Genomic DNA, 57671 nt, shown 5'->3' with positions numbered 1-57671 from the left:
TACGGCCTGTACTTCAAGGCCGCCCACAAGTCGACCGTCTGGTACGCCCCCGACGCGCTGGAACAGGCTGGGGTCACCGAGCCGAAGAGCTGGGAGGAACTCCTCGCGGCCGGCCGGACGCTCGCCGACTCCGGCCGCCCGGCCTTCGCCGTCGCCGGCGAGGACGGCTGGACCCTCACCGACTGGTTCGAGAACGTCTACCTGTCGCAGGCCGGACCGGAGAAGTACGACCGGCTCGCCCGCCACGAGCTGAAGTGGACCGACCCCAGCGTCGTCACCGCCCTCACCACCCTCGCCGAGGTCTTCAAGGACAAGCGGCTGGTCGCGGGCGGCGCCGCCGAGGCGCTCCGCACCGACTTCCCCGGCTCCGTCGAGAAGGTCTTCGGCCCCGAGCCCAAGGCCGCCCTGGTCTACGAGGGCGACTTCGTCGGCGGCGTCGCCAAGGACGAGTACGGCAAGAAGCCCGGCGAGGACGCGAAGTTCTTCCCCTTCCCGCCGGTCGGCTCCGGCAAGGCCCCGGTCGTCAGCGGCGGCGACGCCGCCGTCGTCCTCAAGGACGCGAAGAACGCCGACGCCGGGATGAAGCTCCTCGAATTCCTCGCCACCCCGGAGGCGGCCGAGGTGTGGGCCGGGGCAGGAGGTTTCCTCTCCCCCAACAAGGACGTGAAGCCCGAGGCGTACGCCGACGACACTGCACGGGCCACCGCCGCCTCGCTCGTCGCCGCTGGCGACTCGGTCCGCTTCGACATGTCCGACCAGGCACCGGCCGCCTTCGGCGGCACGAAGGGCGCGGGCGAGTGGAAGATCCTCCAGGACTTCCTGCGCGACCCCTCGAACCCCGAGGCCACCGCCGCCGCCCTGGAGACGGCGGCCGCCAAGGCCCACGGCAACTGAGGCCGCTCCCGAGATGACCCAGCATCCGACAGCGCGCGCCGCGGGCGACCCGCGGCGCCGCGCCCTGCGCCGACGGCAGCTCGTCGGCGCCTCCTTCGCCCTGCCCACCCTGCTGTTGCTCGGCGCTCTCGTCGTCTACCCGGTGATGTTCTCCTTCGTGCGGAGCCTCTTCGACGCGAGCGGCGACCGGTTCGTCGGCGGAGGCAACTATGCGGAGATCTTCCAGGACACCGCCACCCTCAAAGCCCTGCGGAACAGCGCCCTCTGGGTGCTGGTGGCGCCCGCGCTGCTGACCGGGCTCGGGCTGGTGCTCGCCGTGCTCACCGAGAAGGTGCGCTGGGCGACCGCGTTCAAGATGGTGTTGTTCCTCCCCATGGCCGTCTCCTTCCTCGCCGCCGGAATCGTCTTCCGGCTCGCGTACGAACAGGACCCGGACCGGGGCGTCCTTAACGCGGTGGTCACCGGCGTCCACGACTCCTTCGCCGCACCGTCCCCCTATCCGACGGCACGGGCCAGGGATGGGCAGGGACTGGTGGGAAGCCCCGGCGCCGGCTACACCAGCGGCCCCGTGCGGCCCGGCGCCTCCCTGGTCCTCCCGTTCGTCGGCGTGGCACCGGACGCGGTGCCGGCGGAGGCGGAGCCGGCCGCCCAGCCGCAGGGCGACACAGGCGGCGCGCTGACGGGCGCCGCGTTCCTGGACTTCACCCCGGGCGGCGGCGGTAGGCAGGGCCGGGCCGACCCGGCGGAGCGGGGACTGCCTGGCATGACGGTCGAGGTGGTCCGCGGCGACGCGGTCATAGCGACCACCAGCACGCGCGCCGACGGGTCGTTCCGCTTCGAGGGCCTCGCGGACGACACGTACCACGTACGCGTTCCCGCCGGGAACTTCGCGACCCCCTACGGGGGAGTCAACTGGCTCGGTCCGGCCCTCGTCACTCCCGCGATCATCGGAGCGTATCTCTGGGTCTGGACCGGCTTCTCGATGGTGCTGATCGGGGCAGGTCTCGCCGCGATCCCCCGCGATGCGCTGGAGGCGGCCCGGATCGACGGCGCGAGCGAAGGGCAGATCTTCCGCAGGATCACCGTGCCGCTGCTCGCCCCCGTCCTCACCGTCGTCTTCGTGACGCTCGTGATCAACGTGATGAAGGTCTTCGACCTCGTCTACATCATCGCGCCCGGACCGGTCCAGGAGGAGGCGAACGTGCTTGCCACCCGTATGTGGCTGGTCTCCTTCGGTGGCGGCAACGACCAGGGGCTCGGCAGCGCACTGAGCGTCCTGCTGCTCCTTCTCGTCGTCCCTGCCATGGTCTTCAACATCCGCCGTTTCAAGAAGGGAGGCGGATGATGGACAGCCGCACCGGGCCCACCCGCTGGCTGGGCAACTCGGTGGTCCAGGTCCTGCTGGCACTGGTCGGGCTGATCTGGATCACACCGCTCGCCGGGCTGCTCCTGTCCTCGCTCCGCACCGAGCGGGACAACGCGTCAAGCGGCTGGTGGACCTCCTTCCTCGACCCCGCGCAGCTCTCCTTCGACAACTACACGGCGCTGCTACAGGACGCGGGGCTGGTCCAGGCGTTCTGGAACACCGTCCTCATCTCCGTACCGACGACCCTGCTCGTCGTCGTCGTCGCCTCCCTTGCCGGATATGCCTTCGCCTGGCTGGACTTCCCCGGGCGGGACGCGGTCTTCCTCGTCGTGGTCGGCCTGCTGGTGGTGCCGGTCCAGGTGGGACTGCTGCCGGTGGCCAAACTGTTCGGCACGGTCGGCCTGTTCGGGACCGTGGCGGGCGTGATCCTCTTCCACGTGGCGTACGGGCTGCCGTTCGCCGTCTTCCTCCTGAGGAACTACTTCGCCCAGATCCCCAGGGAGATGCTGGAGGCGGCGCGGCTCGACGGCGGCAGCGAGTGGCGGATCTTCCTTCGGCTGATCCTGCCGCTCGGCCGGCCCGCCATCGCCAGCCTGGCGATCTTCCAGTTCCTGTGGGTCTGGAACGACATGCTCGTGGCGCTGCTCTTCGCCGACAGCGGCTCCCAGCCGCTGACGGTGGCCCTCCAGTCGCAGATGCGCCAGTTCGGCAGCAACATCGGGATCCTCGCACCGGGGGCATTCCTCTCCCTCGTCGTGCCGCTGGTGGTGTTCTTCGCCTTCCAGAAGCACTTCGTCCAAGGGGTGATGGCCGGCTCGGTCAAGTAGGCCGTGCCCTTGCGGACACCGTCGCGGCCCCGAGGTGCACTCCCCGGGTCATCCCCCGTGCCCGGAGGGCCCGGGGGCCGCGACGCTCCCGCCATGTTCTCCTCACACACCCGGCACGTTGCCGTCCTGGGCGGAACCCGCACCGCCTTCGCCCGCTCCTACGGCACGTTCGCCGGTGCCGGCAACCGTGAACTGCTCACCGCCGCCCTTGACGGCCTCGCGCGCCGCTTCGGCCTGGACGACGGAGCCCGTGTCGGCGAGGTCGTCGCGGGCGCCGTGCTGAAACACAGCTCCGACTTCAGCCTCGCGCGGGAGGCCGTCCTCGACTCGCTCCTCGACTCCAGAACACCGGCCCATGACGTCCAGCAGGCCTGCGCCACGGGCATCCGGGCCGTGCTCGTGGCCGCCGGGCAGATCGCCTCGGGAGCGACGGACAGCGCCGTCGCCGGAGGAACCGACACCCTCAGCGACGCCCCTCTGATGCTCGGCGACCGGCTGCGGCACACGCTCCTCGACGCGGCACGGGCCCGCACCCTCCCCGCCCGCCTCCGGACGCTGGCTCGGCTGCGGCCCCGCGACCTCGTCCCGGTCCCCGTCCACCCCGACACCCGGACGGGGCTGTCGATGGGCGATCATGTGGCGCTGTCCGCGCGTGCCTGGGGCATCAGCCGCGCGGAGCAGGACGAACTCACGGTGGCGAGCCACCGGCGGCTCGCCACCGCCTACGACATCGGGTTCCTGACGGACCTCGTCCTGCCGCACCGCGGCGTGGCCGTGGACGAGAACCTGCGGCGGGACACCACCGCTGACCAGCTCGCCCGGCTGCGACCGGTCTTCGGCACGGACCATCCGGAGACCGCCATGACAGCCGGGAACTCCACCGCCCTCACGGACGGCGCGGCCGTGGTCCTGCTCGCCACCGACGGCTGGGCCCGGGACCAGGGCCTCACACCGCTCGCGTACCTCACCGCCCACGAGACCGCGGCCGTGGACTTCCCACACTCCCTCGACGACCCGTTCCACGGCATGATGATGGCACCGGCCCAGGCCGTGCCCAGGCTGCTGCGCCGGACCGGACTGACCCTGGCCGACTTCGACTTCGTCGAGATACACGAGGCATTCGCGGCGCAGGTGCTGGCCCATCTCGCGGCGTGGGAGAAAGCGGGACTTGGGGTGGTGGACCGGGACAGGCTCAACGTGACCGGATCCTCACTGGCCACCGGCCATCCCTTCGCGGCGACCGGCGCCCGGATCGTGGCGACCCTGGCGAAGCTCCTCGCGGAACGGGACGGACGGCGGGGGCTCGTCTCCATCGGCGGGGCCGGCGGCATCGGCGTCGCCGCGATTCTGGAGCGGCCGCCGGCGGGCTGAGCGAGGACCGGCTACCCCTGGGGCCGGGGCCGCGTGCCCATCCATTGGCCGTCGTCACCGTCGACACCCATCAGGCGGATCAGTACGGCATGGCCCGCCGTGCCGTACCCGGGCATCGGGTAGGGATCGGCGACCGACGACAGGACGTGGATGTCGAGGCCCAGCACCCGCGCCGCGAGGAGCGGCGCGATCACGTCCTGGGTCTCGTCCCAGACTCCGGCAAGCATCTGGTCGAGGAGCTCCCTCCGCTGCGCGTCGCCCCAGCCCGCTCTGTACTCCAGGACGAGGGCGCCCAGCAGCCGCTCGTCCACCGGGCCGTGGCCGTGGCGAGCGGCGTACTGCAGGCGGGCCCAGCGCGGGGCCAGGAGCTCCATCGCCAGGCTGTCGATGTCCGACCAGTCGATCCGGCGCCGGTTCATCAGGTCCCATCGCGCCTCCTGCGCCACGTGGGCCCGCAGCGACTGCGGGGTCGCGGGTCCGTACACGGGCTGCGGGAGCAGGGGTCGCGCGGTCACGAGCAGGGCGCCCCAGAAGGGGTCCTCGCGGGGCGCGTCCACGGCCTCCAGGCCATATGCGCGGGCCCACTGCCACCAGGGGGCGGGTTCCGATGCAGGCACGGGCGCCGCGGCCGGCACTGGCTCCGATTCAGGCACGGGCGCCGCAGCCGGCACTGGCTCCGATGCCGGTACGGGCTCTGGCTGGACTTCGGGAGATGCCTCCGGCGTCCGAACTATCCGCCGGCGCTTCGGGGGGCGCGCAGAGGGGTCGTCGTCCCTGTCCGCCGGGCGCACGAGGTTCGCCGTCTGCGCCTGATTACGTACGGGTTCCTGCTGGGGCGCCTGGTCCAGGTCCAGCCACTCGGACAGGGTGGGAACACCAGGGGGCACGTCGACGCCCAGATAACCCATCACCGCCAGGAACCGGGCCTCGCTCGCTGTGATCCCTCCATTCGACGCCGCGTCTCTCGCCTCCCGGATCCGATCGGCCAGACGTCTGCCCACGCTTTCGGGATCACGGTCCATGGGGCTGCCCACCGGCTCCAGGTAGCCGTGCCGCTGGTAGTGGTCCAGTGCGGCGTAGATCCCCAAGCCGTGTGCCCTGGCCCATCGCTGCAGTTCGCCGAACCACTCCCTGCGCAGGTACATCGTGTACTGCCGGTTGAGGCGGTGCAGGGCCGCGGGCGACAGCCCGATCCCGTACCGCTGCTCGACCAGCACGCGGATGTCACCCAGGGTCTGTCGGCGACCGTGTGACCGGGTGAACTGGAAGAACCTGTCCCGCTCCGAGACCGGGAGCGTTCTTCCCTCCTCCTGCGGCGCCCGCGCGGGGTATTCCGCGGTGCCCGCGAGATCGGCCTCACCCCATACGGAAGCCCGGGTGCCGGGGGAAAGGATCGGCACGCTCCCGCCCGCCTGCTCGGGCTCGGGCGACGGCGGGGGAGCCACCTGGGGGGCGGGGGCCGGAGCGGATGCGGACGGCGGCGGGAATGCGGGGGCGGGTACGCGGGCGGGCGCCGGGGCCTGGCGTGGGGCCGCCGCACGGGTCCGGCCGGGCGCCGGAGCCTGGCGCGGTGCTGCCGCATGGGTCCCCCTGGGCGCCGGTGCCGGCGCCGGGCGTGGGGCCGCGTCAGGGGGCGTGTACCCCAGGATCGCCAGTGCTCGCAGGACCGGTGGGGTGACCGGCAACCTGCCTTCGTGGACACCGCGCACCCACGCGCGCACCCTCCCCTCACCCGGCAGGTCGTCGCCCACGGAGGTGTCGTGCGCGAAAGGCAGGTAGCCGTACCGCCGGTAGAAACCCACCGCACGCTTCAGGTCCTCGTGCCCCGCCTCATTCATCAGGGTGTCGAGCTCACGCGACTCACGGGCCGCGAAACGCCGGAGCAGGCGGTAGAAGCCGGGCGGGTTCCCGAGCTGCGGCACGATCGACTGCAGCGCCTCCCAGACCTCGCCGAGTGTGGCGTCCGGCTGGTCCCGCAGCCAGTTGAACAGCGGGAGGACAACCGACTCCGCCACTCCCTCGCCCTCTTCCGCGAGAACGCGGGACGCGAGCCCTTGGGCGTTCCCGTCCGGGGCCACGGAACGGAGCGGCGTGTTCCGGACGTGCTCCGGCAACCAGTCCCGGGCCGGACGGACCGGCACCGGCCGAGTCGGTATGCGCAGGGGCCGTACGGGCCGCTCATGCCGAGGGACGACCCGCTCCGTGCCGGTCAGCCGGACTCCCAGCCGGACCAGCACCTCCCTCGTACTGGACAAGATCATCGCCTCGCCGTCCGCGACCCGCTCAAGCCATTCGAACAAGGCGCGGTGCTCCCGCCTCGACACCACCGAACTGGCGGGCAACGACCCACGCGACTTCACGAGGTCCCGCAGCTTCGTCACGTACCGGTGCTCCCGCAGGCCCAGGCTGTCGGCCACGAGGTCGTCGAGTGAGGCGTGGCGCGCCAGCCAGGCGGGGTACCAGGTGGTGTGGAACTCCCGGTGCAGACGGCTCAAGACCCCGCGGGACAGCCGGACCCCGAAGGTCACCTCCGCGAAGTCACGAGCGAGGTCGAAGGTCGTCACGACACTCGACGGAAGGGCGAGCGCCCGGAAGAACTCCTCCTGCTCCTGCGTCGAGAGGGTCATGCCCTCCCACCCCCTCCGCCAACCACTCGGCGCCGGCGCGGGTCCGGGGGCGGCGAACCACGCCTGGCTCGCATCGGGGACAACGGGGGCGCTCGGGGGCGCCACCGCCTCCCCCGGCTCGGGTGCACCGGTCCCAGCGGCCTCCGCCTCGGACTGGCCGGGGGGGAGCGCGGGGGACGCAAGCGCCGGGGGCAGCGGTACGGAGGGCGTCGGCTCCGGTGCGGGCAGGGCCAAAGACGGCAGGGCCAGGCGGTGGGCGGCATGGGAACCGTTCGCCGCCCCGTCGTCCGCCGCGTCGTCCTCCGCTTCCGGAGCGCCGCCGAAGAGGCCTCCGGCCGGTGCCGGACGCCCCTCGGAGAGTTCCCGCGCCAGCGCGACGGCGGCGGACCGTGCCCCCGTCCCGTCCCCGGGCGAGAGGTCGAGCAGGGCGTGGTGGAGGTAGGCCACCCGACGTACGGCCTGCTCCTCGGGCGGCAGTGCCGTGAACGGCACCCCGTCCAGCGAGTCCAGCCGCACGACCAGCAGTTGACGCAGACGCACCTCCTCGCGCGCCCAGACGAGCGACTCCTCCAAGCCGGGGTTCATCGGCAGCTTGTCCCAGAAGCGGCCGAACGCCGGGGCCGCGGCGCGCGCCCGCGCGAGGACCGTGTCCCTCGGCCCGTCGGCGGTGCGTTCGTCCGATCCCTCGTCCCCGGTGGCCGGGGACGGCGGGAGTGCCACGTCCTCCGGGGCGGGGGCGGCCGGGCCATCGCCGTCCGTCGGCTCTTCGCCGGCCGGTGGGTGGGCCACGTCCCAGCCCCCGTCACTGGTCATACGGAGGTGGGCGACGCCGTCCGCGTCGGTGTGCAGGCCGGCGGGCGCCTCGGAGGCGTACCAGACGGGCCGGCCGGTCTGCGTTGCGAGGAGGTGGGCGAGGTCGGCGCGGCCGAGGGCGCTCCCCCGGCTCAGCAGCACGAGCGGCCGCAGGAAGTCGTCGGCGAGCGCCCGCAGGAGGCCCGCGAGGTAGAGGGCGGCCTGGTCGGGGGCGTACGGCTCCGGCTCCCCGCCGTGCGCGTCGGGCAGCAGCAGCGTGTCGCCGTCGCCGTCCGTGTCCACGGCGACGAGGCTGACGTGCGCGGATCCCCAGGGCGCCGCCACGGCCTCCGCCGTACCGTCCGGCGTCGGCTGGTAAGCGTCGGTGGCGAGCGCGGTGGTGCCGGGTTCGGGGTCGGCCCGGAGGTCGAAGAAGGCGGAGCCGGTCAGCGTGCCCTCCCCGCCAGGGGCGCCCTCCGACCCGTTCTCGGAGGAGGAGTCTGAATCGGCGGACGAAGGGGCAGGTGAGGCGAAGGTAGACGGGGCCGCCGAGGGCACCGGGGTGTCGTCGGGCGATCCCGCCCACGCTCCGGGGATGAACCTCCGTACGCCCCTGGCCGGAGGTGTGCTTCCCACCAGCGGCTCGTCGATGATTTCCGGATCGAGGCCCAGGAGGGCGGCGGCGCGCTCCTCCGGGACGAAGAACGTCAGGGCGTCGTCATCGACGGTGACCACGACGCCGCTCTCGCTCCCGCCGGGCCTCCGCAGGCCGATGTTCCAGCGGGCGCCCGCGAGCGCGAGCTGGGCGAAGCGGCGGCGGTCCGGGTCGGCGAGTCCCTCGCCCCGGGTGCCGGCCGACTTGTCGCCGCTCTCGAGGTGGTTGCCGAGCGCGCCCGCGCTCTGGCCGACGCCCCGCGTCCGGCCGCCGTCGGCTGCCGCACCCGGCCGCAGGACGTCCGGCCCGCCGGTCCCGTGACCGGAGCGGAGCGCGAGCGAGCCGCGCAGTTCCAGCGCCGTGTTGACGGACGCGTTGACGGAGCGGTGGGAGCGCCGGAAGTCCTTCACGATGGTGCCCGTCAGCACACCGTCGTCGCCCGCTCCCATGGGCGTGACACGGTCGTAGTCGAGGGAGACGACGAGTTCGTGCTCCTGGTCATGGAAGACGCCCGGCAGGATCAGGGGCACCGAGAGCCGCTCGCCCGTCAGCAGCGACAGGGCCCGCTGGTGCAGCCAGGCGAGGCTGAACACGGCGGCGATTCGGCTCTCCGCGTAGGCCCGGGAGCCGTGCCAGGTGTTCCCGCCGAGCGATCCCGACTCGGCCTCGATGAGGGACACCGCCTGCCGGACCAGGTGGCGCAGCCCGCCGACAGTGCCGAGGAAGCCCTCCGTGAGGTGCTCGGGGGTGGGCCTCAGGCCGAACCGGGCGGGTGCCTCGTACGCGGGCGTCACCGTGGGTTCCGCGCGGAAGGTGGCCCGGGGCGGGGCCGGGCTCATCAGCCCCTGGGGATAGGCCACGGTCAGCGCGCCGGGTAGCCCGGTGTCCATGATCCGCGTCCGCTTCCGCGAACCCCACAGGGTGAGCAGCGAGCCGATCAGCGCGGGTGACACCGTCGCGCCCCAGTAGTGGTCGAGGTCGATCGTCACGGCGACGTCGTAGGAGACGAGCGCGGGCCCGGCGTCGACGTGCAGGATTCCCGAACTGCGGGTGTGCCCGGCGGAGGAGCCCAGCGACCGGCCCTGGCCGTAGTGGGCCCCGCCGCTGACGCCGCCTCCGCCGTCGAGGACCACCTCGCTGGAGTCGTGGGGGTTGTGGCTGTAGTTCCAGCCCGCACCCGCGCTGTGGGTCCACGAGACGCCCGCGGAGTCGGAGGTGTCCTCCCGGCGGACGTTCTTGCCCTCGATGACGTGCAGGGTGTCGGCGTCGCCCCGGTACACCGGGTTCGACAGCTCCATCCTTGCGGTGAGGACGGCGAGGGCCGTCGTCGCCGCCCCCCGGTGCGGGACCACGATCTTGATCTCGCCCGAGCTCATGGGCTCGATGGCCGCCTTGGTGCCCTGCCGCGACGCGAGGCTGCGCAGTCTGGCCATGACCGCCTCGGCGTGGTCGGGGTCGAGCTCGGCGAGCACGCTCGTGCGGGCGGCCTGCACGAGCGGCATGAGTGCCGGCAGGTCGTAGAGGGTGCCGTGGCCGAGACCGTCCGTGGCGGGGACCATGGGGTAACGGGCGCCGCCGGCGGGTACCGGGGGGCTCGCCGTGACGGGACCGGTGTCAGGGCCGGTGCCGCCGTCGGTCGGCGCGTCGGTGACCGTGTCGACGACGGCCTCCGGAGCCGCCGTTCCGAGGCGCATCCCGGCCGCTCTCCCCGCGGGGATCAGCAGCAGCGCCGGTTCGTCCGTGAGGTGGCGTTCGGCGCGCCTCTCGTTGAAGCGGGTCCCCTTCAGGGGGCCCACCTGGACCGGGCTCTCCGAGTAGACGGTGGCGACGAGGTCGTATCCCATGGCGGCGTCGATGAGCTCCTGCTCCCCCACGACAATGTCGACCCGGTCGCTCTGTCCCTCCGCGCTCGCCGACAAGGTGCGCGGAGTGCTCTGTCCGTACCGGTAGTTCGCGAGGGCGGTGTGGGTGTGGTCCGTCGCGGCGCCCCGCTCGGCGTCGGTGCCCTGGTATCCCGCCGGGCGGGGGTTCGAGGTGAAGGAGGCGTTGCCGACCACGGCCGCGCTCGGCGCGAACGGGACCCGCGTCCTGCTGTCGCTCACGGCGGCGGTCGTCAGGGTGTGGTCGTACTGGTAGGCGTGACGGCTCACGCCGGTGGTCGTCATCCGGTCGACGCGGGCCCGGAGTTCGACGTTCAGTTTGCGGGGCGCGCCGAACGCGTCCCGGCCGAGGGAGCCGGTCCACAGCGGCAGGGCCGCGCCGATGAAGTCCTGGAGGCGCGGGCCCAGGGCGTGCAGCGCGGTGGACAGCGCGACCCGGTCGGCCGGTGAGAGGACGACGCCCAGTTCGTCGAGCATCGAGTCGACCGCCCCGCGCAGGCCTCCGGTGTGGGCCATGAAGAGGGTGTGCAGCGGAAGTCGGGAACCGTCCGTCGGAACGTGGACGAGGGGGGCGGTGCTCGTGTCCGTCTCCCGCGAGGCCCTGCGGGTGACGGGGTCGAGGACGGAGCGCATGCGCGGCGAGGGGTGCCAGGCGCCGTCGGAGTCGCGCTCCTCGCACACGTCGTCGGCGACGAGGAGGCGGACGCCGACCGGAATGGGGGCGGCCGCCGGAGGGACGGCCCGCCCGGCCTCGGCGTCCGCCGGGTCCGGGGAGGGGGCGGGTTCCGGGGCGCCGGCCGGGTCCGGGACAGCGTCCTGGTCCTCCGTCCGGTTCGGCTCGATCCCGGCGTCGCCGGTGGTTCCGGTCACGGCAGTCGGTGCGGTCAGGCCCGTGCTCGGGGGTGTCAGTACGGTCCTGAGCGCGGACCAGGCGGAGGCCGCCGCGCCCGGGCGGGTGGTGACGCGCACCGTGAGGTTCACCCGGCCGTCGAAGACGCCCATGAAGCGGGATCCCCCGCCCGAGGCGCCGCCGGCGGAGAAGCCTCCGCCGGCCGTCCGGCCCCAGGAGGTGCCGAGACGCGGCGCGATGCGGACACCCGCGTTGCGGAAGGTGAAGAGGGAGGGTGGGGTGTTGTACCAGAAGGGGACGTCGAAGCCGCCCTCCAGGTTCACGCCCGTGGAGCGGTCGCCCTGGAGCTCGTAGAAGTTCCCGTAGTACGTCTCGACGTTGCCGTCCCATAGTCCGCCGTAGGTGAACTCGAGGGGATCGAACACGCCCTTGATCTCCAGGACGGCTTCCACCGGGCCTGTGGCTCCCGGGCGGCTGAGAACCACGGAGACCCCGCCGTTGACGATGTCGTGAAGCCGGCCGGCGAGCGGCTCGCCGCTCACGAGGTTCCAGAGGGTGGTGAAATTCGCGTAGGCGTGGGCGCTCACCCGGAAGGGGTCGCCGATGGCGCCCGGCCCCTCGGTCCCGACGCCGGCGGGCAGCAGGTCGGGGTCGGCCGCGTGGACGGCCTTGAGGACACGGTCCAGGAGCGCGGCGGCGTCCTGGTCGTCCACCGCGTCAATCCGGCTGAGGTTGGGCAGCCAGCCGCCCGGCCGGGAGGTGATCCGCAGCTCCCGTCCCGGCGCGGAGCGGGCGTGCAGCTCCACGTCCCCCGCCTTCGGGCCGCTCTCGGTGGCGGCGGGCGCGGGCCCGTGCAGCAGACCCAGGCGTTCGGCGTCCTTGAGGAGGAGACGAAGCGAGGCCCGGCCGTGAACGGTCTTCGAGCGCCCGTCCCGTGCGAGGACCTCCGTGCGGGTGCGGCCGGTGACCACGACGGTGGCCTCTTCGAGCTTGATCTTGTGGAGGGTGACCGAGCCTGCCTGCCGGCCCGGGTCGGAGGCCCGGACACTGCGGCCGCCGCCCACGACGGGCGCCGACACGGTCGTGCTGAACCGGCCCTTGGCCGCGTCGAGGAGCATCGCCGCCGAGTAGGAGTAGGCGTCGCCGCCGCTCGTCCGTTGGGCGACGTTCTCGACGTTCACGTCCTCGGTGTCGAGGTGGGTCAGCCAGTCGACCTGGTCGTCGCCCTCGGTGTCGGTGACCACCTCGGCGTCGTGGAAGACGGTCGTCACGCGGACCGCCGCCGGGCCGGAGACGCCATTGCCGAACTGCGGCGACCAGTAGCCGCCGAGCAGGGCGCGGTGCAGTGAACCCGCCACCGACTGGACGGCGGTGAAGGCACTCACCGCGCTCTGCTCGGCCGTGCCGGGCGTCGACGCGGCGGCGGGCAGCAGCGAGAGGACCGCCCGGCGCAGGTCCTCGACGTGGTCGAACGACTCGACCAGGGACGTGCGCGGCACCTTCACCGGGATGACGACGGACGGCTCCTCCGCGGTCTCCCGGTCCTCCCGGTCCTGCCGGTCCTCCTGATAGGGGTCGGCGGAGCGTTCCTGGAAGTCGGTGGAGCCGGCGTCGGCGTCGTTCCGGTAGGTCGTCAGCGCCTGCATCGCCCGGCGCAGGGGCTCGTTGGCGTCCTCGGCGGCCGGGGACCAGGTGGCGGAGGTCGCGTGGGTGGTCCCGGGCCCGTCCTTTCGGCGCGCGCGGAGGACACGCCGGTCGTGGCGGCCCGTCAGGGCGCCGTCGAGGAGCCCTTGCCGGTGGTGGGCGGGCAGGCCATCCGCCTGCCGTGTGACGTCGTACATCACGTCGTACAGGAAGCTCACGCTCCGATAGGAGGAGCCCTTGGTGTAGCGGGCGGTGGTCGCCGTGGAGGAGACGGTGCTCGTTGCGGAGGCCGAGTAGCCGGCGAGCGCGGAGCCGAAGAGCGCCGTGACGCCCCGGAGGGACGGCAGACCGCTGAGGGCGTGGTTGACGAGGGTGACGGCCGGGAGCCCGAAACTTGCGGCGGCCGTGCCGCTGCTGGACACGGTGTCCCCGGACTCGAAGACCTGACGGGTGCGCACCTCCCGCTGGTCCCGTACGGGGAGCGGGGCGTCCTGGTCCGTCACCGGCCTGCCATGGGTGTCGGTGGTCTGCCGCCAGGCCCCGACCCTCACCCGTACGGTGATGTCGACGGCCTTGCCGCCCACGAACAGGGTGAGGGCGACCCGGTCCCCGATGGCCTGCGGCAGCTCGGAGATGAAGTCCTCGGTCGAGAGCCACTGGTCGAGAGCGCGGGCCAGGTCGTCCCTGTGGAGGGCGGGGAAGCCTTCGAGAAGGGCGTCGCGGATCGCCGAGTAGAGCCGTTCGTCGGGGAGTTCGAAGGTGGCCGGACCCGCCGACTGCTTGAGCCCGGAGCCGACGAGCGCGGACGGGGGCGCGAAGACGAGGCCCGCGTCCTTCTCGTCCTCGCGCCGCGTCCACGCGTCGGACGTGATGGCGGGGACGGCGGTGTCACGAGGGGCCAGCGGGGAGACCGGGGGCTCCGGAGACTCCGGGGTCGTGTCCTCGTCCGTGGGGCCGTCGCTGACGAGGCCGGATACCGGGCTGGGCGGAAGCGGTACGTCGACGGGGTCGAGCCGTGCGGACGTGCCCGCACCCGACGCCCCGGTCGTCCGGGCGGGGTCGTCCGAGGCCGGGTGGGGGCCTGGCGGGGTCGCTCCGCCGAGGCCTGGGCGGGCTCCGACAGGCAGCCCGGTCAGGGCCTCGTCGAGCGCTGCGAGCAGCGAGGTGGCCGTGGGCGGCCGTTCCCCCCGTTCCGCGCCGCGCGCGCTGTGGTGACGGACGAGAGCCCGGGTCGCCGGCTCGTCGTCGCGGAGTGACGCGGCCGTCAGCACGGTGGCTTCGCGGAAGGCGTTCCGCTGTCCGTCCTCCGACAGCGGCAGTCCGAGGAGCCCGGAGGCCCGTACGATCTGCTCTCGCCAGGAGACGGGGAGTTCGCGGCGCAGCACGGCGAGGGCCGCCCGGCCCTGCGGCCCGAGGCCTGTCGCCTCGTCACCTTCGATGCCTTCGTCCTCCGGGCCTTCGTCCTCCGGGCCGTCGGCGGTCTCCTCCTCCGCGTCGGCCGCGGACACGGGCCGCTTCCCCTGCGCCTTCGGCGAGGGACCGGTGTCGTCGGCGCCGTCGGCGGGCGAGGTGTCCATGAGCCCGGACAGCCATGCGTCGGCCGTCTCGTCGCCGAGGCGGCCCCCGGCGTCGAGTCGCACGAGCATCCGCAGCCCGGCGGGAACGTCGAACGCGAGAACGTCACCGATGGTCACGGTGAGGTCGGCCTCCAGGCCGCCGTACGTCCCCGCGGATACCGCGTTGGTCTCCTCCGTACGTCCCTGCCCGCCCGAATTCTCGTCCCCTCCGGTCCGGCCGAACGTCCCGGCCGCCTGCTCGAACATCCTGGTGGAGTCCTGTTCTCCGCCTGCCTCGGGACCCGCCGAGACCTCCCAGCCGCGGGTGCGCTTCTCCGAGGTCGCGGCGGAGCTGTCGGCCTGCTGGTAACGGCGGGCGGTGGCCTGGGTCCCTTGCTCAGGGCCGAACCGCCGGACCCGGGTGACGGTGAAGCGGACCGTACGGGAGGCGCGGTCGACGGGCACGGTGTAGGTGCCGCGCAGCAGCTGCTCCAGACGCGGGCGCATCACGTCCTCGCTGGTGGCGTGCGCGTACCGCATCCCGGCCACGGTGGTCAGCTCGCCCGGTGTGAGCGCGGGGCCGTCCGCTTCCGCGATCCGGTCCAGGTCCGGACGGCGCGGCACGGCGGCCTGGACGGCATGGCGTGCCCAGCGGCGCACGGCGTGCGCGGCCGGCATGTCGAGCGGGACGACGTGCTCCGAGAGGAGGTCCGCCGCGTCAGGAGTCGGCGGGGACGGCTCGGTGCCGCCGTCTTCTCCGGTGGGTGGTTCCAGCCATCGGACGGCTTCCCCCTTCGGGCGGTGCAGGAGGGACGGCCTGCCCGGTCGGGTTCCCTCCGTGACGGGCAGGGGGACCGTGAACGCCGTCGGGACGAGGAGCCGCATGGAGCCCTCGACGGTCGCCGTCTCGCTCCAGACGCCATACCGGCCGAGGCCGCCGCCCAGCGGCATCCGGGTGGGCGCGCCCGGCTTCCTGGAGAGGAGGGCGAGGTGCTTCACCGCGTCGGCGGCGTTGCCGAGACCACGAAGGGGCGCGGAGACGAACTCCATCGGCTGCTTGGAGGAACCCACCTCGACGCGCAGCACGAAGGCGTGCGAGAACGCCGTGGCGCCGTCCAGCGTCATCCGGTGGATGTCCAGCTGGTTCACCGAGGCTGTGGTCCCGGAGGACCGGCCCACGGTGTACCCGGCCCCGGCTTCGGCACCGCCGTGCACGGCCCCGCCGGAGCTGTTGCCCGCGAGCCGCAGACGGGCGTTGAGGTCGCCGCCCGCGGACCATCCGGTGCCCGTCCCGTCCTCGGTCTCCTCCGATCCCTGCGAACGGCCCGTCAGGGACACGTCGGGGCGCTCGTACTGCTCCCCCGCCGCGTCCAGGGACTCCATGGCGACACGCACCAGGAGGTACTCGGTGGCGCCGAAGGGGCTGGGCTTGGGAATCACCCGGAGGACGCCGTCACCGAGGAGAGCGGGTATCTGCGACGCGAGCGCGGAGGACGAGAACGCGTACCGGACGGCGTCCAGGACACCGCGCGAGGTGACCCCGCGGGCGGTGAGCAGGCGCTCGATCGCTTCCTGGACGCCGTCCGCGCGGAAGACCTCGGGATGGACGGCTCCCGCGAGCAGGGTGCCCGTCGCATACGTGTGGGTGGGGACGTTCCGCCGTGGTACGGGCGCCGGCCCGGAGGGATCCGGGGCGGGCGCCTGACCGTCGACGACGGACGGGACGGGCCCAGCGGCTTCGGACCCGGTGGTGGCGGTCGCGGTGGCTGTGGCCGTGGGCTCGGTGGCGGCGGTGGGGGACGTCTCGTCGGCGGCGCGCGAGGCAGCCGGGGACTCGTCGGCGGCCGGGCGGAGGATCTCGTCGGCGCGCCAGGCGGGCATGAGAAGTTCCAGTCCTCGGCCGACGCGGACCCACTTCTCGCGGACCTCGGTGCGGGAACGCTTGTCGCGCTCCAGCCGAAGGTGGAAGACCGCGTCGGCCGTGAGGTGCTCCTTGGTCCCGCCGTATGTCGCCCGGCTGATGCTCATCATGCCGTCGGAGACCGTCCGCGAGGTGCCGCGCGTGACGGTCGCCGATGCCTGGGCGAGTACGCCCGCCCGGCTCGTGGGGGGCTGCTGGCCGTGGGTCGGTTCGCCGTCCTCGTCGTCCGGCGCGTGCGCGTCGCCGCCTCCCCAGCTGATCTGCGGGCCGGCCTGGAGGGCGAGCGTGGCGGAGTACGAGACCCCGGTCTCCAGGGATCGCTTGGAGGTGAGCTGGTTGTACTGCTCGATCTCCACGGGCTCGTCGGTGGTGCCGGTGCGGACGACGCTGTACGCCGCCACGCGGATCCGCACCCGCAGACTCCGGCCCCCCTGGGCGGGCAGGTCGACCACCAGCCCCTCCGGCGAGGTCAGGGTGGAGAAGTACGCCGCGAGGGTGTCGGGGGTCGTGAGCTGTCGGAACTCGGCGGGCCAGAGCGCGGGCGAGGCGACCTGCGCGGTGGAGAGCCCGTCGAGGTCCTGAAGGAGCTGGGCCAGGTGCTGGGCGAGCGCGGGAACCGCCAGGAAGGCGGGCCGGACGCCCGAGACGCCGGTGGTGGTGAAGTCGGCGCGGCCGTCGCCCTCCGCGAGGGCTGGCACCGTGGTGGAGACCGTGACGCGGCCGACGGCGGCCAGCTCTTCGGCGCCGGGGGCCACGGGCGGTGCGAAGACCTGGGGGACGAGGATCTGGGCGCGGGTGCGGCCCGGCCGCTCCACGGCCGCGCGCCTGCTCTCGCGGGGCAGGCCCGTCACGGAGGACATCCGGTGGGACTCCAGCTCCCAGCGCAGCTCGTAGGTGCCGAGGTTGGCGGCCCCGGCCGTCTCGTGCCGGTTGGTCTCCTTGACCGTTCCGCCGAAGGTGTTCCCCCGCTCGCTCTCGCGCTGGATCCGGGCCTTGAGCGCGCCCAGTTGGAACCGCAGCCGGCCGCGGAGCGGCAGGCGGAGGGCACCGCCGATCCCGGCCGCCACATCCCACGACGTCGAGAGGGCGCCGGTGAGTCCGAGGGCGGCGGTGGCCCGGGTGTTGACCACGATGTCGGAGTTCAGTCCGCCGACCCGGCGGCCAAGAACCGCTCGCAGGCCGAGGCGGTACTGCTTGCCACCGACCCGGATCACAAGGGTCCTTCCCACGAAGAGGTCGGTCAGGGACGCTTCGAGGGCGGGCGTGCCGAAGAAGGCCGAGAGCTCCTGGGCGACGGCGGTCGTCACCGCCGAGTCGCCCGCCAGGTCGCGCAACTGGGCCAGGAATCCGTCGAGTACGTCCTCTGAGCCCGGCAGCGAATGGAGCGTCGCGAAGCCCAGGCCCTGAACATCGTCCCGCCGCCCGGCCAGGGCTGGCGGCTCGCCCGGGTGCGGTTCCGGACGGACGTCTGCATCCTCCGTCCCGGATGCCGGGGCGGACGCGCGCTCGGGCAGGGGCTCGGTCTCCGGTACGGGGGTCGACGGGGGCTCCGACACCGGCGGCGTGGTCTCGACGTGCGCGGCGAGGCCCGGGGTGCGGATCCCGCCGAGGGTCCGCGACTCCCACTCCGCGGCGCCCTTGCCGTACTGCCAGGGCACGCCGATCTCGCCATAGGTGGTCACCGTCAGGGGGCCGAGGTCCGGGTGGGTGTCGGAGTCGACGGTCACGGTGAGTTCCACATCCGCGTCGTAGCGGGCGAACATGGCACGGAACGGGGCCAGGACCGTATGCCCCTGCGTCTTGGCCGAGGTGGAGAAGCCGTCAGTACGGCTGGTCCCCGCCTGGACGGAGGCCAGCGGCAGGAGCCCGCGCGTCCGCCCCTCCGTCGGATCGTGTGTCAGGCCGAGGACGGTGTTGCCAAAGGTTACCGATGCGCTGCTGGATCCGGTCCTGGCCCGGGAACGCGTCTGCCCGAGCCCCAGATCCGCCCGGGTCCGTAGCCCGTCCGTCAGCTCGCGCAGGCCCGCTCCGACGACCCGGGCCCGCACGGTGACCTGTCCCCGGAAGGCGCCGAAGCGGGAGAACCGCAGTCGGACGGGCGTGCCGCGGTCGCCGCTGGTGAACCAGAAGCGGCTGCGGTCGAGCGCGTGCGGCTCGGTGATTCCCTTCCGTATCTCCGCCAGGATCGACGCCACCGCCTCCGGCGGCAGCCCCGCGTCCCGCAGCCGTCGCTGGAGTCCGGCGACGACGGGGGCGAGGTCGAGGGCGTGGAGCGTGCCCTGGGTGTGGAGCGCGTCGCTCTCCTGACCGGCGGGGACGGTGGCGGGCGATGGCGCGGTCGTCAGGTCCAGCGGCCTCGGGGGCGCGGAGAAGACGGCCGGGAACTCCACGCCGATGCCCCTCGGCACGGCGTACGCGTCGGTGTCGTCCCGGTCCCGCGCCCCCGAGGACAGTTCGATCCCGTCGCGGAAGAACCTCAGCCGCAGGGAGCTCTCGAAGGGCTGCGCGCCCTTGGTGAGGGACTTCAGGCCCGAGATGACCTCGACCTCGTGGCCGCGCGAGCGGCCGCGACCGAACTCCATGCCGAACTGGGGCACGCCGAGGGTCGCGGCCGAGGCGAAGGCCGAGGTGAGGCGGAAGCCGAGCTGGAGCATCGACTCGACGCCGCTGGTGGTCTCCTCGGAATCCTCGGTCGCGTGGCTCGTGGAGCCGAAGGAGACGCGGTAGCGCTGGACCGGCCGGCTGCCCGGGGCGGGCGGCGGGACCTGGAGCCGGGCGGGCGTCGGCAGGATCCAGACGACGCTGCCGCCGGCGGTGATCAGCAGGCCGTCCCTGAAGAGGCCCGACCACGCTTCGGGGCTCTTGGTCAGCAGCATGCCCTGGACGGCGCTCAGTGCCTCGGAGCGGATGTCGTCAGGCAGTTCGTAGGTCGCCAGGGTCGCCCAGAGCCGGGCGCGCTCCTCGGTCCAGACGGGTACCTGCTCGACGGTCATCGACCCGAGCGCTCCGCGCCGCACGAACGCCGGCGGCACCGGACCGCCGCCCTCGCCCACGCCGGAATCCCGTGTGCCTCCAGCCGGGACCGGCGGTGCCGCGGGCTGCGAGAAGGCGGCCGCGGCGGGTACGGCGGCCGGAGCCGCTCGGTCCTCGGAGCCGACCTCGTCCGCGTCCGAGACCGAGGCCGGCGTCAGGGCCTCGTCCAAGGCCGAAACCAGAGCCGGGGTTTCGCCCGGGACCGGCACCGGGTTCACGGGGGCCGCGTCCGGGTCGGCCCCATCGGGTTCCGGCGTCGGCTCGTGCTCCGGCCTCGGCGCGGGTTCGGGAGCCGGCTCGGGCTCCGGCCTCGGCTCAGGAGACGTCGACGGTTCAGAGGACTCGGCCTCCTCCCGTACGGGCGGCAGGGGGTCCGGTCCGGACGTCAGGTCGTAGGGGGCCGGGGTCGTCGGGGACAGCGGCTGGAGAGCGATCAGGGCCCGGGCCGTCGCGGTGGGGCTGAAAAGGTCCGCCCCCTCCGGGACGACGACCTCGACGCCGTTCGGCGTGCCGCCGTCGGGCGTCCAGGTAAGTCGCCAGCGGACGTCTCCCGTTCGGAGCTGCCGGTAGGAGCGGCGGGAGTGCTTGATGCCCGTGTCAGCTGTGCTGCGGTCGCCGCCCGTCTCGGCACTCCAGCCCGACTGGAGCGTGCCGATGCCGCCGAGGCCCTCATGGAGGTTGGCCGTGGGCTCCTCCGGCCGGGGCAGTCCCTGGTTGAAACGGGCGCTCACCTCACCGCGCAGGGTACGGGTCGCGTTCTCGTTGCTCCAGGCCTTCTTCCCGGACCGGGTGTACATGCGTGTCTTGAGCATCGGCAGGGTGACGGGTTCCAGGTTCACCGGGTGGATCTCCTGGATGTCGGCCTCGATCGCCAGGACCCCGGTCAGGTCCGAGACAACACCGGGGAGGGTGAGCGGCACGAGCAGCGGTTCCTGGGTGAGTCCGGTGAACCTCGGGTGCAGGAAGGTCTGTCCGAGGACGGTCTCCAGGACACTCCTGGCCTGGTAGGGAGCCCCGAACCAGGAGTGGGCCGCCGGAGAGAGATCGGTGAGCAGGCCCGCCGCCGCGCGGCGCAGCGCGGGCAGGCCCCGGAGCCCGCCGACGACTGTGTCCTTGAGGAGCACGGGGGTGAGCGGCAGGCCGGTGCGCTCCGTGCCGCCGGCCGGGAGGGTCACCACCCTCGGCTCGGGGGCCGGCGCGAGCGGCGGGGCCCCGGCGGGGACACCGGTCTCGGGCGGGAAGGCCAGCACGAGCCGACCCGTCAGCGGGGCACTGGGGAAGGCGCGGGTGTGGACCGCGCCCACCGAAGGCGCGGCGGCCGGCAGGAGGAAGCCCGGGAGAGTGCCGAGGAGGGGGATGCCGGCAGTCACGGCGCGGTGGACCCTGACGTCGGCGGAGAGGTGCACGGTGTGGCCGCTCAGGGCGAGCACGCTCATGCCCTGCAGCGCGCTGACGGCGGAGTGTTCCGTCATGGCGCTGCGCCGCGCCCCCCGTCCTCCGCCCCGCGACACCAGGACCGACGTGGTCGCGTCGCGGTTGACGTCCCAGGGCGCGAAGCCGGCGCTCGTCACGGCCGCGCTGCCCAGTCCTGTGTGGGACGAGACGACGTCCGTCGCCGACGTCAGTAGCCGGCCGGCCTGTCCGGACCGGTCCCACAGGCGGGGTTCCAGCGTCGTCCCCAGGTACTCGGACTCACCGAGCCGGGCGCGGAAGGAGAGCTCCGCGAGGAAGGTGGAGCCGAGGTCCCGGTCGGGAACGTACAGAGTCAGGCCGTCGAGGAGCGCCTCCATCAGCCCTCTGACACCGGCCGTCGACGTCAGTTTGGCCAGTTCGCGCTCGACGGCCGAGGCGAACCTCGGGTCGTACGTTTGCTTGAACCATGCGACGATCCCGGCGGTGAACCGCTGGAGGTCGGGTATCTCCCGGACCAGGGCCACGCCGAAGCCGCCGCCGCGCGCGACGGGGGCGACGAGTTCCCGGGTCCGGCCGTCCCCGCCTTCGTCCGCCGGGGCGGGGGCTGTCCCGTCGGGGATCGTCGGCAGCACGGGGTGGTCGGCCGGGATCAGGCCGCGCGGTGCCGCTTCGACCGCGTTCATCATGGTCAGGCCGTCGACGGGCACCGAGGTCGAAGAGGTCCGCGTGCCGAAGCGGCCGAGTCCGAGCGGGCCGGTGAGCGCCTCGGGCAGCTCGGTCTCGTACCAGGCGGTGACGTCGAAGGTGAGGTGGACCCGGCTGTCGGACCACACCTGGGCGCCGATGGTGGCGTCGATCACATCGAAGCGGCTCAGCAGGCCTCGCGTCTCGGTGATCGGCGCGTCGTCGGCGTACTGGTAGGCACCCCGGGGCCGGAGGAACTGGGCGCCGCCCAGGGAGAGCGGCAGCTCCACGCCCGCGCCGGCTCCGAAGACCGCGTCGCTGCCGGTGTCCGTGACGAGACTGCGGGCCGCGTGCCCGTAGAGGGCGAATCCCGGGGAGGACGACGGTCCGATCGAGCTGAGCCGGACGACATCGGCGGTGACGGTCACGGACAGCATGTGCCGGGCGCCGCTCCAGTGCGTGCCGACCTGGCGCTCGAACAGGACCCGGGGCGCCTGGGTGAAGTCCCGCAGCCGCTGCCCGAGATTGTGCAGCAGTGAACGCAGCGCCGCGTGGTCGACCGGCGCCAGCGCGGTGATGCCGAGGGCGGCGAGCCGGCTTTCCAGGGCCTTCAGGGCAGGGCCGGTGTGCAGATAGGTCAGGGCGTCGAGCGGCAGCCCCGTACCCGGTGAAGGGATCCATTCGAGTCCCTGGTCACCGAGGCCGGACGGCACACGGACGGGCCCGTCGGGGCCTTCCTCGGTCCTCAGGCCGACCGAGGGCAGCGGGTCCGTGGTGCCGTGAGCGGTCTCGTCGAGCAGTTCGTCGGGCAGGACGACCGTCGTCTCCAGCGTGACGGGTGCGGCGAGGAGGGGGCGCGGGCGGGCGCCGGCGGCCGTCGCGGGGCGGGGCAGGCTCGCCCCTGACCGGGTGCCGGATCCCTCGTCGGACTCGTTCTCGGAGTCGTGGTCGGACTCGTCGTCTCCCCCACCGGGCAGCGCGCCCTTGACGTCCTCGGGGTAGGCGCCGGGCATACGGCTCCGCGTCGAAGCCCCAGCATCCGCGAGAGCGCTGGGTTCCGTCTCCTGGAGCTCGTGCTCCTCCGGTGCGGCGGCCGATCGGGGCACGCCCGCCGGGGGAGCCTCCGCCGGCAGCGTCTGCTCGACGCCGACCTGTACGGTGACCGGCACGGAGAACTCGGTCAGCCACTCGGCGAGCAGGCCGGTGCCCATCCGGGGCATCCAGCCGCTCTGCCCCGTACGGGCCCGGGAAAGGCCCCGGGAGGTCGCGACGCGCGGCACCACGCCCTGGAGCGGCCCGCCCCGCGCCCCGGTGGCGGTGACCGCCAGGTCGGCCGAGGCGCCGGCCGTCGTCGTCTTCGTGACCGTCGTCGTCATGTCCTGCCCGGACGCGGAGAAGATCTCCATCTCACCGTGGAGACTCCGCTTCCTGACCGCGTCGGCCGGGTCGTACACGGCGCGGACCGTCACCTGGATCTGCCCGCCTCCGGGACGGGTCAGCACGATGGTCTCCCCCACGTTGAGCATCGCGGGCAGCCGGCCGCGCAGTTGCTGGGGTCCCAGGGCGTCCACCAGCTTGGTGAGGTTGCCGAAGAGCTCCGTGCCGGGACCGCCCCGCCCGGGGCCCGGCGGCAGATAGCCGGGGAAGGCGGTGCGGATCAGGGCGAGGGCCCCATCCAGGAGGCGTGCCGAGCCGCCCGGGTCGATGTCGCCGATCCAGACCGCTCCGGGGAGGTAGTCACGGAACCGGGCCGGGATAGTCATCCGTCGGCCGGCGGCCGCGCGCGCGTGGTACTCGGAGCCGTGGGCAGGCGGGGGTTCCACGGGGCCGGTGCGCCACGCCTCCGGTACGTCGGCGGCGAGCATCCGGACGAAGGAGGTGACGGGGACGGTCAGCGTCCCGCCGTCGCCGTCCGCGGTGAGGATCAGCTCGGTGTCGAAGGCGACCACCGTGGAGCGGTCGTGGAGCACGAGCTTGGCCGCGTCGATGCCCAGAATCGATTCCCCGGGGACGCTGGTGCGGACGCTCCGCGTGCCGGACAGGCCACCCGAGGCGGTGAGCCGCACGGCCGAGGTGCCGAGGCTGACGTTCATCGAGCCACCGAGCTGGAGCCGGTCGGTCCGCGCTGTCTGGCGGCCGGAGGTGGTGATCGCGGCCCGTTCGAGTTCGACGCGGCTGAAGTCGTCGTCGTACAGCACCCGGGGGTTGCGGTGCCGGGCCCGCACATCGATCCGCAGTCGCCTCGTACCGTCCGGTGAGGGGATCTCGGGCGAACGGAAGAAACCGTCCGTGGCATCGTGCATCCCGGCCATGAGCGTGTCCAGCGAGGCGAATTGCGTCAGCACCGCATGCCCCGCCGAGCCCACCTGGGAGAACGTCTCGCGCGCCAGCCGGTAGACGGCGGTACGGAAGCCGGCGACACCCTGGAGCACCTCGAACCGCGCACCGGAGCCGACGTGCACCCACGGGTCTTCCTCGGCGCCGGGGCCGCCGTCGGGTGCGCCGTCCGGTCCGCCGTCCGGTGCCGCTGGCGTGTCGGCGGGCTCCCAGGACTGATAGGCCAGATCGTCGGGGGCATCGCCACCGGGGTCGCCGTCGCGGAGGTTCGACGCCGTGACGAGGGCCTGGCGCATGCTGTCCGCGTCGGGCTGGCGGTCGCCGGTCGTCTCGTTCCAGTACGACGAGGAGGCGTGGGCGGGGCCGCCCTCGGGCCGCGGCAGCGAGCGGGCCGCCTCGCGCGCGACGTCGATGAGGAGGGCACCCGGCCGGAACTCCTGCCACTGCGCTCGCGCGCCTCCCGGGCGCAGCACGACGGCGTCCCAACCCACCCCGGCGAGGAAGGTGACGGCACGGTAGGAGGAGAACTTCACCCCGCGGTGGTCGAGCACGGTGGAGGTGACGAAGGAGGTCTCCGTCGTGTTGCCCACCGTCCAGGGACCCCGCAAAAGGCCGCCGAGACCGCGCAGAGGCCCCGTCGCGAGGGTGCCGGACGAGGACAGGCTGGCGTCCTGCTCCCCCGCCCCGGTGCGGGTGCGTACCGCGGAGGTGGTGGCACGGCGGTCGGTGTGGCCGTGGACGCGGACCTGCCGGAGGCCGTCGTCGTCCCGTAGCTCGTGCCGCTCCATGGCGAACGTCTCCTCGCCCGCCAGGAGTCGCCCCTGAGGGTCGGTCAGCTGGATCCACCCGGCGGGACGTGCGCGCAGGACGAGCGTGAAGGCGTCGCCGCCGGTGCCGAGGGAGAGGACCAGGGCGTCGCCGATGGCCGCCCGCAGGTCGTTGCCCTGCCGGAGACCGGCCAGCCGCTCCCGGAGCTCGACGCGGTGGCGGTCCCGCAGGGGGGCGGGGAGCAGGTCGAGCACGCGTTCCAGGAGGACGTCGGGGGTCTCGTCGATGATCCGGTACGCCTCCGTGCCCGCGCCCATGCGGAAGTCGGGGTCGGTGAGGTGGGCGGGCGGCGCGAAGAGCAGCGCCTCGTCGCGGGCGTCCGCCTCCGCGATCCGGTCGACCGCGACCGGGGCGGGCTCGGCCCCGGGGCCGGTGCCCGCGGGGTCGGTGGTCGCCGGCGGCGTCGGACCGGTCTCCCGCCCCGACGGGCCGGGCGGGCCCGTGACGCCGAGAGGGTCGCCGGACACCGGCGTGGTGACGGGAGCGGGGCCAGGGGCGGAGGTCCGTACCGCCGTCGGGGGTGCCGTACGCGTGAGGAGGTCACCAGGAGGGACGCCGAGGGTCCGGGCGGCGGTCGCGACGGCCGCCCGGAACGTGTCCGGGGTCCAGCGGGGCTCCGTCAGCACGGCGAACCGCATGCGCTGGAGCGGGGTCAGCGAGGCCGGGCCGAGCGAACCGCCCGTCAGCACCGCCTGAACGCGCTGCGGCTGGGCAAGGGCGATTCCGGCAGCGTCCAGTACGTCGAGGGAGACCGGTTGGTCGGCGAGGTCGAGGGGGCCTGGGGGAAGGTCCTCGTCGGCCATGGCGTCGGCCAGCCGACGGCGCAGGGCGGCCGCGTCGGGCGTCCCTCCGGCCCCGTCCGGCGCCTCCGGCAGCGCGCCGCCGTGCGCCGACGCTCGGACGGCCCGCAACAGCCCCTCGGGGGTGGGGTCGACGGGGACCTCCGGGTGCACCGGGTCCGCGCCTTCAGGCACGTCGGAGGGCGCGGGCGGCGGGAGTGGGTGGTCGCGGACGACCGGACCGGAGTCGAGGACGGCCTCGATCTCGGCGAGCTGGCCGTCGGGGACAACCAGACCGTGCTCCGTGTCGGCCATGATCCCGCTGCCCTGGACGGCGGTGGCGGAGGCCGAGCCGCGGAAGACCGCTCCCTCCGTCACGTACCGGTCCCGCGAGCCGAGGTAGTGGAGAAGCTCGTGGGCGAGCTGTTCGTCGCTGTGCCCCGTGTCGAGGTGGAGCTGGTCGGGGCGGGGCGGGAGCGTGCCGGCAGGGGTCACGGAGAGAGTGACGCGCTCGGGGTGGGTGGCGTTCTCGTGGAGCGTCACGGAGACGTGCAGGAGGTCGCCGGAGCGGGGCAGCCTGCGGCGGCCATGGCCGAGGGCGCGGTCCAGGATGCCCTGGAGACGGCGCTCGAACGCGATCCGCTCCTCGGCGCCCAGACCGGGCTCGACGGGGAGGTCCAGCTGAAGGTCGCGGACCCAGGCGCCGCCCTCGGTCTCGATCCTGCGAACCGCCACTCGGACGAGGAGCGTCCGGCCCTCGCCGGGGGCCCGGTCCGGGTCGAAGACCTCGGTCGACAGGTGGGCGACCGGCGCGTCGGCACGCCGCGACGCCCACGGGACGTCCGGTGACGTCGGCTCACCGGTGAACGGGTCCCGCGGTGTGCCGGGGCCGGTGCTCGGCGGGGCCTCCGCGACACCACGCCGGGTCAGGCCGTACGCGGCCCGCAGGCCGTCGACCAGCGCGTCGGCGCCGCCTCGCGTGCGCAGCCGCTCGACAAGGGCTCGGGACCGACGCAGCCAGGCGTTGTCCTCAACGGTCTCGACGGGCAGTGGGCCGTAGGTCGAGCGACCCCCGTCGCCGTCCCAGACGTACGCGTTGCCGGAGGCGGACCGGCGGGAGGCACGGCCGTACACGAGCAGGTCGACCTGGCAGTCCGTGTCGTCGACGACGTACGCGAAGGTGATGCCGCCCCGGCCGGATCCGAGGGGGGCGTGGAGCGGACGGTTGAGGTGGACGGCTCTCTCGCTCGGCCTGGTCTCCCCGCCGGCCAGCCGGTCGACCAGCTCCTCGTCGCCGGTGAACGCACCGGCCCCCAGGCCGCCCGCGTAGCGCACGCGTCCGCTGTGGTGCCAGGTGTCGGGTCGGGCCGGATCGAGCGCGGCAAGGCGGGACCGGAGGTGGCGGAAAGTCTCCTCCAAGGCCTCGCGGCGCTGCTCATCACGTCGGGTCCACTCCGGCCGGAGGGTCTCCCGGACGAGCGTGTACGCCTCCGCGCCCAGGACGACGTCGATGGATTCCAGGTAGGCGGCGAAGTCCCGTGCGAAGTCGCCGCTGAGCGGGGTGGCGTCGGCGAAGTCGGCGAAGGTGAGGGCGGGGGCCGTCTCCGGGGAGGCGTCGAGCAGGTCGGCGAGGTCGGGGCGGTGGAGGAGGAGCGCGGCCAGTTCGGGGTGCTCGGCCAGGTGCTGGACCAGTTCGGGGTGGGCTGCGAGCCGGGCGCCGAGGTCCGGGCTGCGGCGTAGGAGCTCCGCCACGTGGAGGGCGCGGCGGGCGAGGCCGTCCCAACGGGGCGGTTCCGCTGCGGGCGTGGGCGCCGGTCCGGGCTCGCCCGCCGCAGCGAGCAGAAGCAGGGTGTCCGCTTCATTCAGTTCGCGGGCGGCGGACTCCAACGCGTCGGGGAGTCCGACATCGGCGCGCAGGCGAGTGAGGAGCGCGGGGTCGCGGGTCACCGCCGCGCGGAGGCCGGGGAGGCGGTGCAGGGCCAGCCAGAGCGGGGACTGAGCGCGGGCGTCGGCCAGGAGCACCCGATGGTCGCGCAGGAGCCGGAGGAGGTCGGACAGGCCGAGCTGGGCGGCGAGCTCGGGACGGTCGAGGACCGCCTCGGCCAGGCCCTTCAGACCGCTCAGGGCCGTGACGAGGGCAGGGGTCCACCGGACGTCCGCGACCGGCGTGGCGAGGCCGGGCCACCGGGTCATGAGGGCCGCGAAGCCGGGGACCCGGAGCATCGTGTCGATCAGACGGGGGTCACGTGCCGCCGCTGCGCGGAGGGAGGGGTCGGAGAGCACCCGACGCGTGACGTGGGGGGCCTGTTCCAGGGCCTGAAGGAGAACGGGGTCGCCGAGGAGGGCGCGGGCGTCGGCCGCGTCCCGGAACCGTCCGTGGCCGTCCGCGAGGGTCGCGGTGAGGAGGGTGGCGTGGAAGAGGACCGTCGCCAGGCCCGGCGTACCGCAGACCGCCTCGGTCAGCGCGGTGTCGTCTCCGGCGGTCAGGGCGCGGACGAGCATGTCGAAGCGGTGGACCGCGTCGGGTGTGGCGGCGCCGAGGAGGGCGACGAGCTCCGCGAGGAAGGGCGTGTCGCCGCTCAGGAAGGGGAGAAGGCGGCTGGTGTCCGCGAGCAGCGCCTCGGTCAGGGGCTCGCTCACCGAGACGAGGCGTTCGAGGGGGCTTCCGTGGGTGAGGAGCCCGGCGAGTCGGGGCGAGCCCCAGACCCGGAAGAGAGCGCGGTTACGGGCGACCTGGCGGCCCCGGACGGGGTCGCCCGCCAGTGCCTCCACGAGGGACGCGTCATGGACGAAGGCGTGGAAGAGGGGGCCGTTGAGGCGGAGCGCGACGGTCAGTTCCGGGTTGAGGTGGAGTGCCCGCCGGGCGTCCCGCGTGGGGTCCATGAGGACGCCGAGCAGGGCCGGACGGTGCCGGAGGGTGGTCGTCAGTTCCCGGTCGGCGCTGAGGAGGTGGAGCAGCCCCCGGTCGTTCGCCACGGCCTCGCGCAGCCCCTCGACCTCGCGGTAGGCGCGGTGGAGGGCTTCGAGACGGGAGCGCAGGTCACTGTGGCCGGAGGCCTCAGGGACGAAGGCCCCAGAGGCCGAGTCGGTGAGGAGTGCCCGCGCGGCCTCCAGCGGGCGCGCGAGGAGGTTCGTCCGCGCGCGGACGTCGGCCGGCAGGTCGCCCCCGTACTCCGTCAGGGTCGGCTCCCCTGCGGCGCGGATCTCCCTGAGGAGCGCGGCCCGGTCGGCCAGGTGATCGGTGAACCGGCGAAGGTGACGGCCGACGAGCTCCGTGGCGGCGGGCCGTTCGAGCAGGGCGGTGAACACCTCGTCGTCGGTGGCGAGAAGGGCGAGCAGCCCGGCGGCGCGGGGGGAGGCAAGCGCCGTGAGCAGGGCATCGTCGCCGAGGAAGCGCGCCCAGTGCCCCGGAGTCCGGCCCCGGGTCCGGACGGGGGCTCCGGCACGGAGCCGTGCCGCGCCGGCCAGGGCCTTGAGAACACCCGCGTGCCGCCCGCCGGACGGGAGGGTGTCCGGGTGCTCCCGCAGGGCTTCGGTGACTCCCGTGAAGGCGGTGGCGAGGTCCACGAGAGCCGAGTCCCCCGCGGTGAGCGCGGCGACGGCACGGGGACTGTCCTGGAGGAGGCGGACGAGGAAGGCGTCGCTGTGGAAGAGCGCGAGCAGGCGGGCGTCCCGTTGGACGGCGTCGGTGAAGGGCGCGAGGGCGGACCCGAGTTCGTACGCTGCGCCGTGGGCGATGATCGAGGTGAGGAGTCCGCCACCGCGACCCGTCGTGTCGGCGAGGCCGGGGTGGCGACGGAGCAGGTCGGCGGCGCGACGCAGGGCCCCGTCCTGGGAGAGGAGGCCCGCGGTGCTCCGCGGGTGGCGCAGCAGCGCGCTCAGGAGGCCGGGGACGAGCAGGTCGTCGGTGTGCTCGGGCAGCGCGGAGCGCAGACGCGCGCCGGAGGCGCCGAGAAGGCGGCGGTACTCGTGCGGGGCGGTCAGCAGGCCGGGCGTGTCCACCAGGATCGCGGCGAGGCGGGGGTCGTCGAGGAGGGTGTCGAAGAGGTCGTTCCGCCCGTTCAGCGCCGCGAGGAGGACGGGGTGGGCACCGAGGCGGGAGTACCGGCTCGTGGAAGCGGGGTCGGACGCGAGTCCGGGACCGGGCGGGGACGGGGGCGTCGGCCGGGGTGCCCGGGCGGAGCGGAGGGCCTCCTCCAGAGCGGTCTCGTCGCCCGTCGCGAGGAGCTGGTCGTAGGCGGCGGGCCGGTGGGAGAGGAGGGCCGCGAGTGCGGGCCGACCGAAGGCGGCGGCGAGGAGCCGGGGCGAGGCGGCCAGCACCGCGCCGAGGGCGGGGAGGTCGACGAGGACGTCGGCGAGGGCGCTGTCGCCCGCAAGGGTGGTGAGGACGGCGGGGTCCTGGTGCGCGGCCTCCAGCATGCCCGGGACGGCCAGGACTGTCTTCGTCTGCGCGGGGTGGCGGCGCAGGGCGTCGAGGAGACGGCCGTCGGTGACGAGCCGGCGGAACGCGCCCGCGCGCGCCACGGCGTCCGGGTGCTCGATCAGCGCCACTTGCAGGTCGGGGTCGCTCAGCAGGGCGGTGACGGTGCGCCCGACCGCCTCGACGGCGTCGTCGCGGCCGAGGAGGCCGCCCAGGTGGGCGGCGAAGGCAGGGGTGGTGTCGAGGAGGGCGCCGACGAACGACGTCCTGGCCCCGGCCAGGAACACCCGGAGCAGCTCGGGACGGCCGCCGAGGACCGGGACCGCGCGGGGGAAGGTGAGGACGTCGTGGAGTAGGTCGTGGTCGGAGTCGAGCGCGTCGAGGAGGTCGGGGCGGGCGAGCAGCACCCGGAGGGCGCGCAGGTCCGAGAAGAGGCCGGGGAGCAGGGGGGCCAAGCCGGGGTCGCCGAGGGCCTCGGTGAGCGCGGGCCGGGCGCCGAGGGCGTCCGCGAGCCCGTCGTGGCCGGTCAGGGCGGCAGCGAGCGGGCCGGATCCGATCGCCGCGTCGAGGAGGGCCGGGTGGGCGGAGAGCGCGACGAGCGTGGACGTGCGGGGCGGGGTCCCGCCGGTGTGCGTGTGGAGGGTCAGGAGCAGCGCGGCGAGCCGGGTGTCGAACCGGAGGTCACGGGGCGGCGCGGACGGCCGGGCCATGGCGCGGGCGATCTGGCCGGTGACGTCAGTCAGCAACAGTTCACGGCCGTCGGCGGAGTCGGGTACGGCCTCCGGGACGCGCCGCGCCCACTCCTCGTAGGCGGCCTCGACGAGCTCCTGGGGGTCGCCCGCCGGCACGTCCGTCCCCCGTGAGGGTCCGGGGCGCGGGTCGGTTGCCCGACCGGTTTCCTGCTCGGTGCTCGGGGCCGTGGACCGGCCGCGCGCGGCACCGCCGGCGTGCTCGTCCCGGGCGCCGCCCCGGAGCCGTACCCGGCCGGGCGGGAGGAGGTCCACGAGCGCGCGGGCGAACTCCTCCACCACGCCTTCCTCCTCTGCCGTGGTGAGCAGCCGGTGGGCGACCCGTCGCACCACCCGTTCCTCGGGCGGCAGTTCCGTGAAGGCCGTGCGGTTCGCGTCGATGACGGGAGGGAGGCCCCGCCACCGTGCGACGAGCCGCCGGGCCCGCCGGACGGCCTCGTCCACGGCGGACCGCGCGGAGCGGGCGGTGACAGCCTGCCAGGACCGCTCGAAGCGAAGCGGATCGAAGACGACGGTACGGCCGGTGCGCTCGGGCACGGACGGCACGGGGGTGTCGGCGGCCTCGCCGCCGCGCAGGCGGCGGAGGGCGTCGTGGGAGGCGGTCAGCACGGGTTCGTCGTCGATGAGCTCGATCGGGAGCGGCCCGGACACCATGCCGCCGTGGCCGTCCCACTTGTAGCGGTTCTGGTCGTCGCGCCGCGTGCTGCGCCCGTAGACGACCGTGTCCACGAGGCCGTCGGCGGGGTTGAGCACGTACGCGAAGGAGACGCCGCCCGAGCCGCCGTCGAGGTGGCCGTGGAGGGCGGTGTTGAGGCGCACCTCGTTCTCCCGGACACCCGTTCCCTCGGCGAGGCGCCGCAGGACGTCCTCGGAGCCGGCGAATCGGTCCGGTGTCTCGCCGTTCGCGTACAGGAGCCGGTGGCTGAGTGTCCAGGTGGCGGGATCGACGGCGGAGACGGAGCGCAGCCGCGCGCGGACGGCGGAGAGGCGGGCGGCCGTGTCCGCGCGGTGGGCCTCGTCCATGCGGCGCCACACTTCGCGGACGGCCTCCTTGACGGCCCGGTAGCCGTCGGTGGTCAGTCCGGCGGCGTCGAGGGAGTCGAGGTACTCCTGGAAGTCCCGTTCGAAGTTCCAGGTCAGCCCGACGGTCCCGGCGAAGGTGGCGAACGCGAAGGCGTCTGCGTCCTCGGGCCGCTCCTCCAGGGCTTCGAGGACATCGGACGCGTGCCGGGCGAGCACGCCGACCTCGGGGCTCCAGCCGGCGGGGGGCGCGGGGTCGTCGGGGACGCTCTCGGTCGTGGTCGTGGAGTCCGGCGTGGCCGTGGGTGTGTCGGGCTGCCGGGCGGATCCGGGGGTGGTGTCCGTCCGGGTGTCGGGTGCGGGGGCGCGGTTGGGCGCGCCGGAGGATTCGGCGTCGGTCACCGCCCCGGTGACCGCCTCGCGCAGGGCGTCCGGGCCTGCCGCCGTGGCGGAGCCGAGCCGGCCGCGCCGTTCGAGGAGGACGACGCCGCGGACGAACTCCGGTGAGGTCACGACCGACGCGAGGAGCGCCGGGTCGCCGAACAGCAGTCGGGCGGTTCCGGGTTCCCGGGCGAGTGCGCCCGACAGCTCCGGATCGCCGAAGAGCGCCTCGGCCTGTTCGGAGCTGAGGACGGCTCCGGTGTCGGTGAGCGCCTGCCACAGCGAACGGCGGCGGCGGAACCAGCGCAGGACGCGAGGGGTCCGCAGGACGGCGTCCACGACACCGGGTCGCGTGACCAGCGCCTCCCACAGCTCGGTACGGTCGGCGGCCTCGTCGACGAGGACGCGGTGTTCGCGGAGCAGTCTCCACAGGGTGGGCCGCGAGGAGAGCTGGGCGACGAGTTCAGGGTCGCGGAGCAGGGCGGTGACGAGGGTGGGGCGGCCCCGGAGGGTGGGCACGACGTCGGCGTGGGCCGTGATCGCGTCGACGACGGCCGGGTGGCGGCGCAGGAGCCCGGGGACGGCGGTGTTGCGGTCCACGAGCGTGGACAGCCCCTCCACGTCGAGGAGGGCGTCGAGCAGGCGGGGGTGTTCCAGGACAGCCGTGAGCAGGTCGGGGCTCTCCAGGACCTGCCGGGTCACCGTCGCCGAGCGGGACAGCCCGGCGACGAGGGCGGGGTTCGCGAAGAGCGCGTCCGCTCGCTCCTCGGACAGGGACGCCGTCGTCGTGGCCAGCGCCTCGGCCAACTCCGGTTGGTCCACGAGGAGCTCCACCAGTTCGGGTCTGCGGACGGCGAGCCGGAGCAGTCCGGTGCCGCCGACCCCGAGGAGTGCGCGGACGGTCGGATCGAACCGGTCCTGCCGGTCGGCGTCCTCCGAGAGGAGGACGTCCTCCAGAGCGCTGAAGAGGGCGTTCGCGTCCTTCAGGATCGGATACGCCGTGCCGGTGACGAGCAGAGCGTGTGCGAGGGGTTCGCTCTGTGCGACGACGGTCGCAGACGCTTCGAGGTAGGAGAACATCTGCTTGATGCGAGGGGCCGTGAGGAACCGCCAGAGGTGACGGTTCTGGGCCATCGCGCTCCGATTGGCCGGGCTGCGGGCGATCATCTCGCGGGCCAGCGCGTCCGTGAGGAAGGCGTGATAGAGCGCGCCGTTGACCCGCAGCGCGGCGGTGAATTCGGTGTGGGTCTCGACGGACGCGCGCGCGGTCCGCGACGTGCGGAGCAGGTCGAGCAGGGCCGGCCGCTTCATGAGGGTGGCCGGGAGTTCGGTGTTCTGGCTGAGCAGGTAGCACAGTTCGGTGGATTCGGTGACCGCCGCACGGAGTGCCGGCACCTTGCCGTAGGCCTCGTGGACGGCTTCCAGATGGGCGAGCTGGGCGGGCCGCTCGTCGAGCCCGTCCGGGCCGGGCCGGAGGGCCTCGATCGTCGCACGAGCCTGGTCGAGCGGCTGGAGAAGGACCTCCATGATGGCGCGGACGCCCGGGGTGAGCTTCCAGCCCTCCTCGGTGACGACCGGATCGCCCAATCCCTGCACCAGGGCGCGCAGCACCACCGGATCGTCCAGGCCGGAGTCGAAGCGGGCGGGATCGGTGAGGAGGGTCTCCCGGAACGCGGGCCGCACCAGTCCCGCCACCAGGATGTCGGGGTGGGCGGCAAGGTGCCGGAGGAGCCGGGCGGCCTCCGGCCGGAACAGGGCCGTCAGGAGTTCCTGGTCGCCGAGGAGCTGGGTCCATTGGTCGCTGCTGATCAGGTCCGGCGGTGCTCCGGTCTCCCTCGCGACCGTCGCCAGGGTGTGCAGGAGCCCGGCATGGGCGTCGATGTGATCGAGGGTGTCCTGCTCTGCTTCGAGCGCGCCGGAGACGTTGCGGAAGCAGGCGATGAGCCGGAGCAGGGCCTGGTCTTCGGCCATCAGGCGGGGCAGGACGTCCGGGACGTGCTTCAGGAGCACAGGCAGCCCCGAGTCCCTGGCTAGCGCGTCGACGAGGAGGTCATGGTCCGACAGGTGGTCCCACAGGCCGGGCGTGTCGCCGATCGCGATGAGGATCTGGGGCGCCCGGATCGCGACGACGGCGAGGGCGTAGTTCCGCTGGAGGGCGTTGACCGCGTCGGGATGACGACGGAGGAACTGCGCGAGGTCACGGGCCAGGTGCGGGCTCTGAGCGAGCCAGCGGTGGAGGTACGGGCGGCCCAGCGCGATCCGCAGGACCGCCGGCATCGGGCTTTCCGGCTCCTTGAGGCGGTCCCGGAGGTCTTCGGCGTCCTCGTCCATCAGGGCGTGCAGCTCGTGGGGGTACCGGAGCGCGTCCAGCACGCCGTCGACCAGGGCCTGGGCGAAGTCGGGATCCGCGAGGAGCGCCGCCACGAAGGGGCGCGGCTGCGGGTAGGCGGCGCGGACGAGCGGATGCGCGAGGGCACGCGGGATGGCGCCCTTCGGCTGGGTGGCCGGGGTGGGCGGGGCCGGGGTGGGCGGGGCGGTCGAGGCGGAGGCCAGCGCTGCGCGCAGGGCGGGCTCATCGTCGATCAGTTCGTCGAAGGCGTCAGGGGTCGCGGCCAGCACCGTCGCGAGCGCGGGGTTGCCGAAGGCGGCTTCGCGGAGCGTTGCCGACCGCATGACGACGGACGCCACGTCGGGGGTGGTGGCGAGAACCTGGGAGAGGACGGGGTCCGTTGCCAGCAGGTCGAGCAGCGCGGGGTTTCGCGCGGCCGAGCCGAGGAGGTCCGGGACGGTGAGAAGGGTGCTGAGCTGGTGGGGGTTCCGGTAGATCGCTTTGAGGAGCTCCCGGTCGTCGAAGAGCCGGCGGTAGCCGTCCGTACCGGACGTGCCGTCTCCCCACGACTCGTCGTCGGCCACCGCTTCGGCGTGGTCACCGAGGGCGAGGGCGAGGTTGGGGTAGCTGTTGAGGATGCCCACGACCCTCACCCAGTCGGGTGCCTCGGTCAGGAACTCCGCGAGGGAGGCGGATTCCGTGACGGCCTGCGCGGACCAGAACGAGCCGGGGCCGAGGACGGCACTGAGCAGGTCGACTCGGCCCTTCAGGGGCGTCACGGTCTCGATACTGCTGAGCACGCTCCTCCGCAGGGCGGGGTCTTCCTCGATGGCGCGCAGCAGTACGGGATTGCCGAACAGGGTGGCAGTGTGCGTGGGATGGCGGAGGAGGATCTGGGCGGAGCGGACACCCCGGACACCGGTCAGCTCCTCCAGTACGGCCGGGTGGGCGGCGAGCCGTTCCACGAATCCGGGATGACGGGCGGCGAGAACGGCCACGGGTGCGTGGACGGACACCGCGTCCAGGACGGGCCGGTTCCGGCGTAGGGCCTGGATCGTGCCGGGCTTCGGCCGGCGCTGCTCGCCTCCCGCGACAAGGGCGACCAGGAACCGGGCAAGGTCGGTGCCGATCGGAACGGTGTCGGTCGGGGCCGGGCCCGTCCCGGTGCCGGATTCCTCGGCGTACCGACGCAGGGAACCGGCGACGAGGTCGCGCGCCGCCGTCGGATCGGTCAGGCGGTAGAGAGGGGTGCTCGAGTTCTCTCGGCGCCACTGCTCGACTGCTGCCGCCGCGAGAGCGTCGAGCTCGGGAGCGGTCCACCGCTGGCGCGGGGCGTCCAGGGGCGCCGACGGGCGGCCACGCGTCCCGACGGCTGTCGATCCCGAGGCGGAAGTGACAGCCGATACCGCGCCAGAGGTCGAAGCGCCCTCGCCCGCCGCCGGAGCGGCCGCCTTCTTCCGCTTCTTGGCGCCGCCGACCAGCCGTACCGGCTCCGGCGGCAGGGCCGCGACCAACAACCGGACAAACCGGTCCGCACCACCCTCCTCCTCCGGTGTGGTGAGCAGCCGGTGGGCGAGCCGCCGCACCGCTTGGTCCTCGGGGGCCAGCGCCGCGAAGGGGTCCCGGTCGCGTCCGATGGTGAGCGGCAGCCTCCGGTGGTCGGAGATCAGCCGCCGCGCCTCGTCGACGGCCGCGTTCACGGTCGTCCGGCCGGAGCGGGCCACGACAGCCCGCCACGCGGCGTCGAACCGCTCGGCGTCGAAGCCGTCCGGTGTCTCCGCCGGCGGGACGGCCGCCGGCCCGAGAAGCGCGTCGACCCCGCCGGGCTCCCGCAGCCGCCGGACGGCGTCCCGGGAGCGGACGAGCCGGGGATCGTCCTCGACGAACTCGACCGGGAGCGGCCCGGACACCATCCCGCGGTGACCGTCCCACTTGTAGCGGTTCCGGTCGTCGCGCCGCCAGCTCCGCCCGTACACGAGCAGGTCGACCCGGCCGTCCTCCGGGTTCAGCGTGTAGACGAACGAGACGCCGCCTGAGCCGCCGTTCAGGTGGCCGTGCAGGGGGACGTTGATCCGGACGGTGTTCTCGCGGACGCCGACGCCGTCGGCCAGGGCCCTCAGTTCGTCCGTACCGTGCGCGAACCGTTCGGGGCGCTCCCCGTTGGCGAACGTCTGCCGACCGCTGAAGGTCCAGGTGGAGCGGTCGACCGGGGAGAATGCGGCGAGCCGGGCCCGTACGGCCGCCCGTCGCCAGTCCTCCTCCGCCCGGTGCGCGGCTTCCAGTTCCCGCCACACCGGGCGGACCGCGTCCTTGAGCGCCTGGTAGCCGGCCGGAGTGAGGGCCGCGTCCAGCGAGTCCAGGTACTCCTGGAAGTCGGCCTCGAACCGCCACGTGAGGTTGGAGGACTGGGCGAAGCGGGTGAAGGAGAGCGCTGGGAGGTCCCCGGCGTGCCGCTGGACGTCGTCGAAGACGCCGAGGGCGTGGGTGAGCAGGACGGACAGCTCGGGGTGGGTGGCGAGGGCTTCGGCGGCCTCGGGGTTCCGCGCCGCCCACTCGGAGAGTTCGGTCGCGGCGTCGGGGTCGTCCCCGGGGGTGGGTGAGGGGGGTACGTCGGCGGGGGCGCCGCCCTGATCCGCCTCGGGTGCGGCGGCGAGGCGGGACTCCCCCGTGGTCGTGGTCGTGGTCGCGGCGGGGCGCGGGGCGGGCGTGGCCGGGTCCGTGAGGCGGCGCTCGACCGCCGCGCGGAGAACGGCCGGTCCGCCCTCGACGGCCTGCCGGAACGGGCGGACGCGGCCGGCCAGCTCGTTCAGGGCTTCCGCGAACCCCGGAGTCTCCAGGGCGTACGCGAGCAGGTCCGGGTCGCCGAGGACGAGCCGCGCGGCTCGCGGCCGGACGTCGAGGGCGCCGGTCAGCGCGGTGTTCGCGTAGAGGCGGGATGCCTGCTCCCGCGACAGCGGGATCGCGGGGAGCGAGGTCATGAGGCCGGGGCGGTTGCGGATCCGGCGCAGGAGTGCCGGGCGTCGGATGACCGCCTCCACGACACCCGGCTGGGAGACGAGGAACCGCCAGAGCGCGGAGCCTGTCGACGCGTCCTCGACGAGGAGACGGACGGTGCGCAGGAGCGACCACAGATCCGGCTGCGCGGCCAGCTGCGCGATCAGGGTGGGGGCGAGGAGGAGGGCCGTGATCAGGGCGGGGCGTCCACGCAGGGTGGGGACGATGTCGGGTCGGGCGAGGATCTCCCTGACGAGGCCGCCGTGCGCGCGGAGGAGCGGCACCGCGCCGCTGCCGCGCTCCAGGAGGGCGGCGAAGCCGTCGACGGTGGCGACCGCGGTGACGAGGTCCGGGCAGGTGAGGGCGAGGAGCGTCAGCTCGCGGTCGGCGAGCACGAGTTCCGCCGCGGCGGGGTGTGCGTCGAGCAGGCTGGGCAGGGTGGGGTGACCGAGGAGGGCCGCGTACTCCTCCTCGGAGCGGAGCGTGCCGGGGTGCGCGGCGAGGGCGCGGGCGAAGGCGGGCGCGGCGGTGAGGACGTCCACCGAAGCCGGGTGGCGGACCAGGGCCCGGGTGGACACCTCCTGGCCGCTGAGCATGACCGCGACGACCTCGTCGAACCGCTCGTCGTTCCCGGGGACGCCGGGCTCCCCTCCCACGAGGGTGTTGAGGGCGGCGACGAGCTCCTCGCCGTCACGGAGGGCGTCCCGCAGGGCCCTGTTCGTGTAGACCGCCTCGGAGAGGCTCTCGTCGGCCCAGATGACGGTGGCGGCGTACGGGACCTGTGCGATCAGGTCGTCCACGTCGCCGTTCGTCTTCATGCGCCACGTCTGGCGGTTGCCTGCCGCCAGGGTCACGATGTCGGGGCTTGCGAGGAGCTGGACGCGGAAGGCGGTGTCGGTGAGGAACGCCAGGGCGAGCTTCCCGTTGGTGGCCAGGGCCCGGGTGAAGTCCTCGTTACGGCCGACGAGGATACGGGCGTCGACCGAGCCGGCCAACAGCGCCGCGAGTCGTGGCCTTCGCAGCAGGGCGTCGAGCAGCTCGTTGTTCATCATCAGCATGTGACGCAGGGCGCGAGAGGCGTCGAAGGTCTCCCGCAGGGCGGGGTTCTCGTCCAGGGCGTCGAACAGGCGCCGCATGTCCCGGGTCATCCGGGATTGCTGCTGAGGGTCCTCCAGGCCGGACAGGGTGTCCTGCACCGCTGCCCAGGCGTCCTCGGGATGGCCCGCCAGATCGTGCAGCAGGACGAGGGTCTCCTCGTCCATGGGCCATCCCTCCTCCGTCGTGCCGATCGGCCCGGACGCCTCCACCTCGGCGAGCAGGGCGGCGGGGTCGGACACGAGGCCGCGGAACCGGTCGGGCGCGGTGGCCAGCGCGTCCGCGAAGCCGGGGCGTTGCAGGACGGCGAGAAGGATGGCCGGGTGCGCGCCCAGGGCGTGGACGAGGGCGCTGTTCCCGTCCACGGAGAGCAGGTCCAGGAGGCGTTCGTCGGCGAAGAGGTTCCGCAGGTGCTGCGGCTTGACCCCTTCGGTGTCCGCGTCGGCACCGCCCGCTCCTTCGGCGAGCCGGTTCAGGGCGGGGACGTGCCGGGCGGCGTAACGGCTGATCGACGGTTCGTCTTCGAGTGCGGTGGCGACGGCAGGGAAACGCCGGACGAGGTGGATCAGCGCGCCGTCCTCGCGTACGAGGTCCTCCAGCAGGTCCGGGTTGCTGCGGAGTGCCCTGAACAGAGGGAGGTCGCGGACGCTGACGTGGTGCAGCAGGGCTTCGCGGGCAGTTGCGGCGAGATATCCCGGGTTGAAGGCGACCGCAGCGCGGAACGTGAGGGACAGGGTGGGCTGTGTCGTGAGAAACGCGGCGGCGGGCCCGTGCAGTAGCGCCTCGTCGCTGCCGGGCGCCCCGGCGACGAGCACGCGCGTCCGCTCCTCCAAGCCGGGGAGGCTGAGCAGCGCGTCCGCCAGCGGGGCATGCCGGAGGGCGGGGCGCAGCGAGGGACCGGGCGGCAGCGTGCCGGCTCCCATGGCACGGCGCAGCCGCACGTTCTCCGGCCTCATCAGCCGCCGCAGCTCGTGCGGGAAGCGCAACGTGTCGAGGTGGTCGGCGAGCGCGCGGGTGAAATCGGGGTCACGGGCCAGGAGCACGACGAGGTCGCGGGCGTCGGGATAGGCGGCTCGGGCGAGGGGGTGGGCACGGACCCGGGCCAGCGGGGTGGCGGTGGCGGACACCGGTGCCGGCGCGGTGGCCGGGGCGGTGGCGGTGACCATCGCCTGGGCGAGCTCTCGGGTCCGCTCCGGGCCGAGCAGGTGGTCGAAGGCGTGGGGGGTGGCGGACAGGACGGCGACGAGGTCACGGTTGCCGAAGGCGGAGCCCATGAGGACCGGTGAGGAGACGATGCGGAGCGCCAGGTCCGGTGTCTCCGCGAGGACATCGGCCAGGTCCCTGTCCATGGAGAGGACGCTGAGGATGGCCGGCTCGTTCCGGACCGCGTCCAGGAGCCCGGGTACGGCCAGGAGGGTGCGCGCCTGCCAGGGGTTGCGGCGCAGTTCCTCCAGGACGGCGTCGTCGCCGAAGAAGGTGTCCCACGCGTCCTGGTCGTCGCCCAGGGCACCGGGGTGCTCGAGCAGGGCCGCGGCGAGGTCGAGGTTGTCGTCGAGCACGGTCATGGCCCTGCGCCTGCGGGGCTCGTCCGCCGCGCGGAGGTACCGCGCCAGGGAGGGCACGTGCGGAACGACGTACCGGGCCATGCGGAAGGGGTGGGACAGGTCCTCGCGGACGAGGTCGGCGCGGCCGCCCACCGCGATCACGTAGTCCGGGAAGATCGGCAGGAAATAGCGGACGAGTTCGTCGTTCTCGATGAGGTCGAGCAGGTCGGGGCTCTGGAGGAGTAGTTCCATCAGCGGTCGGTGCCCGCCGAGCATGCTGGGGCCCGACGACCGGTCGGGGTCGGTGAACCAGTCGAGGAGCAGGGGGTACCGCCGCAGGACGGAGGCGAGGGCCGGGAACTCCGTGAGGACCTTCGAGGCGGCCGCGGAGCCGGTGGCGGCGGTCAGCACGGTCCGGTTCCTGGCCAGCTCGGCGACGACGGCGGCGGACGGCAGTGACCGGCCGGCCGCGGCGAGCGTCATGAGGAACGCCGCCACCTCGGGGTCGACGGGGACACCGGGCACGCGGGCGTACGACTCGAGCGCGGCGGCGACTCCGGAGACGACGCGGGGCCCGGGGACGGAGCCGGCGTCGGCGCCGGTGGCGCTCCACCGGGCGAAGGCGTCCTCGGCCAGGCGCACGGTCTCGGCCCGGGACAGCGCGGCGGAACCACCACGGCCGGGAGCTCGGGAGGGGCCGGAATCGGGGGTACGGGACGGACCGGCGACGGGCCGCTCAGCGGTCTCCATCGCCGTTTCGGTCGCCGTCCGGACGTCGGGCTGCGGCTCGGCGGCCCGCTTCGGCTTCTTCCTGGCGCCGCCGCGCAGCCCCACCGGCGCGGACGGCAGGGCGTCCACGAGGGCGCGCGCCAGGTTCCGGGCGTGGAGGGTGTCGCCGGGGTGGGTGTGGAGGTAGTAGGCGATGCGGCGGACGATCTGGTCCTCGGGGGCGAGACGGAGGTACGGGTCGGTGTCGCGATCGATAGTCGGCGGGAGGGGTCGCAGCGGGCCGACGATCGAGCGGGCCGTGTCGAGCGCGATGGTGAGCGAGTCCCCGGAGGCGTGCCGCCGGGCGCTGGTCCACAGCCGGTCGAAGAGGGCGGGCTCGAACTCCGGTGCCTCGTCCCGGACGTCCCTGACCGCGGCCGCGTCATCCGTGAGCAGCCGGACGGTGAGGGTTGTCGCCCCGGGGATGTCACCGGGGCGGTCGAAGAGGTGGCCGGCCAGGGCCTCGACCAGCTCGTCGCGGCGCCGCGGCGGGACCGGCGAGCCGCCCCTGCCGTCCCTGTCGGCGAGGACGGTCTGGACGACCACGGCGGCCTCGCGCGTCGCGCGAACGGCACGAGCGGCGGCGTCGGCCCTGGGGTCCGGGGCGGGTGCCCGGTGTTCTTCCCGGGAGGGCTGCGCCTTCGAGGCCGCGGGCCGCTGCCAGGCGGCCACGTGGCCGCGGTCCAGGGACCGGTACCCGGCCTCGTACTCCCACGAGGACGCCTCGACGATCTCGGCGAGCGTGAGATCGTCCACCTGCGTGTGGACCGGCACCGTGCCCTGCCGGGCGGCGAGTGCGACGGCCAGCCCCATCATCGGGTGCATGAGCTGGTACCAGCCGATGCCGTACCGGGCCGCCACTGCCACCATCCAGGCGTTCGCCCGGGGATCGGCGGCGGACTCCGGGTAGCGGTTCGCCAGTACGGGGCGCACGACGCTCACCAGAGCACGTGCCGTCTTGCCGCCGCCGGCCCGGAGTGTCCCTCCGAAGACCGTGACGACGTGGGCCGGGTCCGCCTTCAGCTTGTGGGCGAGCGCGAAGAGGTGGCGTGGCTTCACGCCCGCTTCGGCGGCGAGCCGGGGCAGATCGACGGGGACGCGGCCGATGGCCTCGGACAGTTCGAGGATCCGTCCGCCGGTGGCGAAGCCGAGGTCGCGCCGGAGCGTGCGGACCTTCCCGGGGTCGAACCAGGCATGGCGCCGGGCGCGGAGGGTCGTTGCGGACGTGGCGCGGAGGCTCCGGGCGAGCATGAGGGTGGAGAGCCGGGAGAGCGGCGGTTCCGGAGCGTAGGCGGGCGGGGACGGTTCCTCGTAGGCGGTCGGCGAGGTCCGCGGGCCCGGTGGGTGCGTCGGGGGCGCCCGGCTCCTGACGGGTCGGCGCGGGCACACCGTTGACCTCGGCGGACGTGGCGGCGGCGACCCCTTCCACCGGGGCCGGGGCCAGCGCGGGCGCCGGGGCGGGCTCCGGGTCCGGGGCCGGGTCCGGGACGGGGTCCGTCAGGGCGGTCGACGCCGACGCCGTGGAGAAGAGCGAGGCCGGGGCGGAGCGGACAGAGGAGGCGTCGGACGAGTCGGACGAGTCGGTGCCGGTGACCTCGCCGTCGACGTCGGATTCCGTGTCGACGATGAGGGGCCGGCCCTCCGCCGCCGGGGAGGAGGTCAGGTCGTCCGGCAGGTCCGACGTCACGGCGGTCGCCGTGAAGGCTGCGGGGAGCGGAGCCAGCGGGTCTGCGAGCAGCGCGGCGGCGAGGGCGCGCTGCTCGGTGGCCTGGTGCGGGCCGAGACCGAGCCTGCGGGCGGTGTACAGGGCCTCGGTGAGCCGGCGGGCGGCCCGCTCAGGCAGGTCCAGTTCCCCGAACGGCACCTCCGGATCGTTCAACGGGTCGGTGAACCGGCCCATCTCGGCGAGCAGCGACTGTGCCGTGGCGGCCGCCCCGGCGACCTCGGGCGCGTCGGGCGACAGTTTGCCCCACCGCCGGTCGAAGGCTCGTGGGGTGAGCCGGCCGTCGCCCGGTTCGTCCGCCGGTTCGCCGCCGTCCTCCGTGTCACCCGGGCGGGCTGCGATCCAGCGGTCCTCCGCGGCCTGTTCCCGCCCTCGCCGGGGCTCGGGCAGCCGGGCCAGAGTGACGGGCCGGCCGTCGGGCGAACCCACGGTCATGGCACTGCCGTCGGGCTGAACGACGGTGACCGTCAGCCCGTAGAGCGCTCCCGCCACCAGAGGCAGGACGTCGAAGCTCGCGTCGTGGCTCGTGCTGAACGTGCGCAGGGCCTCGGCGAGCGAGCGCCGCTCGTCGTCGCCCCAGCTCGCGTGGACGCTCTGGAGTTCGCGTGCGCGGAGGGCTGCGGGGTCGCCGTCCGCGCCCCGGCGCAGCAGGTCGGCCGTACGGTCGTCCGCCACCGCCGACTGTGCCTGGACGTCGATGAGGTCCCACAGGGGACGCTGCCCGGCGGGCCGGGAGAGTTCCGCGACGAGGCTGTCCGCCAGGTGGGCACGGATCTCGGCGGGCGTGCCGGTGACGAGGTCGGGAGCGGCGGCTCCAAGGGCGAGGACCACGGAGTCCTGGCCGGACGGCGTGGGGATGACGATGGCGCCCTGACGGGAGAGGGCGTCCCACTGCTGCTCGGTGAGGGCGGAGGCAGCCCCGCGCCGGGCGGCAGGGTCGGCGTTGTCCCGGGCCGTGGGATCAGCAGTGTCCCGGCCCGTGGAGTCGGTCGCGGGGACGGTGCCCGGGCGGTCCTCCCCGGTTCCGTCCTGCCGATTTCCGGCCGTGTCGCGCGAGGACGTGGGCGTCTGGCGGCCGTCCTGGGCCGCTGTGCCTTCCTCCGTGTCCTCGCGGAGGCCCGTGACGGGATCGTCCCCGGCGTCGACCGCCGGATCGACCACGGGTTGCGTCCCGTGCCGGGCACCGTTCGACGCGGCCCCCTCGCCCGAGCCACCCGTTCCGGGGACGCCGGAGCCCGGCAGGCCGCCCGTGCCCTGTGCGCCCTGGGCCGCGGGACGGTCCCCGGCGGGCTGCGGGTCCGTCTGCGGGACGTCCGTGTTCTCGCTGCCGGTGTACTGGCTGCCGCCGTCGGAGGTCGCGGGCGGCAGGACACCGTCCCGCTCCCCTGTACGGTCCGGGGACTCCGCGACCACCGTGCGCGCTTCGCCCGTCCGGTCCTGCCGGTCGACGGCCGCGGCCTCCGGCACGGCACGGGTGTCGGCGCCCCCGCCGCCGACAGTGGCCGGGGAGTCCGCAGGTCCCGGGAGGGCGGACGTGAGCGAGGCGGACGGCGTGCCCTCACGGCCGCGCTCGTCGTGGGAGGCTCCCCCGCCGGATGCCTGCCCGGGCGCTACCCGGCCGCCGCGGCCGCCGTCGCCCTTCGCCGCGTCGTCGTACGAACGCCCCGTGTTCCGGACGGTGTTCGTGTCGCGTACGGAGCCTCCGTCCGACGCCGTGTTCTGCCGCGGCGGCGGGGGGACGAACGAGGTCGAGCGCTGTCCTCCGCCACCCCGGCCTTGTTCCTCGCCGCGGCCCTGCCCACCGCCCGCGGTGTTCACGAGCTCGCGGGGCATGTCGGGCCGGTCGCTGAACTTCGAACCGAATGTGGAGCGGAGGTCGGAGCCGAACGCCCGGGCGAACGACTCCAGGTTCTGTTCGACCACGCTGCTGACGCCCGTCCACAGCACATTGGCCCAGTTCCAGCTGGTCGGCCCGCCGAAGATCACGCCCATGAGCACGCCGGCCGCGTTCTCGCCCAGGCTCTCGGAGACGAACGAGTTGAGGTTCTCGCGGATCTCCCGGTCGAATCGGGCACCCCAGCCGGACGGGTCGAAGTTCTGCGGCCCGCCCGTGCCCGGCGGGCGCTGCTGCTTGGCCAGTACATCGCCTAGCTTGTCGAAGGCGCCCCCGATGGCCTCCGTGAACGCGCCGGCGAAGAAGCCGAACACGGCGTCCTTGCCGATCTGCGACCAGTCGATTCTGGTCTGCCGGAACCGGCTGTCGCCGAAGGCCATGTTCGTCACGCGAGTGATGAACGAGATCAGCGCCTCCTCGAACGCCTCGAAGACGCCCGGCATCTGCCGCACCCGGCTGAGCAGGGTGGCGATGGCGGTGAGGATCGCGACGCGGGCCCGGTTCAGGATGGCCGCCTGGATACCCGCGAGACCGCCGAAGCCGAACGCGGCGAGGGCCGCCACCCATGCCAGCAAGGCCAGCATGTGGATGAGCGACACCATGATCTGCCAGTTCATCTCATAGATGTCGCGCGCCTTGGAGTCCATGTCGGCCCGCACGTCCTGGAGCTGCTGGAGGAAGCCGTCGAGATAGGTCTTGCCCCGACCGGAGGTGAGGCTGTCGACGGTCCGCTCGAACTCGCCGCGCGCGGACTCCGGCATGCCGTCGCCGATCCGCAGCGAGACACGGCGCGCCATCTCCATCATGGACTCGACGTCCCGGGCGAGCCGGGTGTACGCCTCGCCGGTGAAGGCCGCCTCCTGGGCGCTGCCCGTCGGCGGGCGGCTGCCGGTCAGCACGAGGCACAGGTCGCTGATCTCCTGGTTGCGCCCGAGCTCGCCGATATCGGTCATCCGCGCGGCCCGTTCTGAGCGTCGTTCTGCTGGCGGATCGACGTCACCACGTCCGCTTGATGGTTGACGAAGGCGTCGGCGTTACGCATGGTGCCGTCGGCAAGGGCCTCGAAGGTCTCGGTCAGCGCGAGCAGGGCCTTTCGGGTGCTGTCGACGGTCTTGCGGTGGATGGGCCCCTGAATGTTGGCGAACTCGTCCTCGCCCTCGTAACCGAACCAGTTCGGGTACTGCCGTACCGCCTGTTCGAAGTTCTCCACCACGCTCCGGACCTCGTTCTTGAAGGTGCGCAGCGCCTTGGCCGCCTCGTAGACGTCGTTGGCGGACGACTCGAAACTCGACGGCATGGGTACTCCCGGGCAGGACGTGCACCCGATGTGCGGGTGGCGGTGGGGTAGATGGTGCGCCGGAAGGTGCTTCCGGCGCTTGCGTCATCCGACGTACGTGGACAGGGGACGGGAACTGCGTCAGCCGTGCGGGGTCTCCGCGTCACCGTCGACCTCGTCGTACAGGGAGCCGCGGCCCTTGCGGCTTCCGCGCCGCCGCCCCGGGGCCGTGGGTGCGGTCTCCGGCTCGGGTGGAGCGGCCGGGCCGAGGACACGGCCGATGAGCGCGCCCCAGTCGGCCTGGGTGTCGGGGATGCCGAACCCGGCCGGTGCGGGCCCCACCTGGGCGAGCTCCGCGAGCCGGCCGACCCCTTCCGTGAGCGGGGTCACGACGTCGGTCACCTCCCGGGACGCCTTGGCGCGGGCCTGGCCGAACGCCTCCATCACGGAGGCGGCGAGCTGGGGCGCGGCCATCGTGCGGTAGCGGGTGGCGAGGAAGCGCACCCCGGCGAGTTCGCCGTTCCCGCCGACGGTGACCTCAACGGCGCCGTCCCGCGAGGTGCCGGTGACGCTGACCCGGCGGATGCGTTCCTCGGCGGTGGCGGCAGCCCGGTGGGTGGCCTCCAGTTCGGCCATCGCGGCGGCGAGGCGGTCCTCGATGGGCGGCAGGGGTGAGGTCATCGGGTCTCTCCTGTCATGAACGCGTTGCGGCGTCCGGCGTCGGCGGGCTCCTCGCGGCCGAGGACCGCCGGGTTGCCGTCGTCCTCGGTGCCCCAGACGTCCTCGTCCTCCGCGAGCCAGTTGGCGCGCTCGCGGTCGTTGCTCTGGGTCTGCTGGCCGCCGCCCTGGCCGCCGGGCGGCGGCATGAAGGGCGTGCCGCCGCCTCCATGGCCGGACGCCTGGGCGGTGCGCTGGGTGGCGGCGGGCTCATCGACGAAGTCGCGGACCCGGTCCGAGCCTCCGGTCGCACCGCCGCCCTGGCCGCCGAGACCGGCGCCGCCCATGCCGGGCATCATGGGCGCGGGACCACCTGGCCCGGCGGGCGCCCCGCCGAGGACGCCGCCGGACCCGCCGGTCAGCGTGTCGGTGCCGTAGCCGGGGAAGTCGGTCGACACGTCGTAGCCGGTCTCCTCGTACGCCGGGGTGTTCATGGCCGGCGTACGGGTGTCGCGCTCAGCGGTGGCCCGATCCGCGCCGCCGCCGTACGAGCTTCCGGAGCCGCGCGCGGTGTCGTAGCCCTCCGTCCCGCCGACGCCGGGCAGGTCGAGGCCGGGGGGGTTGAGGGTGGGGTACGAGGTGCTGGTGAGGGTCTGGTCCGGGCGGGTGGCGGACTGCTTGCCGTCAGGCGAGATGTAGGAGGTGTCACCGTCCGGGGTGGTGATCGTGATGAGGCCACCCGGGTGGAGGACTCTCTTCGTGCCGTCCGGCTCTATGGTCACGGTCGTGCCGCCGGGCCGTGTGGTGGTCTTCGTACCATCGGGCTTGACGGTCTCAGTGGTCCCGTCGGGCCGTCGCGTGACCTTCGTACCGTCTGGTGAGGTGGTGACGATGCTTCCGTCGGGCAGGATTCGGCGGGTGCTGCCGTCCGGGAGGGTCGTGACGGTTCCTCCGTCGTCGCGCGGCTTCAGACCCGAGACCGGTTCGCGGCTCGTCCGGGAGCCGCCGCTGGGGTATCCCGGCATTCCGGGAAGGAGACCTGACCCGGGAAGGCCGGAGTGGGGAAGGCCCGACCCGGGGCGACCCGAGCCGGGAAGGCCCGACCCGGGGATACCTGACCCGGGAAGGCCCGACCCGGGGCGACCGGAGCCGGGAAGGCCCGACCCTCCGCTCGTTCCGGGAAGGGTGAGGTCTGGCGAGGGAAGGCGCTGTGTCGTGGAGCCGCCGCCGGTCCCCGTCCCAGTCCCCCCTGCCCTGGAGCCGCCGCCCGGGACGCCGCCGGTGAGGGCCGGGGTCGGCATTCGCTGCGTCGTGCCTCCCTGGCCCGGCATGTCCGGCAGGGACGTGCCGCCGCCGGACCCGCCGGACCCTCCTGTGCCGGTCGTGCCGGTGACGTTGGGAAGTCCCTTGCCCGTGACTCCGGGGCCGTTGAGGGCGGGTGGCGGGATCTGCTGCTTGTGGCCCTCGCCTGACCCGCCCTGCCCGTCCTCGCCCAGGCCGTCGACACCGCCGAGGCCGCCCTCGCCGCCCTTGCCGCCCCCGCCGCTGCCGTCCAGGCCGGCGTCCTTCAGGGCGTCGTCCAGGGCTTTGTCGATGGCGGACTTGTCGTCTCCTGTGCCGGTCTTGCCGTCCGATCCCAGCGGCGACGTGTTGCGCGTCGTGAGGGGGGCGGCGAGCGGTGCGGAGGCGTCGATGAAAGCGTTGTTGACAATGCTGAGCTGGGCGTTCCCGGCCGGAACCAGCATCGAGTCGACGGCCTCGTTCCAGCGCCGTACGGCCTCGTTGCCGATCCGGCCCCAGGTGTCCATCTGCGACAGGTCGCCCCACAGGGGGTGGGACTGCTGGAAGGAGGCCGTGGCTCCGACGGTGTACGTGGAGGCCGTGTCGCCGAAGCTGGTGACGTCCGCCACCACCTGCTCCATGTTGTACGTCTGGATCCACGCGCAGACGTCCCAGATCAGGTTCTCCAAGGTCTGCATCGGATTGGAGAGCGGGTTGGCCGCCCATTGGTGCCAGGCCGTCACGAGGTCGTAGCTCGACTGGTGGACGGCGTTCGCGGCTCCGATCAGCGCGTTGCCCTGGCGGGTGCGCGAGGCGCCGTTGCCGTGCACGGGGTGCAGGGCGAAGTTCGTGGGCGAGAACCCTGGGGGCGTCAACTGCTCCTTGTACCCGCGGTAGTTCTCGTTCATACGCTGGACGAGTGCGCCGAAGGCATCGGCCGCGCTGCCCTTCATGACGGCGTCGTCCGCGTCCAGCGCGTCCGCCCACTGCTTGAGCACCGCCTCCTGCTCGGTGAAGTACAGGGCCGTGCGGTCCAGCGCGCCGGCGATGTCGGAGAAGGTCCGCAGGTTCACCGCGTTCTGCGGTTCCACGACGAGACCGCCGTACGAACGCCCCTGCGAGGAGAAGGGGTTGTTGACGATCGAGTCGAGCAGCGCCCGCGAGCCGAAGATGTAGTTGTCGAGCGGACTGCCGGACTGCGCGGGGCGGGCGTGCGGGTCCCAGAGGAAGTCGATGGTGACCTTCCACAGGTTGACCCCCTCGCCGAAGCCCGTGTAATAGCCGATCACGTAGGAGTGACCATCCACGCCGGGGCCGACGTTCGGACCGAGCGCGTTGTACGCCGTGGTGTTGCCGCGCGACTCGATCGTCACGTTCATCAGCGGCGTCTTGCCGTCGCTTCCGGCGAGGTCCTTGAACAGCTCCGAGCGGTCGGGCATCGGGTAGCCCGTCAGCAGCTGGACCGCGGTGGCCCATTGGTCGGCAGGCATGCCGTGCCCTCCGCCCCCTTCGGTGGTTGGATCAGGTTCCGGTCGTGGACGTGGCGTCCGGGATCTTCGTCGGATCGGTGGTGGCCGGCCCGGAGGCCGACCGGATGGTGTTGAGGAACTCCTGGGCGCTGATCTGCGTCAGTGACTGGCCCTGCTTGGTCAGGAACTTCTCGACCATGGCGATGAGGGTGTCTCGGAGTTCCTGGGAGAGGTTCTGGAGGTTCCGCAGGTTCTGGTCGACGCTCTGGGTGAACTTGAGAGTCGACGTGTTGAGGGTCGACCCGTGCACGGTGTCCCCGCCCGCCATCAGCCCGATCGCGAGCGGCTTGGTGAGGGGAAAGGTGTCCGGGTTGGTATAGCCGTGGGCGATGGACCGCGGTGACAGCGTGCCGCCCGAGTCCTGGCCGATGAGGTCGAGCGCGGCCAGGAACTCGGCGAGCGGCCCGTTGACGAAGGCGTTCACCGCCGTGGCGTCGAGCTTGGTGAGGTTCGCCTGGGTGGGCATGGTTTCTCCGCTGTCGCCGACGCCTACATGACCTGGAGGTCGCCCCAGTTCTGGGCGAGGCTGCGGTCGAGGACGCCGTAGTCGTCGGCGATGGTGTGGAGCAGCTTGCCGCTGCCGGCGACCGCCTGGGCGGCGTGGTCGACGTAGCCGTGCCACTCCACGAACTTGCCGTCGAAGGCGCCCTTGTCCATGCCGATGCAGCTCGTCGCCCACTGGGCGACGGCCTGCTGGAGGTTGTTCAGGACGGTGTCGATGGCCTCGCTCGCGTTGATCAGCTGAGCGGTGACGCCGTCGGTGGTGCCGTAGTTGATGTTGATCGATCCGTGGTCATAACTGGCCTCGGGCATGGGTCCTCCTGCGTGGTGTCGGGTGTTGCCGGGGCGGGCTCAGGCGCTGGGGCCCTTGAGGCCGGCGAAGGCGCTCTGCGCGCGCTGGATCGCCGAGGTGGTGGTGTCCTGGGCGGTCTGCTGCTTTCCGGAGTTCGCGATCATGGTCTCCTTGACGTTGAGGAGACCGTTCTCGACCTTCCGCACGTCGGCGTCCCACGCCACGAGGAGGTCGTAGAACGCCCGGCCGTCGGTGCCCCCGTAGCCGGTCGTCAGCTCGTTGTTGGAGCTCTCGACTATCCGGCGGATGCGCAGGATGTCGTCGTAGGCGTTCTGCATGAGGTTGGCGACCCTGAGGTTGGCCTCGACGACGGTTTTGTAGCCGGAGGTCGCGCCGGTCGGCAGTCCCGGATCGGGCATGGTCCTCGTCCTTTCGGTTCGACGTCCCTCGGAGGGTGTCCCTCGGAGGGTGTGCCGAATGTGCCACCGGGGATCCCCTTCACGGATGCGTCGCGTGACGTAACTTCCGCTTTCGGAACGGCGGTTACGTCAGCGGGCGGGCAGTTGCGCGAGGCCGGGGCAGGTGCGCCGGGGCGGGGCTTCGGCGGCCGCCGGAGCCCGGCCCGCCACCTCGGGGTCGAGGGTCACCCCGGTGGGCAGGGTCATGAGCAGGCCGGAGGGCAGGCCGCGTACGTCGGCGCCCGTGTAGCCCAGTGCCGCGAGCGCCTGCGCCGAGGCGACGGGGTAGCGCACGCCCGCGTCGGTCACGAGGAACACGGTGTCCCCCATCTGCGTGCCCACGCTGCTCAGGGCCTGGACGAGCGCGCCGCGCCCCGGCGGGATCTCGATCCGGTCCACGGGGAGGCAGGCCGGGACGACCCGGTCGGCCGGAGGCACCGTGACATGGTCCTCGGGAACGTGGTCCGGGGCGAGGGAGACGCTGACCCCCATGCCCTTGCCGTCGCTGGGTCGTACGACGGCACAGGGCTGGGAGTCGTCGGACGGCTCGACGAGCCGGGGCGGGGCAGCGGGCGTGCCCTCGCCTCCGGTCCGGACCACGAGGGGCGCGAGGTGGCCCTGGACCGCGTCCGTGCCCAGGGGCCGCACCGTCGGCGGCCGGCCCGCATGGGCGAGGCTCCGGGTCGCGGGGTCGCCGAGGACGAGCGCGGCGCGGGTGGCGTCGAGGGGAACGAGACCCTCCCGGCGCAGCAGGTGGTAGCGGGTCTCGCCGCCGGGCGCGCGGACGGCGAAGAGCTGGCCGATCCGGGTCGGGAGACCGTCGAGGTCGGGACCTGGGCTTCCCCGGCCGGGTACGCCGGGGGCCCGCAGATCGGGTCCGGCGGGGAGGGCACCGAGGAAGGCGTCCGACACGGGCCGGGGTGCGGCGGAGCCGTAGCCGAGGGCGGTGCGCGCGCCGGTGGCGGCGTCGAGCAGGAAGCGCTCACCTGCCCAGACGAGCCAGATCCGCCCGTCGGGTCCCTGGAGGAGAAGGCCCTCTCGGGCGCCGAGGGGGCGTCCGGTGGATCCGGTGCCGAGGGCGAGGCGGGTGCGGACGACCGTGCGGCCTGAGGTCTCCGTGGTGACGGAGGAGCACAGCCGCCAGGCGTCGGTGACGAGGTCGGCCGGCGCCGGGAGGTGGTCGGGGGCGCCGGGGATGCCGATGGCGGGGCCGTGCGGGGCCGAGCGGGTGGCGGAGGGGGCGACGGTGGTCGTGGTGGGGGCGCTGCCGAGGAGCAGCAGGGCGGAGGCGTGATTGAGGAGGGGGCGCAGGCGGCCGTCGCTGTACACGTACCGGTTGCCGGTGCCCTTCTCCAGGACGAGGGTGCCCTCGGTGCGCCAGGTGGAGGGGGTGCCGGGCGAGAAGAGGCCCCAGAGCGCGGCGACCACGAGCGCGAACACCGCGACGAGCAGTCCGTACGTCATGCCTTTACCGGTCCTGCCGCCGGGGGTCTCCAGGTCGTCCGGATTGGCGCGCAGCATCCCCGAGGTGAGACGACTCATCAGGAAGAGATGGGCCTGAACCTGGTCTCGCTTGGACTGCACGGGTACTCCTCCGGGCGGGTGTAGGGGTTCGGGTCAGCTGGTGAGCTGGCGTACGGCCGCGTAGACGCCCAGCACCCACAGTGCGAGGGGCAGCAGGGCAAGCGCGACGAGCAGGTGGAGGATCTCGGCAAGGCGCCCCCAGTAGGGCACGAGCCGCCGGCCGGGCACGGTCCAGACGGCGATGGTGAGGCAGATGGCGAGGGCCACCAGGGCGAGGACCAGGGCGAGGCGCCCGGCGCCGCCGAGAGAGGCGGCCCAGGCCACGAAGACGACACCGACCCCCCACAGGCCGGGCAGAAGGATCGAGAGGCGCTGCCAGGTGCTGCCGAGGTTGCGGCCGTGCAGCAGGAGGAGGGCGGTGAGGGTGGCCGCGGTGAGCGATTCGGCGAGGCCGAAGTGGTCGGCGAGTACGGTGAGGCAGACGGTGCAGACGAGTCCGGTGGCGGCGTAGAGGGCGGTCAGCCAGGCGTTGGCGGCCGCCGACCGGGTGGCGACTTCTCCGCTCGGGTGGGGGTCGATGGCTTCCTGGAGTTCGCCGGGGGTGGTGGGCAGGGGCCGCATGCGCATGCCCGACATGCGGAAGGCGAGAGCGGGGACGAAGCCGCCGAGGACCACGGCGAGAACGGAGACGAGAGCGGCGACGTCGACCGCCGGGAAGCCCGTGGCGAGGGTCAGGGCGCCCGCCGTGGTCACGAAGGCGGCGACAAGTCCGACCGACAGGAATACCGCGGCCGAGCCGCCGACGACGGCCAGGGCGAGAACGGCACAGCCGGTGGCGGAAGCGCCGCCCGACAGCAGGCGGGCCCCGAGCAAATCGGCGCCGGCGGGTTCGCCGGGCAGGAGCCAGCCGGCCAGGGCGAAGAAGGGGACGGCGAGGCAGCCGAGGAGGAGCGCGGTGACGGCGTCCCCGACCGCGCGGCTGGCGGATGCCGCTCCGGCGAGGAGAAGCGCCCCGCAGAGGGCGGCCGCGGTGCCCCGGTCGACGGCGGGGAGCCCGGCCATGGTGAGGGCGGCGAGGACGGTGCCGAGGAGGGTGGCGGCGACTCCTCTGGCGAAGGACCTGCTGGTCGACTCGGACCAGTCCCCGCCCAGTCGTCCCATGGTGGTGGAGACACCGTCGACGATGTCGTCGAAGTGCGCCTCCGGTATGGCGTCGGCGGCCGGCCGGAGGTACAGCGTCTCGCCGTCGCGTATCTCCAGGGTGGCGAGGGTGGCCTCGGGGTCCAGGGGTGGGCCGCCGAGCCGCTGGAGCGCCCAGCCTCCGCCTTCGGCTGTGACCTCCTCGGCCCCTGTGCCGACGAACCCCAGGAGCGCGGGCAACAGGTCGGCAATCGGAATGTCTGCGGGGAGGGCCAACTCCGCCTTTTTGTCAGGCAGTTGAATGGACAGGCGACACATCCCGGCCAGGGCGCTCTCACTCATGCGCCGCACCCTACGCGCGGCGCACTGAGGCCGACTCTCGTACAGATGACGCAATTCCTCTGCGGGATGACGGTGTTCCCGCGCGACGGAGGGATGGGAGCGGTCCGCCCCGCCTATCTTGCGAAACCCATGCCCTGCCGGCGTACGCCCTGGCCCGCCTGGCGATCGCCTGTCCCGCCCCGTGAAACCACCAGAGAGGAGCGGTTCGTTGAGTGTGGTGCTCTTCCGACGCCCGTCCCGCCGCCGAGGTCCGGAGATGCCCGACGGCGAGCTCAGCCTCCAGGAGCCGCCGGCGCTGGCCGAGGCGCAGCCGAACGCGGGCGCCATCTGGACCTTCCTGCCGATGGGCATGATGTCCATGTCGATGATGGTCATGTTCCTCCGGCCCGGCAGTGGCGGCGGAGTGTTCATGTACCTGTCGCTCGGCATGATGGCGATGGGACTGGTGGCCATGCTCGTCGGCCAGGCGATGCAACGCCGCGGGGAACGGAAAAGCAAGATGAACGGCGAGCGCCGTGACTATCTGCGCTATCTCGCGCAGGTGCGGCGCAAGGTGCGCGGCGCTGTCGTCGAGCAGGCCCAGGCGCTCGCCTGGCGCCATCCGCACCCTGGCGCGCTGTGGTCGCTGGCGGGGACCGGACGATTCTGGGAACGCCGTTCGACTGACGAGGACTTCGCCGAGGTACGGATCGCGGTCGGGCCCCAGCGCCTCGGCCTCCGGCTCGCCCCGGTGACCACACGGCCGGTGGAGGACCTGGAGCCGCTGACCTCGCACGCCCTGCGCTGCTTCGTAGAGGCCTACGCCCAGGTGCCCGACCAGCCCATCGCCGTCTACCTGCGCGCGTGGCAACGCATCCTCGTCCAGGGCGGGGCGGAGGAACGCCGGGGCCTCGCGCGGGCGCTGCTCGCCCAGCTGGCGACTCTGCACAGCCCCGACGACGTGTGGATCGCGCTGTGCGTGTCCGACGAAGCGAAGCCGGAGTGGGACTGGACGAAGTGGGTGCCGCACGCCCTCCATCCGCAGACGTCGGACGGAGCGGGCCCGACACGGCTGGTGGCCGCCACGGTCTCGGAGCTGACGGACCTCGTCGGGGCCGAGTTCGGCGAGCGGCCGCCGTTCGACCCCACCGCTTCACCCGGCCGCGACGAGCCGCTGGTGATCGTGGTGATCGACGGCGGCGGGGTGCCGTCGGGTCACCGGTTCGACACCACCGGATTCCGCAACTGTGTCGTCCTGGACCTCTCCGACACACTGCGCTGGCGTCCGGGCCGCACCACACTCCGGCTCCGCTTCACGGACGGCGCGATCGAGCTCGTACGCACCGACCGCAACCGGCGCGAGCAGACCACCCGGCTGGGCACGCCGGACACGCTGGGCCCGGCCGCCGCCGGCGCCCTCGGCCGGACCCTCGCCCCGTACCGGGCCACCACGGGCGGGGAGTCGGGGGAACCACTCGTCGCCGACATCCAGCTCTCCGGGCTGCTCGGCATCACCGATCTGCGTCGGCACGAGCCGGCGTCACTGTGGCAGCGTCGGACCAGCGGGCAGCACCTGCGGGTGCCGATCGCGCTGGCCGCGAACGGCGCCCCGGTGGAGCTGGATCTCAAGGAGTCGGCGCAGGGCGGCATGGGACCGCACGGCATGCTCATCGGCGCCACCGGCTCGGGCAAGAGCGAGCTGCTCCGCACGCTGGTCCTCGGGCTCGCGCTCACCCACTCCTCCGAACGACTCAACTTCGTCCTCGTCGACTTCAAGGGCGGCGCCACCTTCCTGGGGCTGGACGGGCTGCCTCACGTCTCCGCGGTCATCACCAATCTCTCCGAGGAGGCGGCCCTGGTCGACCGGATGCAGGACGCCCTGCACGGCGAACTGATGCGGCGGCAGGAGCTGCTGCGCTCGGCCGGCAACTACTCCTCGGCCCTGGAGTACGAACAGGCGCGAGCCGGTGGCGCGCCGCTGGATCCGCTTCCGAGTCTGGTGGTGGTCGTGGACGAGTTCAGCGAACTGCTCTCCGCACACCGGGACTTCATGGATCTGTTCGTCATGATCGGGCGGCTCGGCCGCTCCCTGGGCGTTCACCTGCTGCTCGCCTCGCAGCGGCTGGACGAGGGAAGGGTGCACCAGCTGGAGAGCCACCTCTCGTACCGGATCGGCCTGCGCACCTTCTCGGCGATGGAGAGCCGGGGAGTGCTGGGGGTGCCCGACGCCTACCAGTTGCCCCCGGAGCCCGGAAACGGCTACCTGAAGACCGGTGTGGAGGAGCTCATCCGCTTCCGTGCCGCGTACGTGTCGGGACCGTACCGGGGACGTCCGCCGTCCGTGTCGGCGAGCCGGGTCGCGCACCAGATCGTGCCCTGGACGACGACGTGGGTGGTACCCCGGCAGCCCGCGGCCCCCGCCGAAGAGGAGCGGGCGGCAGCCGAGGAGGAGACGGAGGCGCTGCTCGACGTCGCCGTGGGGCGGCTGCGCGGGTCGGGGCCGCCGGCCCACCAGGTGTGGCTGCCGCCGCTGGGGGTCTCCCCCTCGCTCGACCTCCTGCTGCCGCCGCTGGAGCCTGACACGGACCGGGGCCTGACCGCGGCGCTGCCACGCGAGGGATCCACGCTGCGCGTCCCCCTCGGCGTGGTCGACCGTCCCTTCGACCAGTTGCGGGACCTCCTGACGGTCGACCTGTCGGCGGCCGGCGGCCACGTGGGCGTGGCCGGCGGTCCGCAGAGCGGCAAATCCACCCTGCTCCGCACCCTGATCGCCTCCCTCGCGCTGACCCACACCCCCCGCGAAGTCCAGTTCTACTGCCTCGACTTCGGCGGCGGCGGCCTGGCCGGACTCGCCGGTCTCCCGCACGTCGGCGGGGTGACCGGCCGGCTGGACGAGGACCGGGTCCAGCGCACGGTCGGCGAGGTGACAGCGCTCCTGAACCGGCGCGAGCGCCTCTTCCTCGACCACGGCGTGGACACGGTGGCGAGCTACCGGCGCCGGCGCGCCGCCGGAGACTTCGCCGACGAGCCCTTCGGGGACGTGTTCCTCGTCGTCGACGGATGGCCGACCGTCCGCCAGGACTTCGACCATCTCGTCGACGACATCAACAAGATCGCCCAGCGGGGACTCAACTACGGCGTCCACCTCGTACTCTCCACGGCCCGCTGGATGGAGCTGACCCCGGTGCTGCGGGAGGCGATCGGCACCAAGCTGGAGCTCCGCATGGGCGACCCCATGGACTCCGCCATCGACATGCGCAAGGCGGCGACGGTCCCCGCGGACGCCCCCGGCCGGGGACTGACGGCGGTGACGAAGCTGCACTACCTCGCCGCCCTCCCCCGGATAGACGGCATGGAGACCGCGACCGACCTCTCGGACGGGGTCGCCGGTCTCGTCGCCGCCGTCTCCGACGGCTGGGCGGGCCGGGCCGGCGCCCCGGCGGTCCGCATGCTCCCCGCCCGGCTGCCGTTCTCCACACTGCCCCGGGCCGAGGGCGACCGGATCACGATCGGCGTCGAGGAGACCGAACTCAAGCCGATCCAGCACGACTTCGCGGAGAGTCCGCACCTCGTCGTGTTCGGCGACACCGAGAGCGGAAAGACGAACCTGCTGCGGCTGCTCGCCCGCTCGATCGTGGACAAGTACAGCCCGGCCGAGGCCAGGATCCTCATTGCCGACTTCCGGCGCGAGCTCGTGGACGCGGTGCCCGCCGAGTACCGCCTCGGCCACGCCGTGTCCGCCGACGCCCTGCGCGAGTACGCCCAGGGCGTCGCCCAGGCCATGACGGAGCGAACCCCGGGCGAGGACATCCCGCCCGCACGGATGCGGTTGTGCGACTGGTGGGACGGGCCGCGCCTGTTCGTCCTCGTCGACGACTACGAGATGATCGCGGGTGGATTCAACTCCCCCCTTGAGGCGCTGCTCCCGCACGTGCCGCTGGGTTACGAGGTCGGTCTGCACATGGTGGTGGCGCGGGCCGCGTCGGGCGCCGTCAGGGGCGCCTCGGAGGGGGTCGTTCGGACGCTGCTCGACGCCAACAGCACGGCGCTGCTGATGTCCTGCCCGCCCAGCGAGGGGGCGTTCATCGGCGGGGTCAAGCCGAAGCTCCTGCCGCCGGGCCGCGCGATCCGCATCGCCCGACGCCGCAGCCTCATGGTGCAGACGGCCCTGCTGGACGGCTGAGCGGGCCAGGGGCACGCGTAGGGGCGGGGGACCAGGTTGTTGACCCCCCCCGAAGTTGCACAGCCCCCCCGCCCGCCGGGCGCCCCCCTCAGCCCCCCCCCCCCCCCCACACCCCGCCCCCCCCCCCCGCCCCCC

14 protein-coding genes (1 of these 14 running past the window's edge) are annotated in these 57671 nt (G+C 73.6%); 5 read left to right on the top strand and 9 right to left on the bottom strand.

Features of this window, described 5'->3' with window-relative positions; translation table 11 throughout:
* The 4 genes from ACFW1I_RS11475 to ACFW1I_RS11460 all read left to right on the top strand — a co-directional run.
* On the top strand, positions 1–894 hold the 3' portion of the coding sequence (locus tag ACFW1I_RS11475; RefSeq protein ID WP_384668901.1) for an ABC transporter substrate-binding protein. The gene continues 438 nt to the left of window position 1, outside the view; 894 of the gene's 1332 nt are visible here — the last part of the coding sequence; its start codon lies beyond the left edge, outside the window; its stop codon occupies positions 892–894.
* Positions 895–907: 13 nt separating this feature from the next.
* Entirely contained in the window at positions 908–2239 is a 1332-nt protein-coding gene (locus ACFW1I_RS11470) for an ABC transporter permease subunit (RefSeq protein WP_384668899.1), read from the top strand.
* Positions 2236–3087, top strand: a complete 852-nt coding sequence (locus tag ACFW1I_RS11465) for a carbohydrate ABC transporter permease (RefSeq protein ID WP_384668896.1) — start codon at positions 2236–2238, stop codon at positions 3085–3087. Before ACFW1I_RS11470 ends, ACFW1I_RS11465 begins: the two co-directional genes overlap by 4 nt.
* A 93-nt stretch (positions 3088–3180) precedes the next feature.
* Complete coding sequence (locus tag ACFW1I_RS11460; RefSeq protein ID WP_384668893.1) at positions 3181–4458, top strand: acetyl-CoA C-acetyltransferase; 1278 nt, start codon at positions 3181–3183, stop codon at positions 4456–4458.
* A gap of 11 nt (positions 4459–4469) precedes the next feature.
* On the opposite strand, the gene ACFW1I_RS11455 is transcribed toward ACFW1I_RS11460, so the two are convergent.
* From ACFW1I_RS11455 to eccD, 9 genes are all read right to left on the bottom strand, one after another.
* Positions 4470–42008: a hypothetical protein gene (locus ACFW1I_RS11455; protein WP_384668890.1), complete on the bottom strand. Its 37539-nt coding sequence runs from the start codon at positions 42006–42008 to the stop codon at positions 4470–4472.
* Between the two features lie 3315 nt (positions 42009–45323).
* Entirely contained in the window at positions 45324–45671 is a 348-nt protein-coding gene (locus ACFW1I_RS11450) for a hypothetical protein (protein ID WP_384668887.1), read from the bottom strand.
* Between the two features lie 120 nt (positions 45672–45791).
* A complete protein-coding gene (locus ACFW1I_RS11445; RefSeq protein WP_384668884.1) occupies positions 45792–46331 on the bottom strand; it encodes a YbaB/EbfC family nucleoid-associated protein in 540 nt (179 codons plus the stop codon).
* On the bottom strand, positions 46328–49078 hold the full coding sequence (locus ACFW1I_RS11440; protein WP_384668881.1) for an AAWKG family protein: 2751 nt from the start codon (positions 49076–49078) through the stop codon (positions 46328–46330). The genes ACFW1I_RS11445 and ACFW1I_RS11440 overlap by 4 nt, the downstream gene beginning before the upstream one ends.
* A gap of 31 nt (positions 49079–49109) precedes the next feature.
* Positions 49110–49583 (bottom strand): type VII secretion system-associated protein, encoded by a 474-nt coding sequence (locus tag ACFW1I_RS11435; RefSeq protein ID WP_384668877.1) that lies wholly within the window; start codon positions 49581–49583, stop codon positions 49110–49112.
* Between the two features lie 23 nt (positions 49584–49606).
* Positions 49607–49930, bottom strand: a complete 324-nt coding sequence (locus ACFW1I_RS11430) for a WXG100 family type VII secretion target (RefSeq protein ID WP_384668874.1) — start codon at positions 49928–49930, stop codon at positions 49607–49609.
* 39 nt (positions 49931–49969) lie between these two features.
* Positions 49970–50329, bottom strand: coding sequence for a hypothetical protein (locus tag ACFW1I_RS11425; protein WP_384668872.1), 360 nt, complete (start codon positions 50327–50329; stop codon positions 49970–49972).
* Positions 50330–50458: 129 nt separating this feature from the next.
* On the bottom strand, positions 50459–51952 hold the full coding sequence (eccB, locus tag ACFW1I_RS11420; RefSeq protein WP_384668870.1) for a type VII secretion protein EccB: 1494 nt from the start codon (positions 51950–51952) through the stop codon (positions 50459–50461).
* Between the two features lie 33 nt (positions 51953–51985).
* Positions 51986–53374, bottom strand: coding sequence for a type VII secretion integral membrane protein EccD (gene eccD, locus ACFW1I_RS11415; protein ID WP_384668868.1), 1389 nt, complete (start codon positions 53372–53374; stop codon positions 51986–51988).
* Positions 53375–53630: 256 nt separating this feature from the next.
* Here eccD and eccCa point away from each other — a divergent pair, with 256 nt between their 5' ends.
* Positions 53631–57536 (top strand): type VII secretion protein EccCa, encoded by a 3906-nt coding sequence (eccCa, locus tag ACFW1I_RS11410; protein WP_384668865.1) that lies wholly within the window; start codon positions 53631–53633, stop codon positions 57534–57536.
* The last annotated feature ends 135 nt before the right edge of the window (positions 57537–57671 follow it).

The sequence above is a fragment of the Streptomyces sp. NPDC058955 genome, assembly GCF_042741435.1.
Classification (GTDB): domain Bacteria; phylum Actinomycetota; class Actinomycetes; order Streptomycetales; family Streptomycetaceae; genus Streptomyces.
Note: the sequence above shows the minus strand (reverse complement) of the source record. Positions and strands in the feature narration are given on the sequence as shown.

Bases quoted from the DNA above. Each gene is read 5' to 3' on its own strand.
- ACFW1I_RS11470 (WP_384668899.1), top strand. From the start codon at position 908: ATGACCCAGCATCCGACAGCGCGCGCCGCGGGCGACCCGCGGCGCCGC.
- ACFW1I_RS11465 (WP_384668896.1), top strand. From the start codon at position 2,236: ATGATGGACAGCCGCACCGGGCCCACCCGCTGGCTGGGCAACTCGGTG.
- ACFW1I_RS11460 (WP_384668893.1), top strand. From the start codon at position 3,181: ATGTTCTCCTCACACACCCGGCACGTTGCCGTCCTGGGCGGAACCCGC.
- ACFW1I_RS11455 (WP_384668890.1), bottom strand. From the start codon at position 42,008: ATGCTCGCCCGGAGCCTCCGCGCCACGTCCGCAACGACCCTCCGCGCC.
- ACFW1I_RS11450 (WP_384668887.1), bottom strand. From the start codon at position 45,671: ATGCCGTCGAGTTTCGAGTCGTCCGCCAACGACGTCTACGAGGCGGCC.
- ACFW1I_RS11445 (WP_384668884.1), bottom strand. From the start codon at position 46,331: ATGACCTCACCCCTGCCGCCCATCGAGGACCGCCTCGCCGCCGCGATG.
- ACFW1I_RS11440 (WP_384668881.1), bottom strand. From the start codon at position 49,078: ATGCCTGCCGACCAATGGGCCACCGCGGTCCAGCTGCTGACGGGCTAC.
- ACFW1I_RS11435 (WP_384668877.1), bottom strand. From the start codon at position 49,583: ATGCCCACCCAGGCGAACCTCACCAAGCTCGACGCCACGGCGGTGAAC.
- ACFW1I_RS11430 (WP_384668874.1), bottom strand. From the start codon at position 49,930: ATGCCCGAGGCCAGTTATGACCACGGATCGATCAACATCAACTACGGC.
- ACFW1I_RS11425 (WP_384668872.1), bottom strand. From the start codon at position 50,329: ATGCCCGATCCGGGACTGCCGACCGGCGCGACCTCCGGCTACAAAACC.
- eccD (WP_384668868.1), bottom strand. From the start codon at position 53,374: ATGAGTGAGAGCGCCCTGGCCGGGATGTGTCGCCTGTCCATTCAACTG.
- eccCa (WP_384668865.1), top strand. From the start codon at position 53,631: ATGCCCGACGGCGAGCTCAGCCTCCAGGAGCCGCCGGCGCTGGCCGAG.